Below are 57671 nucleotides of genomic sequence, written 5' to 3'. Positions count from 1 at the left end.
CTGGTGTAAGACAGGATACTCTCGCCGGGGATGCCCATGAACGCCGTTGTCGACCCGAATGGACCTGATCTGGTCAATATTCCGACCAACCCCATTCCCGAGGGCGCGCGCGCCGGCTTCTTCAAGACCAGCGACAATGTGCAGTTGCGCTATGCGCTGTGGCCGAAATCGGAGGGAGCGCATCGCGGGACGATCTGTCTCGTGCAGGGGCGTACCGAATTCATCGAGAAGTATTTCGAGACGATTGCCGATTTCCGCCGGCGGGGGTTTTCTGTCGCGACCTTCGACTGGCGTGGGCAGGGTGGGTCGGACCGGCTGATCGGCAACAAGAAGCTCGGCTATGTCGACAAGTTCGAGGATTACTGGACTGACCTGAGGAGCTTTCACGGCGAAATCCTGCTGCCCGATTGCCCGCCGCCCTTCTATCTGGTGGGCCATTCGATGGGCGGGCTGGCCTCGCTCCATGCAGGGGCCAATGACCGGCTGATGTTCGACCGCATCTTCCTGTCGGCGCCGATGGTAGCGCTCGATCGTCAGCCGCTGAGCATGGCCGGCATGGCCAAGGTCGCCGAAGCGCTGAGTTTTGTCGGACTGGGGCGGATGCCCATCGCCCGCAAGGCGGACAAGCCGGCGTCCGAGACGACATTCCCGGGTAACCCGCTGACGTCCGACCTGATCCGCTATATGCGCATGGTCGACGTGGTGAAGGCGCGGCCGGGGCTGGAGATCGCGGCACCCACAGTACGCTGGGTGGCCGCGGCGATGGAGGCCATGGCCGAAGCCAATCGCGACAGTTTTCCCGCCCGGATGCGGACGCCGCTGTTGATGCTGGCGGCGGCGCGGGACGAGGTTGTATCGGCTGCGGCGATCGAGCGGCTGGGATTGCGGATGCGCACCGGGCGGCATGTAGTGATCGCAGGCGCGCGGCATGAACTGTTCATGGAAAACGACATGATCCGTGGACAGGTATTCGCGGCGTTCGACGCGTTTATTACCGAACAGAGCACGTAGGGGCAGGATGGTTCCCACCCACAGTCGCTTCCCTCGGCTTGACCCGAGGGTCACTCTCAACACGGCACAAACGGCGAATAGCTCTCGGATCAAGTCCGAGGGAAAGCCCGTGTTGGGTGGAAGCGTGCCTCCCTAGTTCGCGTTGACCAGCGCCAGCGCCTTTTCCAGTAGTTCCGGGGTCGCGGCGGCGACGACGTCGCCGCCCGGCGTGGGTTCGCTGCCGTCCCAGCAGGCGATGGCGCCGCCGGCTTCGCGGATGATCGGGACCAGCGCAGCGATGTCGTAAGTGTTGAGGAACGGCTCGATGACGAGGTCGGCATGGCCTGCCGCGAGCAGGGCATAGCCGTAGCAATCCATGCCAAAGCGCTGCAGCCGGGTGGCCGATTCCACGGCTTCCCACTTGGCCCAGTGCTCCCCCTTGAACAGGTTCGGCGTAGTGGTGAAGACGCGGGAAGGCGCCAGCTCGGTCTGGCCGCTCGTGCGGTTGGGGATAATAGTGGTGCCGCCGCGGCGATAGGTGGAGCGGCCGGGGATGGCGAGGAAGGTCTCGCCGATGAAGGGCTGGCTCATGAGGCCGGCAATGGCGACGCCGTCCTCGGCGAAGCCGATCAGCGTGCCCCAGACCGGTGCTCCGGAGATGAAGGCGCGGGTGCCGTCGACCGGGTCGATGATCCAGGTATAGGGGCTGTCGCCGCTCGAGCCCCATTCCTCGCCGATGATGGCGTGATCTGGGAAGGCTTCGGCGATGACGGCGCGGATGGCGGTCTCAGCACCACGATCGGCCTCGGTCACGGGATCGAACCCGACCTGGTATTTGTTGTCGATCGCCAGGGCGGTGCGGAACAGCGGCAGGGTCCGTGTCGCGGCGGCATCGGCGGCAGCCAGCAGGGTGGCTTCGATTTTGGCGAGATCGATGGTCATGGAAGGGTCCGGGCCACGACCTCGTGGTTCGACGAGCGCACCATGAGGTCTACTGAGGTAGGTTCTTCTATCTACGGGGTCATTTCCGCGAAAGCGGGAATCTTTCCTGGGTGGTCTGCAAAGGTGGATTCCCGCTTTCGCGGGAATGACGTCGCAGGTGGGAGCGGTAAAGCTACTCCGCCGCCAGCTTCTCCGGGATGGGCTGGCTGCCGGCGAGGGCGACGAGGTCGAGTCCGATCAGGGCGAAGATCAGGCGTTCGATCAGGCCTTTGACGGCGTCGAAGCTGTGATTTTTGGCGAGCGTGACTTCGTTCATATAGAGGTGCCGGCTGATCTCGATCTGGAGCGCATGCACGCCATGCTGCGGGCGACCGTAGGTGCGCGTGGCAAAGCCGCCGGCATAGGGCCGGTTGCGGGCGACCTTGAGGCCAGCGCCGGTGAAGATGGTTTCGACCAGATCGACCAGGCCCGGGGCGCAGGTAGTACCATAGCGGTCGCCGAGCACGATATCGGGTGCGGCCATCTCGCCGGAACGGCTGATGCGCGGCATGGAGTGACAATCGATCAGCAAGGCGACACCGAAAGCGGTGATGGCTTCGCTCAGCAGCTTTTGCAGAGCGGCGTGGTAAGGGTGGTAGATGCCCTCGATGCGCATGCGGGCATCGTCGAGGGTCAGGCGTTCGCGATAGATGGGCTTGTTCTCGGCGACGACGCGCGCCAGCGTGCCGAGGCCCGCCGCCACGCGCGGCGAGGTGGTGTTGAATCGGTCGGACAGCGGCTCGACGAACATGGCCGGGTCGAGCTCCCAGGGCTCTCTGTTCACGTCGAGATAGGCGCGGGGGAAGTGGGCCCGGAGCATGGGTGCGCCGAGATGAGGCGCGCGGCCGAACAATTCATCGACCCAGGCGTCTTCGGATTGGCGGATCGACAGATGGTCGAGCCGGGTCATGCCGAGGAAACGCTCCGGATAGACGCGACCGGAATGGGCAGAGTTGAACACAACCGGGGCGACCAACCGGCGCGGCCGGATGGTTTCAAATGCTGGCTGATCCCAATAGTCGGACCGCACGCTGCCTCCCCATAGGGCGTCCGTTTGCCGGGCGCCATCGTGATTTGCTTAGTTAGTGTCGTCCTTTACGCACTGCTTGTCCAGATTGTCGCAAAATTGCGCGGCCAAAATCGGCTTGCGGTTGCGAAGTCGCAAACTTCGCTTAAACATCGCGCTATAGAGTGCGACTCAATACACCCCAAGCCAGAATGGCCGGAGAGGTTTCATGAAGCGAATTCTGCTCGCTGAAGACGATAACGACATGCGCCAGTTCCTGACGCGCGCACTCAAGAACGCCGGCTATGAAGTGGTGTCGTTCGACAACGGGCTGTCGGCCTATGAACGCCTGCGCGAGGAACCCTTCTCGCTGCTGCTCTCCGATATCGTGATGCCCGAAATGGACGGCATCGAGCTGGCGCGCCGCGCCACCGAACTCGATCCCGATCTCAAGGTCATGTTCATCACCGGCTTTGCCGCGGTGGCGCTCAACCCCGACAGCGACGCCCCTAAGGATGCATCGGTGCTGAGCAAGCCGTTCCACCTCAAGGATCTGGTCAACGAAGTCGAGCGGCTGCTGGCAGCGTAGGCCCAAGGTTCGATCGCATGTAATCCCCGCGAAAGCGGGGATTTTTGTTTTAACCCGTGAACGTCCAGTCGACACCCTCCCCCTTGCGGGGAGGGATCAAGGGTGGGGTGGGTAAGCCTCGATGTCGGCTCTCGCACCCCCACCCTAGTTTCGCTACGGCCGGCGTTTGGCGTGGAGTCGCACTTTCCACAAAGGCTGATAAGCCCCCTTGACCCCTCCCAGCGTTTTATGGTCTATCCGCGCCACTGGAACGGCTTCGCGGTCGATCCATCCCGGAGAGATGGGCGTATAGCTCAGCGGGAGAGCACCTCGTTGACATCGAGGGGGTCACAAGTTCGATCCTTGTTACGCCCACCATCTCTCTAAGACTTTCGCCAATGGCGACGGGAGTATAGCTCAGCGGGAGAGCATTCGCTTCACACGCGAAGGGTCACAAGTTCAATCCTTGTTACTCCCACCATCCCTTTTTCTCGTGATGCCGGTCTGCAAACGGCAGTCGCCTGCGCTTCCGGTGCTCACGTACCAGTGTACGCTCCGCTCCGGTTCTCGCCGACCGCCGTTTTCGACTCGGCCTGACGAGAAAACCTGACTGAGAGATCGTGCCTCATATCCACAGTTCGTCACCCTCGGGCTTGACCCGAGGGCTCTTCACTTGCAGCACTCGGGATTGGTGTAGACCGCCTGGCAGGCGGCGCTACGCGGCATCACCTTCGACGAAAATCTCTTCGTTGCCGTCGATGTAATCGTCGAACAGCACGGTGGTGCTGTCCTCGGTGCCGAGCACGAAGGCCATCTGGCCGGGGCCGGCGAGGCGGCGCATGGGGACGTTGGGCTGGTCCACGGTGCACGAATAGTGGCCGCCTGACAGGGTGGTGAAGGGCAGGCCGCGCCAGATGGCGGTCGAGGTCAGGTGCACGTGGCCAGCGATGACCTGGCGGATATCGGGGTGGGTCTTGAGGGCATTGATGAACGCATCCGGCTCGAGGATGCGGATCGAATCCGACTCGATATGCAGTGCATTGGCATTGTGGTGCAGGATGACGATGACCGGACGGTCCGTGGCCTCCGCCAGCCTGGCGCGCAGCCACTCGATCTGGCCGGCTTCGAGCACGCCATCGACGCGACCGGGCTCGGAGGAATCGAGCAGGATGATGCGGTAGCCCTTGATGTCGATGACCTTATCCACCTTGCCGGTCTCGGCGATGAAGCCGTCGCCGAAAACGGACAGGAACGCGGCGCGGTCGTCGTGATTGCCCAGGGTGATGTGCACCGGAATCGGCAGGTGGGCGATGATGGCCTTGAGCCGCTCATAGGCCGAGGGCTGGCCCAGATCGGCGAGGTCGCCGGCCAGCACGCAGAAGTCGGCATCGCCATAGCGCGCGACTACGGCGGCGACGGCCTGCTCCAGCCGGGCGCCGGTATCGAGCGTCATCGACAGCTCGCCTTGCGGCATCACATGCAGATCGCTCATCACCACGAATTTCAGCGTCATCGAATGTCTCTCATATTTGATGGCGGACCTCCTAGAGGCCCCGCGTGACCGGCCCGTGACAGGGCTCACCACATCGTCTGTTTCGCCCGTTCGGGCCAGGCCTTGTCGTAGGCCTCGCCGCCGACCTGGTTTTCGGTCATCGCGGCAAGAATTTCGCCGGGAGTGGGGAGGGTCTTGGGATCGAGATGGCGCGCGGGGTTCCAGAGCTCCGAGCGGACGATGGCGCGGGCGCATTGGAAATACAGCTCGTCGATCTTCATAACGATGACCGAGCGCGGCGGCTTGCCCTCGACTTCGAAACTGTTGAGCAAGTCTGGATCGATGCTGAGGTGGGCGCGGCCATTAGCGCGGAAGGTGGTGCCGCTGCCGGGCAGGAGGAAGAGGAAGGCGACGCGTGGGTCGCGCACGATGTTGCGCAGCGAATCGATGCGGTTATTGCCGCGCCGGTCGGGCATCATCAGCGTTTCGTCGTCATGGATGCGGACGAAGCCCGGCTGATCGCCGCGCGGTGAGCAATCGATGCCCTCGGGGCCAACCGTCGCCAGGGCCGCAAACGGGCTGGCCTCGATGAGGCGCCGGTACTGCGGCGTCATGCGGTGGGCGACCTTGACGGTCGAGGCGGCAACGGGGGCGGGGGTGTAGAGCGCTTCAAGCTGCTCCACGGAGGTGATGATGGACATCTCAGAGCCTTGGGGCAGACATCAGCAGGACGTGATGCGTCGGGCGGGTATGGGCGGGATGTAACTGATCCTATATTGCTTGCGAATGACAGTGCGACGAGAGTCTATTTTTTGCGTTTCGTAATCGCAGAGCCGGTCTAGGCTTTGCCTGAAACGCCCCCAAGGAGTGATGCCATGGACACCCATGCCTTCAAGGTGAACCGCACCGATGCCGAGTGGCGGGCCAAGCTGACGCCGGAGCAGTATCAGGTGATGCGTGGTCACGGGACCGAACGGCCCGGATCGTGCGCGCTGCTGTATGAGAAGCGCTCCGGCACCTTCAGCTGTGCAGGTTGCGACAGCCCGCTATTCGAGTCCAAACTCAAGTTCGAGAGCGGCACCGGCTGGCCGAGCTTCAACGATCCGGTGGCCGGCTCGGTCGAGACGACCACCGACAAGAGTTACGGTATGGTGCGCACCGAAGTGCACTGCGCCACCTGCGGCAGCCATCTGGGCCACGTGTTTCCCGACGGTCCGCCGCCGACCGGCCTGCGCTACTGCATCAATGGCGTGGCGCTGAACTTTACGCCTGCGGCGTGAAGTTTTCGGCAAATCTCTCCATGCTCTACCCAGAGCATGGATTTCTCGACCGGTTTGGCGCCGCGGCGGCCGATGGCTTCCGCGGCGTCGAGTTTGTTTCGCCCTATGACTATCCGCTAGAGATCATTGCCGACCGACTGGAGCAGCATGAGCTCGAGTTGGTGTTGTTCAATTCGCCGGCCGGCGACTGGGCGGCCGGCGAGCGCGGGATTGCCTGCCATCCGGGGCGGGAGGAGGAGTTCGCCGAAGGGATCGAGACGGCGGTTCGCTACGCGCAGGCGCTGGGCTGTGCGCGTGTGCATGTGATGGCTGGCATCGTGCCTGATGGTGTCGATCACGACGATGCAGAATGGGCACTGGTGGGCAATCTGCGCCATGCAGCCGCGGCGTTGGAGCGGCATGGGATCATGGCGCTGCTGGAGCCGATCAACCAGGTGGATATGCCGGGCTTTGCCGTGTCGACGACCGATCACGCCGAGCGGGTGATGGCGAAGGTGGGGCATGCCAATCTGCGGTTGCAGTGTGATTTCTACCATATGGAGATAGTGCAGGGCCGGCTGCTGCAGAATTTCGAGCGGCTGTTGCCCGACATTGGGCACGTGCAGATCGCCGATGTGCCGGGGCGGCATGAGCCGGGGACAGGGCGGATCGACTATGCAGCGGTTTTCGCCGGGATCGAGCGGCTGGGGTATGACGGTTGGATCGGCGCCGAGTATCGGCCGACCGCCGGGACCAGCGAAGGGCTGGGGTGGATGCGGCGCTAGGTGCCGCGGGGCTTGGCCTTCGCCGTTGCTGCCGCGTTCACCGGGTCGTCCGGCCAGAAGTGGCGGGGGTAGCGCCCTCTAAGGTCCTTGGCGACATCCCTCCACGAGCCACGCCAGAAGCCGGGCAGATCGCGGGTGGTCTGGATCGGACGATGGGCCGGGGAGAGCAGGATAAGCAGCAGGGGCACCTTGCCACCGGCCACGGAGGGGTGGCGATCGAGGCCGAAGAGTTCCTGCACCCGCACCTCCAGCGCCGGGCCGTTTTCGGCGGCGTAGTCGATGGGCAGGTGGCTGCCGGAGGGGGCAGCGAAGTGGCTGGGCAGCAGCCTGTCGATTTCCTGGCGCGGGCTCCAGGGCAGGAGCAGGTCAAGGGCATTGTCAAGATGGGCGGCGGTGATGGCCGCAAGACGAGTTTCGCCCAGAATGTGCGGCGCGAGCCAGACTGGGTCGGCAGCAAGGGCCACATCGGACAGATCAGGCCATACATCGCCCAGGGTCTGGCGCAGGTAGACGGCGCGGGCGCGCAGGGCCTTATGCTCCTTGGTCCAGGGTAGCGTTTCGGGGCGCCTCAGCGCGGCTTCGGCCAGAAGGATGGCGGCCTGTTCGAGATCGGTCACCGGGACGGGATCGTCGGCGAGGCGGAGAGCATCGAGTTGGCGGATGCGGCGGGCGCGGACGCTGCCCGATGCAGGATCGAAGCTCAGGGTTTCGGTCGCGGTAATGCGGTGGGCGAAGAGGACCTCTAGGTCGGTTCGGTCAAGGGCGGCTGCAGCGCGGATGCGCGATGTGGCCGCGGCGCCGGTAACGTCCGTCACGACGAGAAACGCCTGGCCGGCGAGCGCGTCGGTGGCGTCGAGGCTAGCCTGGCGGCCATTGGCGAGGCGGAATTTTCCGCGCGGGCCGGCGGCCTGGGCGATGCGATCGGGATAGGCGCGGGCGAGATGGCGGCCAGCCGGCAGGTTGCCGCCGCTGCTGCCGCCAGCGAGGTTGGCCCAGCGACGGGCGAGGGCGCGGGCGTCGTCGGCGCGTTTGCTACGGTCGGTGCGAAAGCGGTCGAGGCGATGGGCGAGATCGGTGCCGTCGCCGCCCAGACCGCGCTCGCCGATGAGGACGGCAAGCTCGGCGGCGGTGCGCGCATCGTCCTCGGTGGCAGCCGCGACGACCATGTGGGCGAGGCGCGGATGCAGGGGCAGGCGGGCGAGCGCCTTGCCGTCGGACGTGATGCGGCCCGACGCATCGAGGACGTCGAGCGATTTGAGCAGGGCGATGGCTTCGGTCCAGGCCGGCGCGGGTGGCGGATCGAGGAAGGGCAGGGCGGCCGGGTCGGTGACGCCCCAATTGGCGAGATCGAGCGCCAGGCCAGCAAGATCGGCGGCGAGGATTTCGGGCGTGTCAAAGGGTGCCAGCGCTGCCGTCTGGCCCTCGTTCCACAGGCGGATGGCCACGCCGGGGCTGGTGCGGCCGGCGCGGCCGCGGCGCTGGTCGGCGCCGGCGCGGGAGACGCGGCGGGTTTCGAGCGTGGTGAGGCCGGTGCCCGGTTCATAGGCCGGCACGCGGCGGAAACCGCTATCGACGACGATGCGCACGCCATCGATGGTGAGCGAGGTCTCGGCAATGGAAGTAGCCAGCACGACCTTGCGGCGGCCGGGTTCGGCCGGGCGGATGGCGCGATCCTGCTCCGATGGCGTGAGCTGGCCGTAGAGCGGCGCGATATCGGTACTGGCGGGGACGCGGCCGGCGAGGCGTTCGGCCACGCGGGTGATCTCGCCCTGACCGGGGAGGAAGACCAGCGCCGAGCCTTCATGCTCACGCAGGGCCGCGAGGACGGCCTCGGTCACCTGGTCTTCGAGACGCTTGAGCGGATCGGGTTCGCGATGAAACGTTTCGACCGGAAAGGCGCGGCCTAGGCTTTCGATCACCGGGGCCTTGTCAAGAAGATCGGCAACGCGGGCACCGTCGATCGTGGCCGACATGACGAGCACACGCAGATCGAGGCGGAGGGCTGCGGCATCGAGCGTCAGGGCAAGACCGAGATCGCCGTCGAGACTGCGCTCGTGGAACTCGTCGAAGATGACTGCGGCGATGCCGGTCAATTCAGGATCGTCGAGCAGCATGCGCGTGAAGACGCCCTCGGTGACGATTTCGACGCGCGTTTTGGCACTGACCCTCGAATCCATGCGCACGCGATAGCCGATCGTCTGGCCCACCTCTTCGCCAAGCAGGCGGGCCATCTGGCCGGCGGCGGCGCGGGCCGCCAGGCGGCGGGGCTCGAGCATGATGATGCGGTGGTCGCTTCGCCATGGGGCGCCGAGCAGGGCGAGTGGCACACGCGTGGTCTTGCCCGCGCCGGGTGGAGCGACGAGGACCGCATAGGGGCCAGCCGCAAGCGCGGATTGCAGTGCCGGCAGGGCGTCATCGATGGGGAGGGGTGGCAGCAGCATCAGGATTCCGCGTTTGCGGGTGCTTACCCCCACCCCAGCGGCCACTCAAGCTCTGCTTGGCATTGGTCGGCTCGAAACTCGGCAAGGGACGCGATCAACCTTGCATCTGACAGGGTTCCTCGCTTTGGCGAGGAGGGTTAGGGTGAGATGGTTTGGCAAGGGGACTAGTATGCAATTGACCCGTATCGGCAATGAGCATCTGAGCGTCGAGATTTCCCCCATGGGCGCGGAGATGCAGTCGATCGTCACCAGCGACGGGCAATCCTGGCTGTGGGATGGCGATGCGGCGTTCTGGAGCGGGCGCTCGCCAGTGCTATTCCCGATCGTCGGCAAGGCACCCAATGATCACGTGAGCATCGAGGGCCATCGGTATCCGATGGGCCAGCACGGCTTTGCCCGGCGCAGCGAGTTCGAACTGGTGGCGAGCGGGCCCGATCACTGCCTGTTCGAGCTGCAATCGAGCCAATCGAGCTGGAGCATCTTTCCGTTCGATTTCAGTCTGGTGCTGGAGCATCGGCTGGACGGCAGGAGCGTGGTGGTCACGGCCGAGGTGATGAACACCGATCATCGGCCCATGCCGTTCGGCATCGGTTTTCATCCCGCCTTCGTCTGGCCGCTGCCCGGCTGTGAAGGGCAGGAGCACCGGGTGACGCTGGACAATGGCGGCGAGCCGGATTTGATCCGCCTGTCGGGCGGGCTGGTGCGACCGGAGCCGCTGCCGTCGCCGTTCAGCAAGGGTGAACTGGTGCTGGACCACGAGCTGTTTGTCGCCGACGCTATGTTGTTCCCCGAAGGGGCCGGGGCGGGGCTGCGTTATGCGGCGGGCAGCAAGGCGATCCGGTTCACTTGGGAAAACCTGCCAAACCTGGCGCTGTGGTCGAAGGCGGGGGCGCCGTTTATCTGCCTTGAGCCTTGGCACGGCACCGCAGCGGCAATTGATGGCAGCGATGCGCTGGCAGAGCGGCCGTATGGCGAGGTGCTAGGGCCGGGGGCTACGGGACGATATAGCTTCAGGGCGGAGTTCGTGGGGTAGGCGCATCGCATATGCGCCGAGAACCCCTCACCCTGACCTTCCGTTGAACGCGTCAGGTCGTCCCTCTCCCACAAGGGGGCGAGGGTGGCTCCACTCTTCGGTCGTTTCCCGAGTTCCCCTCTCCACTCATGGGAGAAGGTGCCCCCACGGGTCGCGCCCGAGGGCGGGTTCCGGGCGAATGAGGGGGCTAGCGCCGCACACCCAGCCGGGCCATTTTTTCGCTCAACGTGCGCCTGGGCACCTGCAGGGCATCGACCACGGCGGCGATGGAATCGCCATGCCGGGCCAGTTCGGCTTCGATAACGTGGCGCTCATAGGCGGCGACGCGGTCGGCGAGGCTGGCGGAGGACGGCATGGGTTTGGCGCGCGGGCCTAAAATGATGTCGAGCGAGCGGCCGGTGGCGTCGAGGCCAAGGGCGAAGCGGTCGGCGGCGGCTTTGAGTTCGCGGACATTGCCGGGCCAGTTGTGGATCAGCAAAGCGTTGATGTCGGCGGGGTGCAGTTGCGGCGCCGGCTTGTTGAAGCGTTGCGCGGCTTGCCCGAGAAAATGGTGGAACAGCAGCACGCTATCGTCGCCGCGATCGCGCAGGGGCGCCAGATGGATGGTCGCCATGTTGAGGCGGTAAAAGAGGTCGGCGCGGAAGCGGCCCGCTTCGCTTTCGGCGGCAAGATCAACCTTGGACGCGGCGACGATGCGGACGTCGAGCGGGATCTGCCGGTTGGAGCCGACGCGCTCGACCATGCGCTCCTGGATGACGCGCAACACCTTGGCCTGGGCCAGCAGGGGCATGGACTCGATCTCGTCGAGCAGCAGCGTGCCGCCATTGGCGAATTCAAACTTGCCGATGCGCTTGTCGCGGGCGCTGGTGAAGGCGCCAGCCTCGTGGCCGAACAGCTCGGATTCGATCAGTTCGGCGGGGATGGCGGCGCAATTGACGGCGACGAAGGGGCCTTTGCTGCGCGGCGAGAAATCGTGCAGGCAGCGCGCGACGACTTCCTTGCCGGTGCCGGTTTCGCCCAGGATGATCACATCTGTGGGGATGGATGCCAGTTCGCGGATGACGTGGCGAAGATCGTCCATGACTCGAGAGGAGCCGACGAGGCGGGTGGCGAGTTCGGTTTCGCCGCCATCGAGTCGGCGGCGCAGGTCGGCGACCTCGCGTTTGAGGCCGGCCTGTTCGGCGGCGCGGCGCAGCGTCTTGACCAATTGGTCGGGCACATAGGGCTTTTGCAGGAAATCGAAGGCCCCAGCGCGCATGGCTTCCACGGCCATGGGTACGTCGCCGTGGCCGGTGATGAGAATGACCTCGGTGGCGAGGGCGCGCTCGCGGACGGTGCGCAGCAGGTCGAGGCCCGACAGGCCGGGCATGCGGACATCGGTCAGCACGACATGCGGGCGCACGTCGTCGAGCATGGCGAGGGCCTGGCCAGCATCGTTGGCCACATGGGTGGTGAAGCCCGAGAGGCGCAGCCACTGCTCAAGCGCGGTGCGCACCATTTCTTCGTCGTCGACGATGAGAACCACGGGGTCGGTCATGCGGAAATCTCTTTGGTTTGGGCTGGCTGTACGGCCAGCGGGAGCCGGACCGTGAAGGTGCTGCCTTTGCCCGGGCGGCTCTCCACCATGATGGCGCCGCCGATATCGCGGATGAGGCCGTAGGAAATCGAGAGGCCAAGGCCGAGGCCGCGGCCGGCTTCCTTGGTGGAATAGAAGGGGTCAAAGAGGTTGGACAATTCGGCCGCCTCGATGCCCGAGCCGGTATCGGCAACGGCGACTTCGACACTGCGGGCATTCTTCTTGAGGCCGATGGAGAGCACGCGAATGGGGCTGTGTTCCATGGCGTCGGCGGCGTTGGCGACGAGGTTGATCAGCACCTGTTCGAGATGGATCGGATTGCCTGTTACTGTGAGCTTGCCGCGGTGGCGGCGGTATTCGACGTCGATGCCGAAGGCCTTCAGCTTGTGGTCGACCAGGTCGAGCGCGTTGGCGATGACGGTGCCGATATCGGCCTGCGCCTCGACGCGGGTCTCCTTGCGGGCGAAGGTCTTGAGGTGGCCGGTGAGCGCGGCGAGGCGATCGACCACCTTGTCCATCGCGGTGAGGATGGCGCCGATATCGGCGTCATCGTGCCTGCTGGCGATGAGTTTGGCGCTGGCCAGGTGCGTGGTCAGCGCCGCTACGGGCTGACTGACCTCGTGCGCGACGCCGGCAAGGGCCTGGCCGAGGCTGGCCATCTTGGCCGCCTGCACCAGGCCGTGCTGGGCCTCGCGCTCGGCCTTTTCGGCGCGGATGCGGTCGGCAATCTCCTCGCGCAATGCCTCGTTGGTGATGTGCAGATCCTCGGTGCGTTCGGCGACGCGTTGCTCGAGCCGCTCATGATCGGCGAGGCGCTGGGCGACGATGCGCCGGCGCTGCATGAGCAGCACGACGATCAGCAGCAGCGCCGATGCACCCAATGCTGCCGCGGCGGCCGCGGTCCAGGCGTCGCGGAACAACGGGCCAGTGGGGGTGAAGGAGACCAGTCGCCATTGATGGGTGGGCAGGCGCAATTCGTCGACGATGAAAAAGCCGGATGCCTCGGGGTCGTCGCCGGCGATATAGGCGAACTGCGTGCCGCGCGAGGGCCAGATATCGGCGGCCACGGGCTCGGGGGCCATGCCGGCTTCGCCATACCGTCGCTCGCCGGCGATGCGGCTTGCCTCGCCGGGGTCGACGACTGTGAGCGGCCGGTAGCGCCAATCAGGGCGGGTTGAGAGGATGGTGACGTTGTTGACGTCGACAATGCCGATCAGCTCGCCCGAGCGCCACCAATTGGCTTCGATCTCGCCGAGATTGATCTTGGTGACGGCGACGCCGAGCGGGCCATCCTCCCCATCGATGCGACGCGTGAGGAAATAGCCGGCGACGCCGGTGACGGTGCCGACGGCGTAGAACTTGGCGTCGCCGTCGGCCATCGCCTCTTCGAAATAGGGCCTATAGGCGAGGTTCTCGCCGACGAAGCTGTCATAGGCCCACCAGTTGGAGGCGGCGACGACATTGCCATTGGCGGCCATGATGAAGAGTTCGCCGGCGCCGGCAGTGTCGTTGAGCTTGGAGAGGAAGCCGTTGGCCGTTTCGCGCAGGTCAGGGTTGGTGGGGTCGGCCAGGATGGCATGGGTTTCGGCGGCGAGCGCCATGCTTGAGGGCAGGTAGTGGAAGCGCTCGATGATGGCTTCAAGGGTGCGATCAAACAGCGCCAGACGGCGATCGGCTTGCTGGCCTGCGGCGGTGATGGCGCTTGCCAATGCCAGCTCGAAGGCGGCCCAGCCGGTGGCGAGAACGAGCGCGAGCGCCAGGCCCGCCAGCAGGAGCTGGCGGCGATGCAGCAGGTCGCGAAAGCCATAGCGGCTAGCCAAATATGCGGTCCTTGAGCAAGAAATTGCCGAAAACCGGCCGAGGTGTCGGCAAGTTCTTGCCGATTTTGCTAACACAGTCTCGCGCTTCTGCATATCAGCCTTGCGTTTCTGAGTTGGCACAGGGATTGCAATGACACTGGCAGGACGCGGCGGGGAGCCAGCGTCCAACCATTCCGGGAGGACAATCAATGAAAAAAACTGCATCCGCCTTTGCTGCCAGCATGCTGGCACTTGGCCTGAGCTTTGCTGGTTCGGCGCTGGCCCAGGACTATCCGACCAAGCCGATCACCGTCGTCGTGCCATTCTCGGCCGGTGGCCCGACCGACACCGTCGCGCGCCTCGTGGCCGAGGTGATGAGCCAGGATCTGGGTCAGCAGGTCGTGGTGCAGAATGTGGGCGGGGCTGGTGGCACCCTCGGCGCGGGCCAGGTCGCGACCGCGCCGAACGACGGTTACACACTGCTGCTACACCATATCGGCATGTCGACTGCGCCGACGCTCTATCGCAGCCTGCCCTATGACCCGACCACAGATTTCGCGCCGATCGGGCTGATCACGGCGGTGCCGATGACGCTGGTGGCACGGAAGGATTTCGAGCCGAACACGCTGGCCGAAATGATGGACTACATCAAAGCCAATGGTGAGAACGTGACCTATGCCCATGCCGGCATCGGCTCGGCCAGCCAGCTCTGCGGCATGCTGCTGATGGATGCGCTCGACGCGCAGATGACCACTGTGCCCTATCAGGGTTCGGGGCCGGCGATGACCGACATAATCGGCGGCCAGGTGGACATGATCTGCGACCAGACCACCAATACCACCAGCCAGATCCAGGCCAGTGAAGTGAAGGCCTATGGCGTGACCTCGCTCAACCGCCTGGGCAATTTGCCCGATCTGCCGACCACAAAGGAAGGCGGGCTCGATCTCGAAATCGGCGTGTGGCACGGGCTTTATGCCCCCGCCGGCACCGACCCGGCGATCGTCGAGCGGCTCGAGGCCTCGCTCAAGGTGGCACTGGCCAATGAAACCGTGGTCAGCCGTTTCGCCGAGCTGGGCACCTATCCGGTGACCGCCGACGAAGCCACGCCTGAAGCGCTGACCCAGACGCTGGCCAGCCAGATCGAACTGTGGCGCGCGGTGATCGAAGCCGCGGGCGTTTACGCAGACTAGCAATATCGGAGGGTGGGAATACCCCCACCCTCATTCCCTCCCCACAAGGGGGAGGGAAGCCACATTGAGTCTTGTTGAACTATCAGTCGTCTCCCTCCCCTTCGATGGGGAGGGATCAAGGGTGGAGTGGGCCAAGCACCCAAACTAGCGAAGCCCCCACGCCCGGCGCTGCACGCCGACCTCTCGCCCAAAGGGAGAGGTGAGGACAAAAAAATCGGGAGGGCGGCTCATGGCCACCAGTTTTTCGACCAAGGACCTCGTGTCAGGCGGTATTTTCGTGCTGGCCGGGGCCTATTTCGCGCTTGAGGCGCTGAACTACGAGGTGGGGACCGCCTTCCGCATGGGGCCGGGCTTCATGCCGCTGCTTCTCGGCACGGTGCTGGCGCTACTGGGATTGGGCGTGGCCGCCAGTGGCTGGAAGAAACCGGATACCGGCGAACAGTTCGCGCCGCCCTGGCGCGGCATGGCGCTGATCGTGGGCGTCATCATCTTCTTTGCCGCGACCATTCGCGGGCTCGGCTTCGTTCCCGTCGTGCTGATCTCGAGCTTTGTAGCGGCGCTCTCGAGCCGGCTCAATTCGCCGCTGTTCGCGCTGCTGCTGGCGGTGACGCTGACGGTGATGTGCACGCTTATCTTCGTGGTTGGGCTTGGCCTCTCGGTGCCGTGGTTCGGCCCCTGGCTTGGGATGTAGGAGCCGATCATGGACATTATCGCATCACTAGGCCTGGGTTTTTCGGTCGCGCTCGACCCGATCAATATTCTCTACTGCTTCATCGGGGTGCTGCTGGGGACGCTGGTCGGCGTGCTGCCCGGGATCGGGCCGACGGCGACCATCGCCATGCTGCTGCCGATCACCTTCTCGCTGTCGCCGGCCGGGGCGCTGATCATGCTCGCCGGTATCTATTACGGCGCGCAGTACGGTGGTTCGACCACCGCGATCCTCATCAACCTGCCCGGGGAGAGCTCGTCGGCGGTGACGGCGATCGATGGCTATCAGATGGCCAAGAAGGGCCGCGCCGGCCCGGCTCTGGCGACGGCGGCACTGGGGTCGTTCTTCGCGGGGACGGTGGCGACGCTGCTGCTGGCTTTCTTCGCCCCGCCCCTTGCCCGAGCGGCGCTCAACTTCGGGGCGCCGGAATATTTTGCGCTGATCGTGCTGGGCCTCCTGGTCTCCATTGCGCTGGCGCATGGTTCCATTCTCAAGGCATTGGCGATGATCGTGCTGGGGCTGCTGCTCGGCATGGTGGGTCAGGATATCTATACCGGCCAGCCGCGCTTCACCTTCGGTATTCGCGAGCTCTATTCGGGTCTCAACTTCGTCTCGGTGGCGGTGGGTGTGTTCGGCGTGGCCGAAATCCTGCGCAATCTCGAAAACGAGAAGGGTCGCGACGTGATGGTGAAGGCCGTCAAGAATCTGTGGCTTACCAAGGACGACTTCAAGCGCATTATCGGCCCGGTGCTGCGCGGAACGGCCTTGGGATCGCTGCTCGGCGTGCTGCCGGGGGGCGGGCATATCCTCTCGTCCTTCGCGTCCTATTCGACCGAGAAGCGGCTAAGCAAGACGCCTGAGGAATTCGGCCATGGCGCGATCGAGGGCGTGGCGGGGCCGGAATCGGCGAATAATGCGGCGGCGCAGACCTCGTTCATTCCACTGATGACGCTGGGCATCCCGGCGCATCCTGTGATGGCGCTGATGGTGGGTGCGTTCATCCTCCAGGGCATTACGCCCGGACCGAACGTGATCAACGATCAGCCGGCGCTGTTCTGGGGCATCATTGCCTCGATGTGGATCGGCAATATCCTCTTGGTGCTGCTCAACCTGCCGCTGATCGGGCTGTGGGTGAAGATGCTATCCATCCCTTATCGGGCGCTGTTTCCGGCCATCGTGCTGTTTGCCTGTATCGGGTGTTTCTCGATCAACCAGAACATCTACGACGTCTATGCGATCGCGTTCTTTGGGGTGGTTGGCTATGTGCTGATCCGCTTCGGCTGCGAGCCGGCGCCGCTGTTGCTGGGATTCGTTCTCGGACCGCTGCTGGAGGAGCATCTGCGGCGGGCGATGATTATCTCACGCGGCGATCCGATGATCTTCGTGACGCGGCCGATTTCGGCGACGCTGCTGGGATTGGCGCTGCTGGCGGTAGTGATCGCGGTGCTGCCGAGCATCAGGAAGAAGCGCAAAGAGGTGTTTGTAGAGGAGGATTGAGGCTCATCTACCAATATCCACGATCGTCACCCCCGGGCTTGACCCGGGGGTGTTTTACTTTCTGCATTCGGTAAGTGTAGAGCCCTCGGGTCAAGCCCGCGGGTGACGCCCTGGGAGACGGTAGAAGCGCTTATTCCGCCGCGCCGCGTACATCCACCATGGCATCAGGCCCATTGGGATCGCCGGGGGCCGTCTCCGCGCCCAGATCCGGAAATGCCACGACGCGGTTGTTGCGGAAGTCGAGGCGGACGACCAGGAGGCCGCGTTCTTCGAACCAGGTCAGGAGACGCCGGGCGCGGCTGGCGGAGTGGGTGCCGTAGAGGCGGGCCAGGGTGGCGTCGGAGGGGCAGGGGGCTGAGGTGACGGCGGCCTGCGCCAGCACCAGGAAGACACCCTGTACGTCCTCGGTCAGGGCTTCGGACATGGTCAGCGCTTGCTGCCAGGCGTCGCTGCTGGCGGTTTCGCTGTCGGGGGCGACGCGGGCGACGGCGAGTTTGCGCTTGAAGGCTGGCAAGGCGGGGGGCTCACCGGGGACGCGGCGGATGCGGCAACGGACGAGGAAATCCTGATAGAGCACGGCGACGGTGCGGAAGCTGGCGTCGGGATCACCCAGGAGTTCGGCCATGATGGCATCGATCTGGGCGTCGCGCTCGGCTTCGTCGATCTCGGGAAACAGGGTTTGCGGCGCGGCTTCGGCCTCGGGACGAGCGCGGGACAGTTGGGCCAGCAGCTCATTGGTCGAGGGTGGCGGCGGTGGCGCTGGGCGGCGCGTGATGGGGCGGGCCTGCTCTTCGGCCGTGGCGGTGAAGATCAGGTCGGCGGCGTCGACGGGCGCTTCGAAGGGTACGAGCTTGGGGCTGGTGGAGCGGGCCGAGGTTTCGACGGCGCCGATGGTGACCGGCAAAGGACGGCGGGAAATGGCGGGGCCGAGGGCGACGAAGTGGCCGCGGGCGAGGTCGCGGAACTGCTCGGCCTGGCGTTTTTCCATGCCCAACAGGTCGGCGGCGCGGGCCATGTCGATATCGAGAAAAGTGCGGCCCATCAGGAAGTTGGAGGCTTCGGCGGCGACGTTCTTAGCCAGCTTGGCGAGGCGCTGGGTGGCGATGACGCCGGCCAGGCCGCGCTTGCGGCCGCGGCACATGAGGTTGGTCATGGCACCGAGCGACAATTTGCGTGCTTCGTCAGATACCTCGCCCGCGGCGGCCGGGGCGAAGAGCTGGGCTTCGTCGACGACGACGAGGACGGGGTACCAGTAGTCGCGATCGGCATCGAACATGCCGCCGAGGAAGGCAGCGGCGGCGCGCATCTGCTGCTCGACGTCGAGCCCTTCGAGGTTGAGCACGACCGAGACGCGGTGCTGGCGGACGCGGGCGGCGATGCGGGTGAGCTCGGCTTCGGTGCGGGTGGCGTCGACCACGGTGTGGCCGTAGCGCTCTGACAGCGTTGTGAAATCACCCTCAGGATCGATGATGCATTGCTGCACCCATGGGGCCGATTGTTCGAGCAGGCGGCGCAGAAGGTGCGACTTGCCGGAGCCGGAATTACCCTGGACGAGCAGACGCGTGGCGAGCAATTCCTCGAGATCGAGCGTCGCGGGCGCGGCGCCCGTGGTTGCGCCCATGTCGATTGCTACCTTCATCGGGTCTCCGGATTGGCGGGTCACGTCCCGGTCAATCGGGAGGCACACACACGGCGAATTGGTTAGCACACTGTTAGCACTGACAGCGCCGATTCGGGAAAAGCAGCACAGCGGACTCACAGGTGTCGCGGCTAGCGCGTGGGGCGCGGTTCCCAGCCGGTCAGAGCGAGTTCCCAATCGGGGAACCAGGTGAGCAGCAGGATCTGAATTTGCCGGTCCCAGCCAAGGAAGATGGCGAGGCCGGTGAGGACGAGGATCAGTCCGAGGGCTTGCTGGATGCGATTGGCATGTCTTGTGAACCAGCCGAGCCGCTGCACCAGCGCGCGGCCGCCGAACATGATGGCGGCCATGGGCAGGGCGGTGCCGAGTGAAAAGGCGAGGGTGACGGCGATGGCGCCGGCATCGACCTGCTGGTTGAGCGCCAGCGTGATGACGGCGGCCATGATGGGGCCGACGCAGGGGCTCCAGGCCAGCCCGAGGCCGGCGCCGACGGCCAGGCCGCCACCGAAGCCTGAGGAAGGGCCACCGGCGGGGGCGCGGGAGGCGAGGGCGCCGGCGAGGCGCTCGAAGGCAAGGTGGAATTGCGGAATGGCGAGGACGAGGCCGAGCGCGATCAGCACCGCGCCGGCGAGGATGCGGTTGAGATCGGGCGGCACGCCGAGCGCGCGGACCAGGAAGCTGAGGGCAAGCGTCGCCGCGGTAAAGGCGCCGACGAAGCCGATGATGAGGCCGATCGGCCGCGCCTTTCCCTCCTGCGCAGCGCTGGCGAGGATGACCGGCAGCAGCGGCAGCACGCAGGGCGACAGCACCGTGATGATGCCGGCGAGAAAGGCAAAACCAATGGTCAGCAGCATGTCTAGCTGGCGCTATTGGCGTTGAGGCCGTCGACGCCGCCGCTGTTCCACGACTTGATGGCGGCGCCGGTGGTGTCGAGCAGGACGAAGGTGTCCTGATAGGTCACGCCATATTTGCCCTTGAGCGCGCTTTCCTTATCGTAATCGGCGATGACAAGGGTGAGGTCGGGATTGACCTCGGCCCAGCGGCTATTGAGTTCGGCCACGGTGGCGCGGCAATTGGGGCACCAGGCGGCAAAGAAGAACACGACGGTCTTGCCCTCGGCGGCCAGGGCATTGACCTGCGCTTCGCTCTCAAAGCTTAGCACGGTGGCGCGTGGCTCGGCCTGCTCGGTCGCCGGCGCCGTGGTCTGGGCGAAGGTGGGGATCGCAGCCAGCGACAGGATGGCGATGACGACAAGGCGAAGGAGGGAACGCATGGGACCAGCCTGGGCAATCGGTGTGTGACCGGCAGTATTACCCCAGCGGAGGCGCAAGCCCATCGTGGCAAAGGAACAATTCTTCGTTCAAATCTCTACCGATTGGATAGATTTTTTATCGCGACGCCGCGCTTTGGGTCCCTGTCAGCCGCTTTCGGCGAACGGAAGTGGCAGAATGGGGCAAAGACCATTTCCAATGAGGATGCTCGAATGCGTTTGAATCTTGCTGGCGCCGTTGCTGTCGCCGGGCTGCTGCTGACCGGTGCCGCCCATGCCGAACGACTGACCGACAAGCCACTGGTGGATGCGGCCTGGCTGACCGAAAACCTCGGCAATGAAAGCCTCGTGGTGCTCGACATCCGCGACGTGGTGGAAGGCGTCGATGCCTATGCCGCCGGCCACGTGCCCGGCGCTGTTGCCGCCCGTTATTCGGAAGCCGGCTGGCGCACGACCGTCAACAATATTCCGGGCATGCTGCCGCCGGTCGAACAGATCGAGGCGAGCATTGCCGCGCTCGGGGTCAATGAAGACAGCCAGGTGGTGATCGTACCGGCCGGCACCAATGCGTCCGAGTTCGGCGGCGCGACCCGTGTCTACTGGACCTTCAAGGTGCTGGGCCACGACGCAGTGACCATTCTCGATGGTGGCTGGGCGGGCTGGACCAAGGCCAATGGCGAAGTTTCGACCGAGGTCGCGGCGGTGACGCCGGGTGACTTCAAGGCCGAGTTCCGCCCCGAGCTGCTGGCCGAGGTGGCCGAAGTCGAGGCGGCGATCGCCGGCGATGCCAACCTGGTCGACGCGCGCTCGGTGGCGCAGTTCATCGGCCAGGAAAAGACCAATACCGTGCAGACGCTGGGCCATATCCCGACCGCGGTGAACATCAATTTCGACAAGTTCTATGACGCACAGAACGCCTCGTTTGCCAGCCCCGAGACCATTGCCCAGCTTGCTGAGGCGGCCGGCGTCGGCGGCAAGTCGGACTTCATCGCCTTCTGCAATACCGGCCACCTGGCATCGATCGCCTGGTTCGGTCTGTCGGAAGTCGAGGGGCTGGAGAATGTGCGCCTCTATGACGGCTCGATGGCTGAGTGGACTGCCGATCCGGCGCGCCCTGTCGTCACCAACTGATCTGATTGTTATAGGTTGATCTGCCCGGGCTGGTTATGGCCCGGGCAGTGCTATTTTGTTTGGGGATACGATGACCGATATGACGGCCGGGCAATTGCGGCCCGTGGGTATTCCGCTCGATCGTGGACCGGTGCTGGTCGCCGGGCTGGGTATCGTCGCGGGCGCGCTGGTGATCTGGCAGCTTGTCGATCTGCGGCAGGCGGCTTTGTTCGTGATCGGCGCCTTGCTGGGGCTGACGCTCTATCACGCGTCGTTCGGCTTTACCGGCGGCTGGCGCCGGCTGGTGGCTGAAAGGCGCGGCAATGCGGTGCGGGCGCAGATGCTGATGATCGCCGTGGCGGCGGCGGTGTTCATTCCGCTGCTGACGCTGGGCAATCCCTTCGGGCAGCCGCTGGTGGGCGCGACGGCGCCGGTCGGCGTATCGGTGCTGTTTGGCGCAGCCCTGTTCGGACTGGGTATGCAATTGGGCGGCGGATGCGGCTCGGGCACGCTGTTTACGGTGGGCGGGGGCAGTGCCCGCATGCTGGTGACGCTAGTATTCTTCATCGTTGGGGCGCTGCTGGGTACGGCGCATCTGCCGTTCTGGCTGACGCAGCCCTCACTGCCGGCTATCAGCCTGGGGCAAAGCCTCGGTGTGCCGCTGGCGCTGGTCGTGACTTTTGCCGGCCTCGGCCTCGTGGCACTGGTGACGGTGTGGATCGAGCGGCGGGCGCATGGCGGGCTTGAGCAGGCCAAGGCGCCGGCCAATCGCGGCTGGGTGCGGCTGACGCGCGGACCATGGCCGCTGGTGGGCGCCGGGCTGGTCCTGGCCGGGCTCAATGTGCTGACGTTGCTGGTGGCGGGACATCCGTGGTCGATCACCTATGGCTTCGGCCTCTGGGGTGCCAAGATCGCGCAGGCGGTGGGCGTGCCGGTGGCAAGCTGGGAATTCTGGACCTGGCCGGCGCAGGCGCAGGCGCTGCAGGCGAGCGTGCTCGAAGACACGACATCGGTGATGGATTTCGGGCTGATCCTGGGCGCGGCGCTGGCGGCCGGATTGGCCGGCAAGTTCGCGCCCAAGGCGGCTTTGCCGTTCCTGTCGCTGCTGGCGGCGGCAATCGGCGGCGTGCTGATGGGCTATGGCGCGCGGCTGTCGTTCGGCTGCAATATCGGGGCCCTGTTCAGCGGCATCGCCTCGGGCAGCGTGCATGGCTGGCTGTGGTTTGCGGCGGCTTTTGTGGGCAGTTTTGGCGGCATCGCCTTGCGCCCGGTGTTCGGCCTGGATGGGTTCAAAGCCAAATGAGCGCGCGCAACACTCTTCTTTTCGGGGCGGCGGCATTGCTGGCAACGGCTGCGGTGGCGGCAGACCATGTGGCGGCCAATAGTCGTGCGCCGGCACCCGTGCCGGCGGCTGCGGCCGCCAATCCCTGCGCTGCGGGTAATCCGTGTGCCGCGGGCAATCCCTGCGCTGCTGGGGCACCGGCGGCGGTGGGCAATCCCTGCGCGGCGGGAGCACCGGCTCCGGTGGCTAGCCCCTGCGCGGCCAGCGCCCCTTGCGCCGCGGCGGCGCCTTGTGCTGCTGTGAACCCCTGCGCGGCCGGCGCGCAATAGGGGCTGACGTGACCGAGGACCAGCAAAGAGCCGCGCAGGAAATTGCCTTCTGCGAGGCTATTCTCGCCAAGTCGGGCGAGAACGTGTTGCGTGAAACGTTGCGCGACGCGCCGGTGGAGGCGTGGTCGCATTATCCCGCTGGCGATGTGTTCGACCCCAATAGCGGAGCGCAATGGTATTACCACTGCCATGTGCCGGCGGCAGATGGCGTCGAGCATGGGCATTTCCATTGCTTTGTGCGGCCGGAGGGAGCCAAGGGGCCGGTGCATCATGTAGTGGCGGTGGGCGTTGATGCGTTCGGGCGGCTGCACCGGCTGTTCACGGTCAACCAATGGGTGGTGGGCGACAATTGGCTGGCGGCCGAGCCGACGATTGCGCTGCTTGACAGGTTCGACGTGCAACTGGCCAAGCCGTCCTATCTGGTCAACCGCTGGCTGACGGCCGTGTTGCGGCGCTATGAAGGCGAGATTGCCGAGTTGATCCGGGAGCGCGATCGACGGCTGGACGCGCATGTGCCGCCTGAGGGTGTAACAGTGCGCGAGGATCGCGGGCTGGAGGTGACTTCGGCGCTGGTGATTGGGGCGGTAAACCCTCCGCGAGCTTGATCACCGCCAGGCCGCCCCATCATACGCGCCGTCACCACCCGACTTGTTCGGGGTGTCCAGTGTGAGCCGCGATACCGCTGGATTGCCCGGACAAGCCGGGCAATGACGATGGACGGAGAGTTGGTCGCGGCGATCAGGTGCCGCGTGTGAGCTATCCGTTCGCTTGGATGTTGCGGTGCGCAACGGACATGGATTCCGGCCTGCGCCGGAATGACATCGTGGGTGTTGAAGGTCTGGCCTCAGCTCGCCGCGATCAGCTCTCGTGTATAGTCCTGATGGACGTCGCGGCCGCGGAGCTGGGCCCGGCTCAGGGTTTCGACGGCCTTGGCATGCCTCATGACCATCAGGCGGTCGCACATGTAGGAAATCACCGCCATGTCGTGGCTGACGATGACGAAGGTCAGGTTCAGCTCGCGGCGAAGCTGGTTGAGCAGGTTGAGGATTTCGGCCTGGATGGAGACGTCGAGGGCTGAGGTGGGCTCGTCCAGCAGCAGCACTTTTGGATTGAGCGCCAAAGCGCGGGCGATGGCGACGCGCTGGCGCTGGCCGCCCGAGAGTTCGTGCGGGAAGCGGAAGCGGAACTGGCCGCCGAGGCCGATGAGGTCGAGCAATTCGACGGTGCGGGCTTCGGCATTCTCCATGCCATTGATGCGCATGGGTTCGGCGATGGCGTGGCCGATGACATAGCGCGGATGAAGCGAGGCATAGGGGTCCTGGAACACCATCTGGGCGCGGCGGGCCAGATCGGTGCGGCTGGTGGACTTAGTGTCCTGACCGCCGATCTTGATCGAGCCGGACCAATCGGGATTGAGCCCCATCATGGTGCGCAGAATGGTGGACTTGCCGGAGCCGGATTCGCCGACAAGGCCAAAGCTCTCGCCTGAGGCGACCGAGAAGCTGACATCATCGACTGCAACGGAAGGGCCGAAGCGGACGGTGAGGTGGTCGACTTCGATCATGGGCGAGCCTCCAGCCAGGCGGCGTCGCGCTTGAGCACCGGGAGCGGATCGAGCGGGCCGTCAATGGTGGGGAGGCACGCGAGCAGGCCCTGGGTATAGGGGTGGGTGGCCTCGTTGAGGCGGTCGGCCTTGAGGGTTTCGACGATGCGGCCGGCATACATGACGATGACGCGGTCGCAGAAACGGGAGACCAGGCGCAGGTCGTGGCTGATGAAGATCAGGCCCATGCCGCGGCGGGTGACCAGTTCGTCGAGGATCGCGAGGACCTGGGTCTGAACGGTGACGTCGAGGGCCGAGGTGGGTTCGTCGGCGATCAAGAGGTCGGGCTCCCGCACCACCATCATGGCGATCATGACGCGCTGGCCCATGCCGCCGGAGAGTTCGTGCGGATAGAGCGAGAAGACGCGTTCGGGGTCGCGGATATGGACGGCTTCGAGGATGGCGAGAGCCTGCTTGTAGGCGTCGCGCTTGGGGAGCTTGCGGTCGCCGATGCGGATGGCTTCGACGATCTGGAGGCCGACGCGCATCACCGGATTGAGCGAGAATTTGGGGTCCTGCATGATCATGCCCATGCGGCCACCGCGCAGCGAGCGGCGGAGGCGAGCGTTGGCGGTCGTCAGGTCGATGCCGTCGAAGGTCATCTTGTCGACGCTGATGCGAGCATAGCTGGGCAGGACGCCGAGGAGGGCGCGGCCGGTCAGGCTTTTGCCGGAACCAGACTCGCCAACAATGCCGAGCTTTTCGCGGCCGAGCGAGAGGTTCACGCCCCGCACGGCATCGGCATAGGAGCCGTCTTCGCGCGGGAACGCGATGTGGAGGTTGTCGATTTCGACGAGGTTCTGGCTCATCGGCGCTGCCTCAAATGGGGGTCGAGCAGGTCGCGCAGGGCATCACCAAGCAGGTTGAAGCCGAGGCTGACGATGAAGATGGCGAAGCCGGGCACGGTCGCCACCCACCACTGGTCGAAGATGAACTTGCGGCCGGTGGAAATCATCGCGCCCCATTCAGGCAGAGGCGGCTGGGCGCCGAGACCGATGAAGCCGAGACCGGCGGCGGTGAGAATGATGCCGGCCATGTCGAAGGTCATGCGGACGATGACCGAGGATATGCACATGGGCATGATGTGGAAGACGATGATGTGGAAGTCGGACGCGCCGGCCAGGCGGATGGCGTTGACGTAGTCCGAATTGCGCACCACCAGCGCCTCGGCCCGAGCGAGGCGGGCATAGGGTGGCCAGGCCGTCAGGGTGATGGCCAGGGCGGCGTTGACGATGCCGGGTCCGAGGGCGGCGACGAAGGCCAGCGCCAGCAGGAGCTTCGGGATGGCGAGGAACACGTCGGTGACGCGCATGAAGATACGATCGATCCAGCCGCCGTAATTGCCCGCTATGGCGCCGATGGCGAGGCCGACCGGGGCGGAGGTGACGATGACGAGACCAACGATCAGCAGGGTCAGGCGCGAGCCGTAGATCAGGCGGGAATAGATGTCGCGGCCGAGTTCGTCGGCGCCGAACCAATAGGTGGAGCTGGGGGCGGCGAGGCGATCGCCCAGAGCGGGCAGGTAGGGATCGTGGGTCGCCAGCAGTGGCGCGAAGGCGGCGCAGAGCAGCAGGGCGATGACGATGAACAGGCCCACCATGCCCAGCGGATTGCGGGCAAAGCGGCGGGCGAAGCTCTTGAACTCGGCAATGCGCGCGGCGCGCAGGGCGCGGCGGGGATTGGCGATGGGGTCGGTCGCGAGGGTCATGGGAGAAATCCTAGCGCGCGCGCGGGTCGAGGGTGCGGTAGAGCACATCCGACAGCATGTTGAGGAAGACGAAGACGGCGCCGACCAGCAGGGTGCCGCCGAGGACGGCGTTCATGTCGGCGGCGAAGAGCGAGCTATAGAGGTAGTTCCCGATGCCGGGCCAGGAGAAGATGGTCTCGATCAGCACCGAGCCTTCGAGCAGGCCGCCATAGGAGAGGGCAATGACGGTGACGAGCGGGATGGCGGCGTTGCGCAAAGCGTGGCCGGTGACGACTCGGAATTCGCTGGCTCCTTTGAGCCGTGCCGCGAGGACGTATTCGCGGCTGAGCTGATCGAGCATGACCGAGCGGGTCATGCGCGAGATATAGGCAAGGCTGTAATAGCCGAGCAGCAGAGCCGGCAGGATCATGTGGCTGATGGCGTTGAAGAAGATTTCCCACTCGCCCGCTATCGCGGAGTCGATGAGGATCGAGCCGGTGACGCGGTCGACTATGCCGACATAGAAGACGTCGAGCTGGCCGGGGCCGGCGACCCAGCCGAGCTTGTAGTAAAAGAGGAAGAGTCCGACGAGGCCGAGCCAGAAGACCGGCACGGAATAGCCGATGAGGCCGACAATGCGGATCAGGTGATCGGGCCATTTTTCGTGCCAATAGGCCGAGGCCACACCCATGGGGACGCCGAGGAGCACGCCGAGCAACAATCCGATGGTGGAGAGCTCAAGCGTGGCCGGGAAGAAATTCATGAGGTCGGTGAGGACCGGGCGCGACGTGGCAAAGGACGTGCCGAAGTCGCCGCGCAGAAGCTTGGTGATGTAGTCCCAGAACTGCACCCAGACGGGCTTATCGAGTCCAAGCTCGAGGAAGACGCGGTCATAGACTTCCTGCGGGGCCTTTTCGCCGACGATCTTAAGCACCGGATCGATGGGCAGCACGCGGCCAATGAAGAAGGTCAGCGCTGCCAGGCCCAGTAGCGTGATGGCCACGGTGAGCAGCCAGGAGGCGAGGCCGGTGATGAGGCGCAGTGGTCGGGCAGGTGAGTTCAAGCGGTATGGCCTAGCTGCGTTGGGACGGTGCATTGATATTTCTGGCGGTGGCTCGATCAGGTCGCTTCACCGGACGGTACCTCCCCCTCGACGGGGGAGGCTAGGAGGGGGTGTTGAGAGCCACGATCTGCATCGTGGCCAACCGTCCCCCACCCTTGATCCCTCCCCGCAAGGGGGAGGGAGACGACTTAGACATAGGGGTGGACTATTCCTTGGTCACGGCGCCGTAGCGGTCATCCGAGAAGGTGATGCCGAGGACGACACCCTTGACGTTGGAACGCATGGCAACCTTGCGGCTGTCCTGGAACATGTAGACGAAGGGCGAGCTGTCGGTATGGGCGCGCTGGATGGCGTCATACTGGGCCTTGCGGGCTTCGACATCCTGCTCCTGCACCGCGGCAAGAACCTGGTCGGACAGCGGGCCGGAATTCCAGCCGAAGCGGTCGGCGAGATTGCCCTTGCTGCCTTCCGGATCAACGGGATCGTTGACCGTGAAAGCCTTGGCGTTGGAATGGGGATCTGGATAGTCCGGACCCCAGAGACCGAACCAGATGTCGAGGTCGTGGCTGCGGTAGCGGTCGAGCCACTGGCCGCCGTCAACGACCTGGAGGTCGAGCTCGATACCGGCCAGCGCCATGGTCGCCTGAACGGCCTGGGCATATTCGGTATAGGGCGGGACGTTCCAGACGACGGTTTCGAGCTTGATCGGCAGGGCAACGCCGGCCTCGGCGATGAGGGCTTTGGCCTTCTCGACGTCGAGCGAATAGGGGTTGTAGTCGATATTGCCGCCCAGGAACCCGTCGGGGATCATGGTCTGGTGCACCTTGACGGTACCGCGGCCGATGGAGTCGGCAATGCCCTGGTAATCGACCAGGTACTTCATGGCCTCGACAACCTTGGGGTTGGAGAGGGCTTCGTTGCGGACGTTCAGGCCGAAATAATAGATGGTCGAGGAATTGCCTTCCATGATCGACACATCGGGATTGGCCGAGACCGCGCCGATATCATCGGGGCCAAGCTTGTTGGCGATGTCGATGTCGCCCTTTTCCAGCGCCAGGCGCTGGGTGGCGCTTTCAGGCATATGCTGGAGGAAGATGCGCTCGACGCCGGGAGCGGTGCCCCAGTAGTTCTCGTTGCGCGAGAGCAGGATCGAGACCTTTGGATCCCACTTGGTCAGGACATAGGGGCCCGAACCGGCGGAATTCTCGCTCTTGAGCCAGGCATTGCCATAGTCATTGGTGCCTTCGGCCGTGAGGCCTTCATGCTGCTTGACCAGCACGGAGTCGACGATGCCGCCGGTAAAGGACGAAAGCACGTAGAGCACGAAGCTGGGGGCGTATTTCTGGTCGACCTGGATGACGAGGGTGGAGTCGTCGGTCGCCTTGATGTTTTCCTCGACGTTTTCGGCGGTGAGGCCGAACTGGGTCAGGATGAACGAGATACGGCTATTGATCAGAATGACGCGGCGCAGCGAATATTCGGCGTCGTGGGCGGTCACCGGATTGCCGGAGGCGAACTTGGCGGCCGGGTTCATCTTGAAGGTGAAAGTCTTGCCGTCTTCCGACACGGTCCAGCTTTCGGCGAGGACGCCGTAAATCTTGGTGGCGTCGGCCGGGTCGAAGCTGACCAGCGGCTGATAGATCTGCTGGCTGGCGAGCACGCCGCCAACTTCACTGACTTCACCCGGATCGAGGGTGATGATGTCGTCGATCGCGTCGGCGATGACGAGCGTATTGGCAGGCGTCGCGGCCATGGCGCCGGTCGCGGTCATGACCGCTCCCAATGCAACGGCTGCGAGCGTCTTGAACAGGCGCATGGCAGTCTCCCTGGTTAAGTTTTTGAGGTTTTTTGACATCATCGGTCACTGATCCCCTGGAAAGTGAAGATCAGGGCGGCGATGGGCAAAAGGCTGGCAATCCGGTCGAGCGTGGACGGCGTGAAGGTGCCGGTATTGCCCAGCAGCGCCACGACGCCGCGCGTCTCGCCTGATATGACGATGGGAAAGCACGAGCAGGCGCCATAGCCCATGGCGACCAGCCCGTCGGTTTCCGGAATAAAGGCGGCCATCTCGGCGACGGTGTTGCCGATCACGGGCAGCTTGTCGCCCAGGATGCGGCGGTTCCAGGGGCCGTCGTCGACCGGGTCGACATTGCCCACCGGAAAGTCCACCGGGTTCGAGGTGCCGATCCGATGCGTGACGCTCTTGTCGGGCGCCGTGGCGATGAACGTCGCGGTGCGGATGCCGGGCAAGGCGGTGAAGAGATCTGACAGCACGGCGATGAGCTGTTGCGGGCCGGCGGCCAGCGCCTGGCTCAATCTTGCGGCGGTGGGGTGATCGACAACGGTCATTCGGGGAAGAGCTGCATGGTGCCGACCCATAGCTCGACGGCGGTTTCCTCGCCGATATTGTCACCACGGTGAGGTTTGCGGGAATCGAAGTGCAGCGTGTCGCCGGCACTGAGAAGGTAGGTCTGCCCGTCAACCTCGTAGCGCATGTTGCCGCTGACCAGGTAGACGAAGTCCTCGCCCTCGTGGCGCATCATTTCGGACCGATGACCTGGGGGCACGTGGGACAGGCAGGCATTGAGCTTGGCCTCGGGGAAGCCGCGCTCGAGGAATTCGTAGAAGCGCGCCGTGCCGCCGACCTTATAGGTCTGGCGCTGGCCGGAATGGCTGACGGCGCTGTGGGTGCGCTGCGGCGCCCGTGAGACGAAGTAATCGACCGAGGTCTCGAGGGCGGTGGCGACGTTGTAGAGCGAGGCGAGCGAGGGCGTGGAAATGCCGCGTTCGATCTGGGAAATGAAGCCGACGGTCAGGCCGGACTCGGACGCGACCTGCTGGAGCGTCTTGCCGATCTGCTTGCGGCGATTGCGCAGACGCTGGCCCAATGTCGGGTCAACCGAGGCCTCAATGGGCCGCGCCACAGTTTCGCGATCGATGGTCAGATCCGGCAATGCCTGGCACCAGGGTGAAGAATTTTAGCCAGACTAAATTATGACCGAACTTTGTCAATGTGGATTCAGTCTGGCGACAGCGGTGGGAGCAGCCGTGCCCGCCGTGCTCGCAGTCGTCTCCCTCCCCCCTGTGGGGAGGGATCAAGGGTGGGGGTGTCCCGGGCGCTGAGTTTGCGGAACCATACCCCCACCCTGCTCGATGGACGGACCTAGCTGACGCTAAGTCCTATCTCGCTTCCCTCCCCACAAGGGGGAGGGAGTCCGACTGAAAGATCTGCGCGGTATTATCAGCTCTTCGACAGTTCCCAGACGATGGTGCGTTCGAGGGCCTCGCGCTCGGTTAGCAGTTCGGTGAAGCCGAGTTCGGCGCGGATGCGGGTGCTGTCGAGTGTCAGGGGGTAGCGCAGGTCGGAAGCGCTGGCGCGGTCGGCCATGATGGCATTGGCATCGGGCGGCAGGATGACGATTTCAGGGTCGAGACCCATGGTTCGGAGGATGGTTTCGGCCCATTGCCGGACGGTCTTGTCGGTCGGCTGTGCGGCATTGTAGGTGCGGCCAGCGGCGGCGGGGTGAGTGGCGGCGAGAGCCAAGGCGTCGGCCATGTCGTCGATATAGCCGTAGGAATTAAGCCAGTCCGCCACTCGTTCGTCGATGGCGAAGGGCCGGTTGGCAGCGTTGTGGATGGTCCAGGCGAAGCGGTGCTGCTTGTCGAGCGGGCCGAAGATCATCGGCAGGCGGAGGATTGTACTGGGGAAGCGGCTATCGGCGCGGGCAGCGTCTTCGATCGGAATCTTGTCGTAGTCTTCGAACAGATCGTCCTCGACGCCCTTGGGGCGGCGGGAATTGCCGCGATAGGGGTAGCGCAGATTGCGCAACGGGGAATCCTCGGTGGCCGGCTCGGGGCGGATGGCGGGCGACCCCTTTTTGAGCAGACCCTCATAGTTGGAATAGACGTCGGTGGAGCTGACCAGCACATAGCGGCAGCCGATCTGGGCGACGGCATCGAGCACCGGCTGCGTGTTGCGCAGGCTGAGGGTAAAGATATCGACGACGGCTTCGGCCTTGTGCTCGCGCAGAAGCTGCGTGATGGCTGACGTGTCCATGCGATCGGCCTGGGCGAAGCGGGCGCCGGCGGGTAGATCGACCGGTTCGCGGCCCCGGGCTATTGCCAGCACGTCATGGCCGCGCGCGATGAGGCGATGGGCTACGGCCGTACCGAGAAATCCGGTGCCGCCGATGATGGCTATGGTCATTGCTATCTCCCTCGAATGGAGCGGGTCTGTCATATCGGCTGCATGGGGTAAAGCCGGCGATTGACACTCCGGCTCATATGATCAATCTTGTATGGAAGATGTAACCGGCCGGTTCGGCCTACTACCCAGCAGCACAATATGTCCAAGAAATTCGCTATCGTCGGTACCGGCGGGCGCCACCAGATGTTCCGTGATGCGGTGGCCATCACCCATGCCGAAAGCGCCGAATTGGTGGCCCTGTGCGACGTCAACCAGAGCCGGTTGGCGCTCAGCGCCAACAAGGTGCCCGATCGCACCGGCAATGGTATCGCCACCTACCTGGCCGAAGATTTCGACCGGATGATCGCCGAGCAGGATCCCGATACAGTCATTGTGACCGTGCCGGATTATCTGCATGACGAATACATCGTGCGGTCGTTGCGGTCCGGGCGGAACGTGATGACCGAGAAGCCGATGACCATCGATGTGACCAGGCTCAAGCGCATTCTCGATGCGCAGCGGGAAACTGGCAAATCCGTGACGGTCACGTTCAACTATCGCTATTCGCCGGCCCGCACGCAGCTCAAGGACATCCTGATGAGCGGCACGATCGGGGAGATCACCGCGATCGATTTCCGCTGGTATCTCGACCGGGTGCATGGCGCCGACTATTTCCGGCGCTGGCACCGCTACAAGGACAAGTCCGGTGGGCTGCTGGTGCATAAATCCACGCACCATTTCGACCTGTTGAACTGGTGGGCGGCATCGACGCCCAAGAGCGTTTCGGCGACCGGCAAGCGGGACTTCTATACGCCGGAAATGGCGATCAAGCTGGGGCTGGAAGGGCATGGCGAGCGTTGTCACACCTGCCCGGTGGCCAGTCGTTGCGATTTCTTCATGGATCTCGAAGCCGATGAGCCGCTGAAAGAGCTCTATCTCGATGCCGAGGATGATGACGGCTACTGGCGCGACAAATGCGTTTTTGCCGACGACATCACCATCGAGGATACGATGCAGGTGCAGGCGCAATATGCGTCGGGGGCATCGCTGAACTATACGCTCGTCGCCTATTCGCCCTGGGAAGGGCTGGAGGTGAAGTTCCATGGCACAAAGGGTGAGCTGACGCACAAGCATATCGAGGTGCATGGCGTGTTTGCCGGCGGCGAGCGCGACAAGGAAGAGCGCCACAACATGACCACCGAGCTGCATCTGGCGGGCGGGCTGCCGGAGCAACTCACGGTGTGGGAGGGCAAGGGCAGCCATGGCGGGGCGGATCCGATCATGCTGGGCTATCTGTTCGACCCCGAGGGCATGGAGGCGGACAAGTATGGGCGGGCGTCGGATCAGGTGGCCGGCGCGTGGTCGATCCTGACCGGGATCGCGGCGAACCAGTCGATTGCTCGGAATGGGGAGCGGGTGTCTGTCGATGAGATGCTGCAGGCGGCGGGGATAGAGCTGTAGGCCCCAGAATCCTGTGGAATGCCCGCATTCTGGGGAGGCGCGGGACGGCATAACCGGCCCATGGTCCGGAAAGGGGAATCAGAAGGAATGCTGCCAGCGTGCTCGAAGTGACCGAGGAGACCATGGCGCTGCGCGTGGTCGGCGCGCTGCGCGACGAGATCGTCACCATGGCGCTCAAGCCCGGCGACGTGATCTCCGAGAGCGATATTGCCGGCCGCTATGGCGTGTCGCGCCAGCCGGTGCGCGAGGCTTTCATCCGCCTGGCGCAGCAGGGATTGCTGCTGATCCGGCCCAAGCGGGCCACGGTGGTCAAGAAAATCTCGCCCGAGGGCGTACGCCAGTCGCGCTTTATCCGTGAGTCCATCGAGGTGGAGATCATCCGGCGCGTGGCGGGCAAGTCGGGCCCAGATGTGGCTGACGTGCTGGCCGAGCTGATCGCCGAGCAGGAACGCGCCTCGGCGGCGGATGATACGCGCGGTTTCCATACGCTCGATGAGCTATTCCACCGTACCCTGGCGCGGTTGGCGGGCGTCGAATATGCCTGGCAACTGATCGACGATCACAAGATGCAGCTCGACCGGGTACGGTATCTGACGCTGGGCGTATCGTCGTCGCAGCGGGCCATCAGCGAGCACAAGCTGATCGCGGCGGCTGTGGGCAAGGGCGACGTGGACGGCGCCGAGGCGGCGATGCGGGCCCACCTGGCACGGGCCGAGGTGCTGCTGAGCCAGACGATCGCCGATTTCCCCGATTATTTCGAATGACCGGCGCCCTTGCGGGGGCGGCGGCATCGGGGCTATGCCCGTCTCACTAACGTGGAGGAAACGGCATGAAAACGCGGCGCTTGGGAAAGACGGGCTTTGAGGTTTCCGAGATCGGTCTCGGGTGCTGGCAGCTGGGCGGCGATTTCGGGCCCGTGGGCGACGACACAGCCAAGGCCATCCTCGACGCCGCCAACGATGCCGGGGTCAGTTTCTGGGATACGGCGGACGTCTATGGTGGTGGGCTGAGCGAGAGCCGGATCGGCGCACATGCCAAGCCGGCGGGTCTCAAGGTCGCGACCAAGGTGGGGCGCTCGGGGGCGTTGTTTCCCGATAAGTTCAGCAAGGATGGGGTGCGAGCGAGCCTTCTGGGTTCGGCGCAGCGGCTGGGCGTTGCGAGCCTCAATCTGGCGCAGCTGCATTGCGTGCCGACCGAGGTGCTGCGCGACGGCGCGATCTTCGGCTGGATGGACGAGCTGCGGGACGAGGGGCTGGTCAGGAACTGGGGCGCCAGCGTCGAGACCATCGAGGAAGGCATGATCTGCCTCGAACAGCCGGGCTGCGCGACGCTGCAGATCATCTTCAACCTATTCCGGCAGGACGCGGCGGCGGAGCTATTGCCACAGGCGGCGGAGAAGGATGTTGGCATCATCGTGCGGCTGCCGCTGGCGAGTGGGTTGCTGAGCGGGAAATACGACAAGGCGACGCGGTTCGATGCGTCTGACCATCGCAATTACAATGCCGACGGACAGGCGTTTTCGGTCGGCGAGACGTTTTCGGGAATTCCGTTCGAGCGCGGCGTGGAATTGGTGGGCGAGTTGCGCGGATTGGCGCCAGAGGCGCTGCCGATGAGCCAGTTCGCTTTGCGCTGGATTCTGGACCATCCGCAGGTGTCGACGATCATTGCTGGCGTCAGCAAGCCGGCGCAGATGGCTGATAATGTCGCCGCGAGCGAGCAGAAGAGCCTGTTTCCGGCGCTGATGGGGCGGCTGAGCGAGTGGTATGAGAAGGATGTGAAGCCGGAGATCCGGGGCGGAGTGTAGTTGTGCTGTATGCCTCCCAACCCCGGATCAAGTCCGAGGGAAGCGACTGTGGGTGGGTGGGATTTGGCAGCTGGCTGCCGCGCAGGAATTGAAGAGCCCTCGGGCCAAGCCCGAGGGTGACGGCTGGTGGTAAAACGGCCAGTAGCGTCCGGTGGGTTATCGATTATCCGAACTATGTCTGGCCTTGGTCGTTAGTCACGACAAAGGAGGCGTGACATGGCCGGGCAGCAACAGGCGCAGCGCAGTAATCTTGATCACCTGGTGAAGCACCGGCGGATCGACATTGACGGGGTCGATACGTTCTATCGCGAGGCGGGATCGGTTGGCGCGCCGGTGCTGCTGTTGCCGCATGGTTATCCCAGTTCGTCGGTGGAGTTTCGTGGGCTGATGCCTGTTCTGGCCGATGGATATCGGCTGCTGGCGCCGGACTTTCCGGGGCAAGGGCTGAGCGCGACGCCGGAGGATTTCGACTACAGCTTCGACGGCTATGCGCGCTTTCTCGAACGGTTCGTGGCGGCGCTGGGCGTCGCGAAGTTCGCGCTTTACCTGCATGACTTCGGCTCGCAGATCGGGCTGCGGCTGGCGATCGCACGGCCGGAGATGATCACGGCGCTGATCATCCAGAATGGCGATATCTACGAGGATGTGCTGGGGCCGAAATATGCGGGGCTCAAGGCGTATTTTGCCGACAAGAGTGCCGACAAGGCCAAGGCGATAGAGGATGCGGTGAGCGAGGAGGGGTTCAGGGAGGAATTTCTCAACGACCTGCGGCCGGAGCTGGCCGAGACGATAGCGCCCGATCTCTGGCAGTTTCACTGGTCGCTGATGACGTCGCGGCGCAAGGCCATCATTATCGATATCATCAAGGGACTGGAGCAGAACCTCGACTGGTTCCCGCGCTACCAGGCCTATCTGCGTAAGCACCAGCCGCCGACGCTGATCGTGTGGGGACCGCAGGATGGCTATATGCCGGCGGCGTCGGCGCGGGCCTATCTGCGTGATCTGCCGGAAGCGGAACTGCATCTGCTCGATGGCGGGCATTGGTTGCTGGAAACCAATCTTGGCGAGGTCACGGAGCTGATCGACGACTTTCTGGCGCGCACGCTCGTGCGACGCCCCTAGCGCATCTTGCTGCGCATCCCTACGTTGTCCTCAACAACAAGAACCCTGCCGAGTATTTCCATGTCCTATCACGAAGCCTTCGAACTCATCCGTGACGAGCGTATCGCGGAGACCAATTCGCAGGCGCAATTGTTCCGGCACAAGAAGACCGGCGCCGAGGTGCTGAGCCTCAGCAATGACGACGAGAACAAGGTGTTCGGCATCACCTTCAAGACGCCGCCGGAGGATTCGACGGGCATTGCCCATATTCTCGAGCATTCGGTGCTGTGCGGGAGCCGCAAATATCCGGTCAAGAAGCCGTTCGTGGAGCTGATCAAGGGATCGCTGAACACCTTCCTCAATGCCATGACCTTTCCGGACAAAACCGCCTATCCGGTGGCCAGCCAGAACCTCAAGGATTTCTACAACCTGGTCGATGTGTATCTCGACGCGGTGTTTTTTCCGCTGATCAGCGAGGACACGTTCCGCCAGGAAGGCTGGCACTACGAGCTTGAGGATGTGAACGCGCCGCTGGTCTATAAGGGCGTGGTGTTCAACGAGATGAAGGGGGTGTTCTCGTCGCCGGACTCTGTGATGCGCGACATTGTCCAGCGCTCGCTTTACCCCGATGTCACCTATGGCAAGAGCTCGGGTGGCGATCCCAAGGTCATTCCGGAACTGACCTATCAGCAGTTCAAGAGGTTTCACCAGACCTTCTACCATCCGTCCAATACGCGGGCGTTCTTCTCCGGCGATGATGATGCCGGCGAGCGGCTGGCGATTCTGGATGCGTATTTTTCGCAGTTCGAGCGCGCGCCTGTTGATGCCGAGGTGAAGCTGCAGCCGCGGTTCAATGCGCCGCGGCAGATCGTGGCGACCTATGCCGGCAACAAGGATGCGGGCAAGGCGCGGGACGGCATGGTCAGCGTCAACTGGATGGTCGATCCGGCCGCGGATCGGACGGAGGCACTGAGCCGGGGCATGCTGGGCTATCTCCTGGCGGGTAATGCGGCGGCGCCCTTGCGCAAGGCGCTGACGGAATCGGGGCTGGGCGAGAGCATGACCGGCGGCGGTATCGAGGGCGGGTTGCGCCAGCCCATGGCGACGTTCGGCATGAAGGGGATCGACGCTGCCGATGCGGGCAAGGTCGAGGCGCTGATCCTCAAGACGCTTGCCGACATTGCCGACAAGGGGTTTTCGGCCGAGCAATTGGCGGCAGCGGCCAACACGTTCGAGTTTTCGCTGCGCGAGAACAATACCGGCGGCTATCCGCGCGGCATGATCTATATGTTCAACGCACTGGGCACCTGGCTGCATGGCGGCGATCCGATTGCGCCGCTGGCCTTTGAGGATGCGCTGACGGCGATCAAGGAAAAGGCGGGCAAGGGGCATTTCGAAGCCGAAATCCGCCGGCTGTTCCTCGACAACACGCATCGCACCACGGTGACGCTGAGTGCCGACCCGGAGCAGGGGGCGCGCGAGGCGGCCAGGGAAGCCGAAATCCTTGCCGATGTGCGCAAGGGGCTGGATCAGGCGGCGCTGGAGGCCACGGTTGCAGCGACCGAGAGGCTCAAGGCGTTGCAGGAGGAGGTCGACGATCCGGCGCTGCTGGCCAAGATTCCGACGCTGGGTCTGGCCGACCTGCCGCGTGAGGGCAAGACGGTGCCGATCGAGATCGGCAGCCTGGCCGAGGCGCGGCTGTTCTATCATGACCTGCCGACGCTGGGGATTTTGTATCTCGATTTCGGCTTCGACCTGCATGTGCTCGACAAGGAGTTGCTGCCCTACCTGCCGCTGTTCGGGCGGGCGCTGCTGCAGACGGGCACCAGCAAGGAAGATTTCGTGTCGCTGACCCAGCGTATCGGGCGCACCACGGGTGGTGTTGCGCAGCACCGGGCCCTGTCGGCGCGGCAGGGCAGCGATGGCAGCGCGGCCTGGTTCTTCCTGTCGGGCAAGGCGGTGCCGGATAATTTCGAAGCCATGCTCGCCATTATGGGCGACGTGCTGCTCGATGCGCGGCTGGACAACCGGGAACGCTTCAAGCAGATGGCGCTGGAGGAAAAGGCGGGGTTCGAGGCCCGGCTGGTGCCGTCGGGCAATGCCATTGTCGATACGCGGCTCAAATCGGGGCTGACCGAGGCGAGCTGGATTGGCGAGCAATTGGGCGGCGTCAGCTATCTCAACTTCTTGCGCGAACTGGTGCAGCGGGTCGATAGTGACTGGGCCGGCGTCGAGGCGGCGCTAGTGCGCATTCGCGATACGCTATTCAATCGCGGCCGCATGGTGGTCAATGTTACCGCCGATGGCGCGCTGTGGGGCCGGGCCAAGGGCGAGATCGAGAGCTTCCTCGGGCGGCTGCCCAATGGCGATTTTGCTTTTGCCGACTGGGCCATCGATTATGCGCCGAAGTCGGAAGGGCTGATCATTCCGGCGCAGGTCAATTATGTGGGCAAGGGCGCTAACCTCAGGGCGTTGGGGTTCGAGTTGACCGGGGCGTCATCAGTGGTGCTCAAATTCCTCAACACCACCTATCTCTGGGACAAGGTGCGCGTGCAGGGCGGGGCCTATGGCGGATCTAGCCGGTTCGACCTGACCTCAGGCAATTTTTCGTTCCTCAGCTATCGCGATCCCAATCTGCTCAAGACCATCGATGCCTATGATGGGGCCAGCAAGGCGCTCAATGCCGGTATTGGCGAGAACGATCTGACGCGCTCGATCATCGGGGTGATCGGGGATGTGGATGGCTATGAATTCCCCGATGCCAAGGGCTATTCGTCGATGTGGCGGGAGCTGACGGGCACGACGGACGCGATCCGGCAGCGGCGGCGGGATGAGATTTTGGGGACTAATGTGGCGGACTTCCGGCGCATGGCGGAGGCGGTGGACGCGGTGGCGAAGCATGGGCACGTGGTGGTGCTGGGCGGCGAGGCGGCGATTATCGCGGCCAATGACAAGCGGCCGGGGTTGTTGGCGGTTAGCAAGGTGATGTGAGCCTTCCCTTCTCCCCTCGTGGGCGAAGGTGCCGAAGGGCGGATGAAGGGGGCTCTCGCCGCGTCTGGCATGGGCGAGCGCAGTACCCCTCACCCTCGCAAATCTGCTGAACGCAGATTTTCTATCCCCCTCCCACAAGGGGCGAGGGTGTCTACTGCGGGTGCGGCGCTCGATTGGCTGCACCCTGCTGACACAGGCTGACTATTCGTGCTGATCTTGTTGGCGGTGAACCAGCGGCGGTGAACCGGCGTTAGGGAGTGCCATGGCCAGCCAGATCCTCGACCGTAACCTGCATATTCGCGCCATCGACGCTTATATCGACCCCTCGGTGCCACGAGAACGGGCGATTATCACGCATGGGCATGCGGACCATGCGCGGTCTGGTCATGGGGCGGTGCTGGCGACGCCCGATACGATCGCGATCATGAAGACGCGCTATGGCGAGGATTGTGCCGGGCGGTTCGAGCCGCTGGATTTTGGCGTGCCCCTCCGGATCGATGACGTGACGATCACGCTGGTGCCGGCTGGGCATGTGCTGGGTTCGGCGCAGGTGCTCGTCGAGCAGGGTGGGCAGCGGGTGGTGGTGACCGGCGATTACAAGCGGCTCGCCGATCGGACCGCGCAGGCCTATGAATTGGTGGAATGCGATCTGCTGGTGACCGAGGCGACATTTGGGTTGCCGGTGTTTCAGCATCCGCATCCGAGGCTGGAGATTGCACGGCTGCTGAAATCGGTGGCCGACCAGCCGGAGCGCTGCCACATGGTGGGGTGCTATGCGCTGGGCAAGGCGCAGCGGGTGGTCGGGCTGTTGCGCGATGCGGGGTGGGACCAGCCGATTTATCTGCATGGCGCGATGATCCGGCTGTGCGAACTTTATGAGGAGCGCGGCGTGCCGCTGGGGACGCTGATCCCGGCGACGGGCATGGCCAAGGCCGATATGGCGGGGCAGATCGTGATCGCGCCGCCGGCGGCGATCCGCGACCGGTGGAGCCGGCGGTTTCCCGATCCAGTGACGTGCCAGGCATCGGGATGGATGAGCGTCAAGCAGCGGGCAAGGCAGGCTCTGGTGGAATTGCCGCTGGTGATCTCCGACCATTGCGACTGGGGCGAATTGCAGCAGACCATAAGCGAAACCAGGGCCGAGACCGTGTGGGTGACGCATGGGCGGGAGGATGCGCTGGTCTATTGGTGCCGCCAGCAGGGCCTGCAGGCCGAGCCGCTCAATATCCAGGGTTTCGAGGACGATGGCGGGGAGGGCGCGGAAGAATGAAGCGCTTCGCCCAATTGCTCGAACTGCTGGCCCTCACGCCGTCGCGGACGCGGAAGCTCATGGCGCTGACGCAGTATTTCCGCGAGGTGCCTGACCCCGATCGCGGCTATGCGCTGGCGGTGCTGACCGGGGCGCTGACGTTTCGCAATGTGAAGCCGGCTTTGCTGAAGGAGACGGTGCTGGCCGAGGTGGACGAGACGCTGTTCGCCATGAGCTACGACTATGTCGGGGATCTGGGTGAGACGATTGCGCTGATCTGGCCGCATCACGGGGCGGAGGGCGATTTGCCTGGGCAGGAGGACCTGCCCGGGCTGACGGAGCTTATCGAGCTGTTCAATACGACCAGCAAAGCCGAACTGCCCAAGCTGATCGCGGCCTTGCTGACGCGGGCCGGGATCAACGAGCGCTGGGCGCTGGTGAAGCTGGCGACCGGGGCGTTGCGGATCGGGGTGTCTGCACGGCTGGCGAAGACGGCGCTGAGCGAGATGAGTGGCGTGGATGTGCAGGAGATCGAGGAGGTCTGGCACGGGCTCAAGGTGCCTTATCTCGATCTGTTCGCGTGGCTGGATGGCAAGGCGGAGCGGCCGGATATCGACCAGTCGGCGCGGTTTCATCCGCTTATGCTGAGCAATCCCATCGACGAGGAGAAGGACCTGGGGCGGTTCGATCCCAAGGATTTCTCGGCCGAATGGAAGTGGGACGGTATCAGGGTGCAGCTCGTGCTCGGCGGGGGCACGGTGTCGCTATTTTCGCGGACTGGCGACGATATTGCGACCGCGTTTCCTGACATTGTCGAGAATGTGCACGGGGTCGCGGTGCTCGATGGGGAGTTGCTGGTAGGCCGGGATTTTGAGCCTGGCTCATTCAATGACTTGCAGCAGCGGCTGAACAAGAAAGTGGCCTCGGCCAAGCATCTTAAGGAGAGCCCGGCGTTCATTCGCGTCTATGACATGCTGTTCGATGGGCGAGAGGATGTGCGCACGCTTGGCTGGACCGAGCGGCGCAGGCGGCTGGAGACATGGTTTGCGGCCAATCCGCAGACGCGGCTGGATTTGTCCGAGGTGCTGCCCTTCGCCGATTGGGACGACCTCGCCAAACAGCGGCGGCAGGGGGCGGATGAGCATGGTCATGAGGGGGTGATGATCAAGCTGCGCAGTTCGCCCTATGTGCCGGGGCGGCCCAAGGGGTTTTGGTTCAAGTGGAAGCGCGATCCCAATGTGGTGGATGCGGTGCTGATGTATGCGCAGCGCGGGCATGGCAAGCGCAGCTCGTTCTATTCGGACTATACGTTCGGCGTGTGGAAGGGGAACGAGATCGTGCCGATCGGCAAAGCGTATTTCGGGTTTACCGACGAGGAGCTGAAGCTGCTCGACAAGTGGATCCGCGCCAATACGGTGCAGGCGTTCGGGCCGGTGCGCGAGGTGCGCAAGGAACTGGTGTTCGAGGTGGCGTTCGACTCGGCGCAGGAGTCGACACGGCACAAGTCGGGGGTGGCGTTGCGGTTTCCGCGGATCAGCCGGATACGCTGGGATAAGCCGGCGAGCGAGGCGGGGACGCTGGAGGATATGATGGTGTTTGTGGGTAGTACCTGAATTGGCAGTCGTCTCCCTCCCCCTTGCGGGGAGGGATCAAGGGTGGGGGATGATTGGCCCCGATATCGGGGCTCTCGCACCCCCACCCTAGCTCTGCTAAGGCCCGAGAGGGCCTAGCGTCGCTACCCTCCCCGCAAGGGGGAGGGTGAGCGCGGTGGTTGTGGAGGGATTTGAGATGTCATCGCGATCCAATCATTTGCGCCTGGTGGCGTTGAACAAGCAGATGGCTGATGCGGCTGAGGCGATGGATTTTGAGCTGGCGGCGAGGCTGCGCAATGAAATTGCGCGGCTCAAGGGCGAGGCTCCGGTGGTCGAGAGTGATGATGGCGGGTTGAGCGTGACGGTGGGTCAGCCGCCGCCGGGGGCGATGGGGCTGGGGACGCAGGTGCCGGTGCGACAGCCGCCCAAGGGGTGGGTCAAGCCGAAAAAGCCGGATGCGATGACCAGGCATGTGAAGGGGCGGCGGGAGTAGCGGGACGCGCTGCGATCGTCACCAGGGCGCGGGTGATTTGCGTTGCGGGGCCGGTAAGTGCAGGGCCTTCGGGTCAGGCCGAGGGTGACGGCGCTGGGCGGTCGGCAGAGAGCTTCTCCCACAGCGGGAGAACGGGGACTACCGAGAGCTCAGTGGGTCCAGGTTACCGACATCGTCAGGATCGCCCATGGATATGGGAAGCGCCGGAATTCAGCTCAGCGACCGCCTCGCGTAACCGCCGGGCGTTCAGAGAATCGCTCAGCAGATATCGGGCCTCGCGGCGTAACGAACGCGATAGCGCCAGTTGATCGGCCATGGGGCGCTGGCGCCGCCGGATTCTCCATCGCGTCAATGCAGTGTTCATGACTTCATCCCGCCTTTTCCAGCCGTTCATCGGCGAGTTTCTTGATCTCGCGGAGCTCAGCGATGGTGGTTTCGAGGTCGGCGCGCTGGCGTTCGAGGGAGGCCAGGCGTTCGTCGACCATGCCGACCAGCAGGTGAACCTGCTGGCCGCGATTGGCGTCGTAGAGGCTCAGATAGTCCGAGATATCGCGCAGCGAGAAGCCGAGGCGTTTGCCGCGCAGGATGAGGATCAGGCGAGCGCGATCCCTTCGGCGGAAGATGCGGGTGGCGCCGACGCGCTCGGGGGCGAGCAGGCCCTTGGCTTCGTAGAAGCGGATAGCACGGGTCGAGATGCCGAACTCCTTGGCGAGATCGGCAATGGCGAACAGGTCGCGATTTTCGGGCTCGGGGCGGTTCACTTCCTGGCCGCCCTGGTTTGCGCGTATTCGGTGCGCAGCTCCTTCTTGCTGAGCTTGCCGATCAGCGTCTTGGGGAGCGCATCCTTGAAGATGATTTCCTTGGGCATTTCAATCTTGTTGAGACGCTCGGCGACGAAGTGCTTGAGCTCCGCCTCGGTGACGGTCTTGCCGGGCTTGAGCTTGACGAAGGCAACCGGGGCTTCGCCGCGATAATCGTCGGGGACGCCGATGACATTGGTTTCCTCGACGGCCTCGTGGGTCATCAGCGCTTCCTCGATGGTGCGTGGATAGACATTGAAGCCGGAGCAGATGATGAGATCCTTGATGCGATCGACGAGAAAGACGTAACCGTCCTCATCCATGTGGCCGACGTCGCCTGTGCGCAGCCAGCCATCCATGAAGGCCTCGTTGGTGGCTTCGGGATTTTCGTAATAGCCGGCCATGACCTGCGCGCCCTTGACCTGCAATTCGCCATCTTCGCCGATGCCGACCGGCTGATTGGTGTCGATATTGACGAAGCGGATATCGGTGGCGGGCAGGGGCAGGCCGATGGACATGGGTTTACTGGGGACGCGTAGGGCGGCACAGCAAACCACGGGCGAGGCCTCGGTGAGACCGTAGCCCTCGGCGAGGATGGCTTTGGATTTCTTGCCGAACGCCGCACGGACTTCGTCGGGCAGGGCGGCGCCGCCGGAGATGGCGACTTCCAGGCTCGCCAATTGCTCCGCGGTCACATGATCGGCGCGGGCAATGGCGTTGAGCAGGGTGGGCACCGCGGGCAGGACATTGGCGCGGGTGCGGGCGAAGACGTTGAGTAGCGCCTTGAGCTCAAAGCGCGGCAGCATGACCACCTGGGTGCCGTTGCACAGCGGTACGTTCATGCACACCGTCATCGCGAAGATGTGGAAGAAGGGCAGGACAGCGATGACCTTGCTGGGCGGGTAGAAGAGACCACAGCCCCATTTATCGATCTGGCTCATATTGGCCGCGATATTGGCATGGGTCAGCAGGGCGCCCTTGGGCAGGCCGGTGGTGCCGCCAGTATATTGCTGGACGGCAATGTCGGTTTTGGAGTCGATCACCACCGCTTCAGGTGTCTCGTTGCGGGCGATCATGTCGTGGAAATGGGCGATCTTGTCGGCGACGGGCGAGGCGCTCAGCCTGGCCAGGTCTTTGCGTTTGGCGACCGAAAAGAGGATCTTCTTGGGCCATGGCAGAGCGTCGGGGAAGTGGCAGACGACCAGCGACTTGACCTCGCCCGCCTGGACCAGCTTCTCGGCTTTCTCGAAGATCTGCTGCAGATCCAGCGTGATCATCAGGTCGGCACCGGCGCTCCTGGTGATGTGGCTCAGTTCGTGGACGGTGTAGAGCGGGTTGCAATTGACCACGATGCCACCGGCGCGCAGCACGGCGTAGTAGGCAATGGGATAGAAGGGCGTATTGGGCAGCATCAGGGCGACGCGGCTGCCCTTCTTGATGCCGAACTGGCGTTGCAGGGCCCCGGCGAAGGCGATGATCTTTTTGGCAAGTTCGCCAAAGCTGGTGGTGCCGCCGAGGAAATCGAGGGCGGTGCCGGAGGGGTTCTTGGCGCAGGCGGCCAGGACCTGCTCATGGACGGGGCGGATATCGAGTTCGACATCCCAGGCAATGCCGTCGGGGTAGCTTGATATCCAGGGGCGGAGCGGGGCGGCGGTATCGATCGTCGTGTCCATGGCTTTCCTCCGGGTGCCGATTTTCGGCGTAGGGCTTGCTGCCCTAATATGACGAATATTTCATGGCTTTACGTTAGCGTCAAACAACTGTCCGAACTTTTGGAGGTGCCGTGCGTTGACGCGCAGGGCAGGACGGACAGAACGTATTGGGCAGTAGATTGACGTTTACGTAAAGCACGCTAAACTACGCCTCAACAGCAAGGGCCATGCGCGCTATGATCCCGGCGCGGCAGGCCCAATGACCAAGCCGAACGATTCGGCACTTCGGTCTGACGTTCAGGGATTTGCGTTGCCCCGCCCCGGCTGGTGCGGCAACGCCATGGAGGGCATGTCGTGACCTTTGCGCTTATCGCCATCAGCCTCGTCGTCTTCGCCGTTCTTGCGCTGCGGGAGAGTCCGCTTTGGCAATGGGGCGTGGCGGTCCTGGTGATCGGGCTGCTATCTGGCGTCGGCTTTCCGGAAAGTGGTGTCGCCTATGGGCTCGGGTTTGGCAGCTGGTTGCTGCTGGTGATCGGCGCCGTCCTGCTGCTGCTGAGTGTCGAGGCTATTCGCAAGCCGGTGCTGATCACCCCGGTCTACGGCGCTGTCAGATCCATCCTGCCGCGCGTCAGCCGCACCGAGCAGGAAGCGCTGGATGCCGGCACGGTGGGCTGGGACGCGGAACTCTTTTCCGGCCGGCCGGACTGGAGCAGGCTCAATGCCATTCGGCCGCTGACCCTGACTGCCGAAGAGCAGGCTTTCCTCGATGGTCCGACCAATGAGGTCTGCGCCATGATCGACGATTGGGACACGCGCAATAATCGCGCCGATCTATCGCCGGAAGTCTGGCAGTTCCTCAAGGACAAGGGTTTCCTCGGCATGCTGATTGCCAAGGAGCATGGCGGCCTCGGCTTCAAGGCGCAGGCGCAGTCGATGATCGTTTCCAAGATCGCCAGCCGCTCAGTAGCGGCGGGGATCACCGTCATGGTGCCCAATTCGCTCGGGCCGGGCGAACTGCTGGAAAAGTACGGCACGCATGAGCAGAAAGAGAAATATCTGGGGCGGCTGGCCAAGGGGCTGGACGTGCCGTGTTTTGCGCTGACCGGTGTGCATTCGGGGTCGGATGCGGGTGGCATGCGTGATATCGGCGTGGTCACCAAGGGGACTTACCAGGGCAAGGAGGTGCTGGGCGTCAAGCTTAGCTTCGACAAGCGCTACATTACCCTGGCGCCAATCGCCACGCTGGTGGGGCTGGCCTTCATTCTCAAGGACCCGGACAATCATCTGGGTCGCGGCGACAATATCGGCATCACGCTGGCGCTGGTGCCGCATGACCATCCGGGGGTCGAAATCGGTCGCCGCCATTTCCCGGCGCGGCAGGCCTTCATGAATGGGCCAGTGCGCGGCAAGGACGTGTTCATTCCGATGGAATTTTTGATCGGCGGTACCGAGTATGCCGGGCAGGGCTGGCGCATGCTGATGGAGTGCCTGTCGACGGGGCGGGCGATTTCGCTGCCGGCGATCGGCACGACCTCGATCAAGCAGGCGCTGCGGGTGACCTCGGCCTATGCGCGGGTACGGCGGCAGTTCGGCATTCCCGTTGGCATCATGGAAGGCGTGGCCGAGCCGCTCGGCGAGATGGTCAAGCGTGCCTATACCTATGAAGCGAGCCGGCGGCTGACCGCGTCGATGGTGGATGAGGGGCAGCGTCCGGCGGTGATTTCGGCGCTGCTCAAATATCGGACCACCGAGGCGATGCGCGAGAGCGTCGATGACAGCTTCGATATCCATGGCGGCCGCGCCATCCAGGATGGACCGGGAAATTACCTGTTTGGCGGCTATATGGCGACACCGGTGGCGATCACGGTGGAGGGCGCCAACATATTGACGCGTACGCTGATGACCTTTGCGCAGGGCGTGCTGCGGGCGCATCCGTTCCTCTACAAGGAAATCGAGGCGGCGCAGAACAAGGACAGGAAGGCCGGCATCGACCAGTTCGATCTGGCGTTCGGCGGGCATACGCGGTTCATGCTGCGCAATATCACGGCCAGTTTCCTGCATGGCGTTTCCAATGGCGCCTTTGCCTCGACGCCGAACCAGGGGCCGATGGCCGGCTGGTATCGCAAGCTCCATCGCTATTCGCAGGCCTTTGCGCTGACGGCGGACTGGACCACGGTGTTCCTGGGCGGGCAACTCAAGCGCAAGCAGAAGCTGAGCGGTCGCATGGCTGATATCCTGGGCGAGCTTTACCTGATGTCGGCGACGTTGCGCCGATTCGAGGACGAGGGTCGCATTGCCGAGGATAAGCCGCTGGTCGATGCCATCATGGCGGACCGGATCGCGGCGATGGAAAAGACCTTTGGCGAGGTGTTCGCCAATTTCCCCAATGGGCTGATGGCCAATGCCATGCGCTTCCTGTGCTTCCCGCTGGGGCGGCATGGCAAGCCGGCGACCGACCGGGTGAATTACCGGTTCGTGCGGGCGGTGCTGCGGCCGGGCGCGTTCCGCGATCGGCTGACTACGGGCACTTATGTGTCCATGGACCCCAATGACGTGACCGGCGTTCTGGAAGATGCGTTCATCAAGGTGACCGAGGCCGAGGAGATCGAGGCCAAGTTCGTCAAGGCGGCGCGCAAGGGCGTGATCGAGCGCCGGCTGGATCGCGATGCGATCGACGACGCCGTGGCGGCGGGCGTGCTTAATGACAATGAGGCCGGGATCATGCGGGCGGCGGACGAAGCCACCGATCGCGTGGTGAAGGTGGACGACTTTGCACCGGATGAGTTGGTGGCGGAACATAAGCATCGCGCTGCCGCGGAATAGGGACTGTGTTGGCAGTCGTCTCCCTCCCCTTGTGGGGAGGGACCAAGGGTGGGGGGTCTATCCGCGAGAGCGGAGTGCGTGACTTACCCCCACCCTCATTCCCTCCCCACAAGGGGGAGGGAGGCCGTTCGGTGGATGGGCGGGAATGGCGAAAAGCCGAGGACTTGAGGAGACAGCATGATCCAGCCGCAAATGCCTGAGACCAAGCATTGGAGCTTCCGCCGCGATGTGGAGAATCTGGGCTGGTTGACGATCAATACGCCGGGGCCGGTCAATACGCTGAGCCGCGAAGCGATCATGGAGCTCGAGGCGCTGGTGACGCGCTTTGAGGAGCTGGCGCAGAGCGACGAATTGGTCGGTGTAATCCTGCTCAGTGGCAAGGATAGCGGCTTTATCGCGGGCGCCGATGTCAGCGAGTTTGATGCGATGAGCGATTTCTCGGTGCTGCCGGAGGCGCTGAAGCGGACGCATGCGCTGTTTGCGCGGATCGAGGCGCTGAAGATCCCGGTCGTGGCCGGTATCCATGGCTTCTGCCTCGGCGGCGGGCTGGAGCTGGCGCTGGCGTGCCACTACCGGATTGCTGTCAATGACGACAAGACGCGCATCGGTTTCCCCGAGGTCGGGCTGGGCCTGTTCCCCGGCTTCGGCGGCACCGGTCGCTCGATCCGGCAGGCGGGGCCGGTCGATGCCATGCAGATCATGCTCACCGGGCGGATGCTCAAGGCCGGTGCGGCGCGGGGCCTGAACCTGGTCGACAAGCTGGTGCGGCATCGCGACATGCTGGCCTGGGAAGCGCGCAAAGCGGTGCTGCAGAAGCGCAAGTCGAGCGAGGCGGGCTTTGCCAAGAAGATCATGGCCGTGGGCATGTTGCGCGAATACGTCGCCAACAAGATGCGCGACGAGACCAAGAAGAAGGCGCGGCGCGAGCATTACCCGGCGCCCTATGCGCTGATCGACCTGTTCGAGAAGCACGGCAATGACTGGAAGGCGATGATCCGCGGCGAGGTCGATGGGTTCGTGCCGCTGATGGGCGGCGACACCGCGACCAATCTGCGCCGGGTGTTCTTCGCTTCGGAAGCGCTGAAGAAGCAGGGCACCAAGGGCGCCAAGTTTGCCCGCGTGCATGTGATCGGCGCTGGCGTGATGGGCGGCGATATTGCGGCGTGGTGCGCGTTGCGCGGCATGAGCGTGACGCTGCAGGATCTGGATATGGAGCGCATTAAGCCGGCGCTCGATCGGGGTAAGAAGCTGTTCAAGAAGCGGCTTAAGAAGAAGCACGAGGTCGATGCGGCGGTCCTGCGGCTGGAGGCCGATCCCACCGGCAAGGGCGTGGCGCGGGCCGATGTGATCATCGAGGCGGTGGTCGAGAAGCTCGAGGTGAAGCAGGCGATCTTTGGCGGACTGGAAGACAAGCTCAAGCCGGGGGCGATCCTCGCCACCAATACCAGCTCCATCGAGCTGGAGCGGATCGCGGAAAAGCTCAAGGCGCCGGAGCGGCTGATCGGGCTGCACTTCTTCAACCCGGTGGCGCAATTGCCGCTGGTGGAGGTGATCCGCTCGACCTTCAATACCGATGCCGAAATCGGCAAGGGTGCGGCGTTTGCGCTGGCCATCGGCAAGTCGCCTGTGGTGGTGAAGTCGGCGCCGGGGTTCCTGGTGAACCGGGTGCTGATGCCCTACATGCTGGGCGCGGTGCAGCGGGTGGAGGCCGGCGAAAGCAAGGAACTGCTCGATGCGGCGGCTGTGGCCTTCGGCATGCCGATGGGGCCGATCGAACTGATGGATACAGTCGGGCTCGATGTCGGCAAGTCGGTGGCGACGGAACTGGGCCATCAGGTGCCGATCGAGAGCCGGTTCGCGACGCTGGTGAGCGAGGGTAAGCTCGGCCGCAAGACGGGCGAGGGCTTCTACAAATGGGTGGATGGCAAGGCGCAGAAGGGCGAGACGCCCCCGCATGCCGATCTGGCCGGGCTGGGGCGTGAGCTGGTCAAGCCGCTGGTCGATATGACCGAGGTGGTGGTGGCCGACGGTGTGGTGGCCAATGCGGGCCTTGCCGATATCGGGGTGATCATGGGAACGGGCTTTGCGCCATTCCTCGGTGGTCCGCTGCAAGCAAGAAAAGACGGGAAAGCGTAACATGGCTGAACTTCGGAAAGTCGCGATCGTTGGTTCGGCGCGCATCCCGTTTGCGCGCGGCAATACGGCCTATGTGGATGAGACCAATCTCTCCATGCTGGGCACGACGCTTGCGGGCCTGGCAGACAAGTATGGGCTTAAGGGCGATAAGATCGACGAGGTGATGGCGGGGGCCGTCATCGGGCATTCCCGGGATTTCAACATCGCCCGCGAAGCCACGCTCGATGCCGGGCTGTCGCCGCGCACACCGGGGACGACGATGCAGATCGCCTGCGGGACGAGCCTCCAGGCGGCGCTGACACTGGGGGCCAAGATTGCCAGCGGCGAGATCGACAGCGGCATTGCGGCCGGGTCGGACACGGTGAGCGACAGCCCGATTGTCTTCGGCAACAAGTTCCAGCATCGCATGCTGGACCTCAACAAGGCGCGGACGACGGGCGAGAAATTCGGGGCGTTCAAGGGATTTTCGTTCGGTGAGCTGACGCCGGTGGCGCCTTCGGTCAACGAACCGCGCACCGGGCTTTCGATGGGCCAGCATTGCGAGCTGATGGCGCGCGAATGGGGTATTACCCGCAAGGCGCAGGACGAACTGGCGGTGGCGAGCCATCGCAACGCGGCCAAGGCCTATGACGAGGGGTTCCACGACGACCTGCTGGTGCAATGTGCCGGGCTGGTGCGGGACAATAATGTCCGTGCCGACGCGAACCTCGACAAGATGTCGACGCTGAAGGCGGCGTTCGACAAGACCAGCGGGCATGGCACGCTGACGGCCGGTAACTCGACACCGCTGACGGACGGCGCATCGTCGGTGCTGCTGGCCAGCGAGGATTGGGCCAGGGCGCGCGGGTTGCCGGTGCTGGCATACTTGACCATGGGAAGGGTGGCCGGCAACGACTTTGCCCACGGCGAGGGGCTGTTGATGGCGCCGACTATCGCGGTCAGCGAGATGCTTGCGCGGGCCGGGCTGGGCTTCGAGCAGATCGACTATTTCGAGCTGCATGAAGCCTTCGCGGCACAGGTGCTGTGTACGCTCAAGGCGTGGAATGACCCGACCTATTGCAAGGACGTGCTTGGACGCGACGCGGTGATGGGCGCCGTCGATCCGGCCAAGATCAATGTTAAAGGGTCGAGCCTGGCCTATGGCCATCCGTTCGCCGCGACGGGCGCGCGCATCCTGGGGCTCACGGCAAAGATGCTCTCGACCGAGCCGGGCAAGAGGGCGCTGATTTCGGTTTGCACGGCTGGTGGGCAAGGCGTCGCGGCTCTGGTAGAAAGTGCGGCATGAGCGATAACGTCGTCAAATTCCGCCGCATCGAGAAGAAACCGGAGCCCAAGCCACCCGGCAAGAAGCCGGAATTGCCCGGCTGGGTGCCTTTTGTGGTTCTGGTCGTGGTAGCCGTCGCAATTTACGGTGCACGACAGGCCGGCTTTTTCGGCGGTTGATGCACGATTTGTGCATCTTCAGACGCAGCCTAAGCATCCGAATACATTGAGTGTTAACAATTCGACTAGGCTTGACGCTTAGGTCAATGTTTTGCTTGTCAGTGGACGGAATACCGTAATACCGTCCACCAATCTTGACCGGAGGGTAAAACGTCCGGCCACAAGACCATTTTGAACTCCGCAACAACACGATTGCGGGAAAAATGATTCAGGGATTCTACAAGGAGATGGGACGAGCATGAAATTCACTCAAACCCTCAAGGCGGTAACGTCCGCCGGCGCGATTGCGCTGTTGATGAGCTCGGCGGCATCGGCCGTGACGCTCAACATGATGAACGGCTCGGAGCCCGGCTCCATCGACCCGCATCAGGCGTCGGGTGACTGGGAAAACCGCATTATCGGTGACTACCTTGAAGGGCTGATGGCCGAAGATGCCAATGCCGATGCCATTCCCGGCCAGGCCGAAAGCTACACCATTTCCGATGACGGCCTGATCTACACGTTCAAGCTGCGTGACGGCATCCAGTGGTCCGATGGCACGCCTGTGACCGCCGGCGATTTCGTCTTCGCCTTCCAGCGCCTGTTCAACCCGGCGACGGCGTCCGACTATGCTTACCTGCAGTTCCCGATCAAGAACGGCTCGGAAATTGCCGACGGTTCGGTGACCGATTTCAATGAACTGGGCGTCAAGGCGATCGACGACAAGACTGTCGAAATCACCCTCGAAGGCCCGACCCCGTTCTTCCTGCAGGCGCTGACGCACTACACAGCCTATCCCGTGCCGAAGCATGTGGTCGACAAGGTCGGCAATGAGTGGACCAAGATCGAGAACATCGTCTCGAACGGCCCCTACACCCCAACCGAGTGGACCCCGGGCAGCTACATCAAGTCGGTCAAGTCCGAGACCTACTGGGATGCCGCCAACGTCCAGATCGACGAAGTGAACTACTTCGTGCAGGACGACCTGGCCGCCGCGCTGGCCCGCTACCGCGCCGGTGAATACGACATCCTCACCGACATTCCGTCCGACCAGGCCGAGTGGATCAAGACCAACCTGCCGGGCCAGGACTATTTCGGCGCCTTCCTGGGCATCTACTACTACGTGATCAACCAGGAAAAGCCGCCGTTCGACAATCCTGATGTCCGCAAGGCGCTGTCCATGGCCGTCAACCGCGACGTGATTGGTCCCGACGTGCTGGGCACTGGCGAATTGCCGCTTTATGGCTGGGTTCCGGAAGGCACTGCCAACTATGAAGGCGTGGCGCTTTATGAGCCGTCCTGGATCGGCCTTTCCTATGAAGAGCGCGTGGCGGAAGCCAAGGCGATCATGGAAGGCCTGGGCTATACCGCGTCCAGCCCGCTGACCCTGCAGCTCAAGTACAACACCAATGACAACCACCAGCGTGTTGCGGTGGCCATTGCCTCGATGTGGGAACAGATCGGCGTCAAGGCCGAGCTCTTCAACTCGGAAACGGCCGTGCACTATGACAGCCTGCGCGCCGGCGATTTCGATGTTGGTCGTGCTGGCTGGCTGCTCGACTACTCTGACCCGTCCAACACGCTCGACCTGCTCCGTACCGGTATCATGCAGGACGGCGCGATGAACTGGGGCAACAACTACGGCCGGTTCTCGAACGAAGAGTTCGACAAGCTTATGGACCAGGCCACGACCGAGCTCGATCTGGCCGCGCGCGCCAAGATGCTCGGCGATGCTGAAAAGATCGCGATGGACGCCTCGGCTGCGATCCCGATCTACAACTACATCGCACAGAACGTCGTCGCCCCGTCGGTTACCGGTTTTGTCAACAACGCTGCGGACATTCACCGCACCCGTTGGCTGAGCAAGTCCGAGTAACAGCAATCCGCGGCGCCGCCCCTTGGGAGGGGCGGCGCCGCTATTCCATCTTGAGACACGCGACGCGGTGACTCGATGGATTTGAAAGGTCCGGACCCATGTTTGGATATGCTATGCGGCGCGTGCTATCGGCTTTGCCGGTTGCGCTGATCGCTGTCACAGCCTGTTTCTTCATCCTCAGGCTCGCCCCCGGTGGCCCCTTTGACGGTGAACGTGCGCTGCCGCCGACGACGCTGGCCAACCTGCGCGCCCACTACAATCTCGATCTGCCGCTGATCCAGCAGTACTTCATCTATGTGTGGCGGCTGCTACAGGGCGATTTCGGCCCGTCGATGGTCTATAACGACTTCACCGTGGCCGAGATGCTACGGATCGGTCTGCCCTTCACGCTGATGCTGGGCTTTTCGGCGTTTGTCATCGGCACCGTCGTGGGTCTGGTGGCCGGGGCGCTCAGCGCCGTCAACCAGAACAAGTGGCCCGACTACGTGCTGGTCTTTCTGGTGATGATCGGCCTCGTCGTCCCGAACTTCCTGATGGCCAGCGTTCTGCAACTAACGTTTGGCGTTTATCTCGACTGGTTCCCGGCCGGCGGCTGGCGGGCAGGGTCGATACCGCATCTGGTGTTGCCGATCACCGTGCTGGTGCTGCCCCATGCCGGGCGTACGGCGCGACTGATGCGCGGCTCGATGATCGAAGTGCTGGGCACGAACTATGTGCGCACTGCCCGCTCGAAGGGGCTCGGCACCCGGCTGATCCTGGCCCGGCATGCGATCAAGCCGGCACTCTTGCCGGTGGTCTCCTATCTCGGGCCGGGCCTTTCCTATCTCCTCACCGGCTCGCTGGTGGTGGAACAGGTGTTCGCCCTGCCGGGGATTGGCAAGTACTTCATCAGTGCGGCGCTCAACCGTGACTACGGCCTCGTGCTGGGAACGACCATTTTGTACATGTTCATCATCCTGGCGGTGAACCTCCTGGTCGACATCCTCTATGCCTGGCTCGACCCCAAGGTGAGGTACCACTGATGGCCGGCATTACTGGCAAGGACGCGCTGCTCACCGAGTATGCGCACAAGCTCGAAACCCTCGACGCTCCCAAGGGGCGCTCGCTGACGCAGGACGCCATCCGGCGCCTGGTGCGCAACAAGGCGGCTGTGGTTTCGGTGTTCGTGGTCGGCTTCATCGTGTTGTTCGCGTTTGTGGGGCCGTATTTCGTCCCGTGGACCTATGACAAGATCGACTGGAGCGGCATTCGCAAGCCGCCCAATTTCGAGGCCGGCCATTATGCGGGTACCGACCAGAACGGTCGCGACATGCTGGCCCGCATCATGCAAGGCACGCAGATGAGCCTGATCGTGGCGCTGGTCGCCACCATGGTTTCGGTCTGTATCGGGGTGGTCTATGGCGCAGTCGCCGGCTATTTCGGCGGCAAGGTCGACGCTGTCATGATGCGCTTCGTCGATATCATGTATGCGCTGCCCTACATCCTGTTCGTGATCATCCTGGTGGTGATCTTCGGGCGCAATCCAGTGCTGCTGTTCGTGGGCATCGGGTGCCTCGAATGGCTGACCATGGCGCGTATCGTGCGCGGGCAGACGCTGTCGATCAAGGAACGCGAGTTCGTCGAAGCGGCCAAGGCCGGCGGGGCCAAGCCCTGGACCATCATCATGCGGCACATCGTGCCCAACCTGACGGGTCCCGTGGTGATCTACGCCACGCTCACCATTCCCGAGATCATCCTGACCGAGAGCTTCCTCTCCTATCTCGGCCTTGGTGTGCAGGAGCCGCAGACATCGCTCGGCACGTTGATTTCGTTCGGTTCGCCGGTGGCGGAGACGCTGCCCTGGATGCTGATCGGACCCGCCGTGGTGCTGGTGAGCCTCTTGCTCTGCCTCACCTATATCGGCGACGGCCTGCGCGACGCGCTCGACCCGAAGGATCGCTAAGATGAAAACAGTCCTGTCCGTAGAGGATATGTCGGTCACCTTCGCCTTGCATCAGAGCGAAGTGCATGCCGTGCGCGAGATGAACTTCGCCCTGTCGGAGGGCGAGACGCTTGCCGTGGTCGGTGAATCCGGCTCGGGCAAGAGCCAGGCCTTCCTCGCCATCATGGGGCTATTGGCCAAGAATGGCCGGGCCGCCGGCAAGGCGATGATGGGGGATATCAACCTCATCGGCATGGAGCCGACGCAGTTGGACAAGCATCGCGGCAAGGATATCGCGATGATTTTCCAGGACCCGATGACGTCGCTGAACCCGACGCTCAAGGTCAAGACGCAGCTGGGCGAGGTGCTGGTCAAGCATCGCGGCTTCGACAAGCAGAAGGCGGTCAAGACCGCGATCGAAATGCTGGAACGGGTCGGTATTCCCGAGCCGGTCAAGCGCGCCAATGCCTATCCGCATGAGCTATCGGGCGGCATGCGGCAGCGGGTGATGATCGCGATGGCGCTCTTGTGCCAGCCCAAGATCCTGATCGCCGACGAGCCGACAACGGCGCTCGACGTGACGGTGCAGGCGCAGATGCTGGACCTGTTCAAGACGCTGACCGAGGATTTCGGCACGTCGCTGGTGCTGATCACACACGACCTGGGCGTGGTGGCCGGTGTCGCCGATCGCATGATGGTCATGTATGGCGGGCGGGCGGTCGAAAAGGGCAAGACAGACGATCTGTTCTATGATCCGCGCCATCCCTATACGCTGGGGCTGCTGCATTCGACGCCGCATATCGCCAAGCGCGCCGCAAGGCTCGATCCGATCCAGGGCCTGCCGCCCAGCCTCGAACACCTGCCCAAGGGCTGCTCGTTCAATCCACGCTGCGCCTTTGCGTTCGATCGGTGCCTGGTCGAACGGCCCCCGCTGACCGAAACCGGCGAAGGCCGCGAAAAGGCCTGCTTTTATGAAGGCCCGATGGCCTATGGAAAGGTCGCTTGATGGACCAGACCCCGATCAACCTGCTCGAAATCAAGGATCTCAAGAAGACCTTTTCGCTTTCGGGCGGCCTGTTCAGCAGCCGGCTGACGCTGACGGCGCTGGAAAATATCAACTTCAATATCCGCACGGGTGAGACGCTGGGCATCGTGGGCGAGAGCGGCTGCGGCAAGTCCACGCTCGGCCGCTGCATCCTGCAATTGCTGAGCCCCGACGAAGGCCAGGTGCTCTGGCTGGGGCAGGACCTGACCAAGCTGCCGGCCGAAGAGATGCGGCAGCGGCGGCAGGACCTGCAGATCATTTTCCAGGACCCGCTGGCCTCGCTCAACCCGCGTATGACGGTGGGCGAGATCATCGCCGATCCGCTGCGCACGCTGCGGCCGGAGCTCAACAAGACCGAGCGGCGGGCGCGCGTGCTCAAAACGATGGAATCGGTGGGCCTGCTGCCCGAAATGATCAACCGCTATCCGCACGAGTTCTCGGGAGGGCAGGCACAGCGCATTGGCATCGCCCGGGCGCTGATCACCGAACCCAAGCTGATCGTCTGCGACGAGCCCGTATCGGCGCTCGACGTGTCGATCCAGGCGCAGATTCTCAACCTGCTGGCCGAGCTTAAGGACGAGTTTGGGCTGACGCTGATCTTCATCTCGCACAATCTCTCTGTGGTGCGGCACGTGTCGGACCGTATCCTGGTGCTGTATCTCGGGCGCATCGTGGAGCTGGCGACGGGTGACGAAATCTATGATGAGCCCCGCCATCCCTATACGCGGGCGCTGCTGACGGCGGTGCCGATCCCCGATCCGAAGCTGGCGCGACAACGCAATATCGACGCGCTCAAGGGCGAAATCCCCTCGCCGATCAATCCGCCTTCGGGGTGCACGTTCCGGACGCGTTGCCGGTTTGCCAAGCCGTTCTGCGCCGAAACGCGGCCACCGCTGGAGACGATCGAGAATGGCCGGCTGGTGGCCTGCCACCGCTGGCGCGAGATCGATGTGCCGGAAGAGGCTGTGCTGGGGGTGTAAATGAAGGGCCCGCTTTGGCGGGCCTTTTTTGTTTGAGGGGGTACCCCCTCCTAGCCTCCCCTGATAGGGGGAGGGACCGATCGAGTGTGAGTACGATTCCGCCTCAACCACCAGGCGAATTCCTCCCCCTATCAGGGGAGGTTAGGTGGGGGTACTCCGCTGCCGTCTCACACAGCCAAGTCGTCGAAAGCGCGCCGGATCCGCCCGGCCATCTCCGCCATTTCCGCGTCGGACAGCTTGAGTACGCCGTGTTCGGCCATCAGCGCGTGGTATTGCTGCTGCGCATAGGGCACGCCCGCGGGCAGGGGTGCGACGTGCCAGTGCAGGTGGCGGTTACCATCCTGGCTGCCGAGGGACAGCACGTAGATGCGTTCGGCAGCAAAGACCTGCTTGAGGGCGCGTGCGACACGGTGGACCACGGCCTGGAGGTGCAGATAGGCCGCGGGCGTGAGGTCTTCGGCCAGGTCCTCAATATGGGCCTTGGGGCAGACCAGTGTGTATCCCGGCAAGGTCGGGTATTTGCTCAGGAAGACGATGTGGTCGTCATCCTCGGCGATGACGTGGTGGGCATAGGCCGAGTCGCCGCTGACCAGGCCGCAGATGAAGCAGGGGCCGTGCTGGCTGCGCAGCACCAGGCCAGCCAGGTCGAATGGCTGGCGGGCCACTAGCTAGCCTTGGTCTTGGCGGCGTCGCGCCGGTCGTTGCCGCCCACATCGACCACCTTGCGGCGGCGGTCCGGGCCTTGATAGGCGGGAGCCTCGATGAAGCCGCGGGGATTGGCCTCGATATTGGTCAGTCGCGACTGCAAATGGCTGGCGGCAAAGGGCTTG

50 protein-coding genes and 2 tRNA genes (1 of these 52 only partly in view) are annotated in these 57671 nt (G+C 64.0%); 30 read left to right on the top strand and 22 right to left on the bottom strand.

The window, feature by feature from the left end; all coding sequences use genetic code 11:
* Positions 1 to 36 precede the first annotated feature (36 nt).
* Positions 37 to 1011 carry an alpha/beta hydrolase gene (locus tag MF606_RS17750; protein ID WP_240230657.1) on the top strand — a complete coding sequence of 325 codons (975 nt, stop codon included), beginning with the start codon at positions 37 to 39 and terminating at the stop codon, positions 1009 to 1011.
* A gap of 132 nt (positions 1012 to 1143) precedes the next feature.
* On the opposite strand, the gene MF606_RS17745 is transcribed toward MF606_RS17750, so the two are convergent.
* Together MF606_RS17745 and MF606_RS17740 are read right to left on the bottom strand one after the other, a co-directional pair.
* A complete protein-coding gene (locus tag MF606_RS17745) occupies positions 1144 to 1932 on the bottom strand; it encodes an inositol monophosphatase family protein (protein WP_240230656.1) in 789 nt (262 codons plus the stop codon).
* Between the two features lie 172 nt (positions 1933 to 2104).
* Positions 2105 to 3001: an N-formylglutamate amidohydrolase gene (locus tag MF606_RS17740; RefSeq protein ID WP_240230655.1), complete on the bottom strand. Its 897-nt coding sequence runs from the start codon at positions 2999 to 3001 to the stop codon at positions 2105 to 2107.
* A gap of 205 nt (positions 3002 to 3206) precedes the next feature.
* Between MF606_RS17740 and cpdR the strand changes: the two genes are divergently transcribed.
* From cpdR to MF606_RS17725, 3 genes are all read left to right on the top strand, one after another.
* The gene (gene cpdR, locus MF606_RS17735; protein ID WP_046105558.1) at positions 3207 to 3566 is read left to right on the top strand and encodes a cell cycle two-component system response regulator CpdR; all 360 of its coding nucleotides are present in this window, start codon (positions 3207 to 3209) and stop codon (positions 3564 to 3566) included.
* A gap of 282 nt (positions 3567 to 3848) precedes the next feature.
* A tRNA-Val gene (locus tag MF606_RS17730) sits at positions 3849 to 3923 on the top strand.
* A 28-nt stretch (positions 3924 to 3951) separates the two neighbouring features.
* Positions 3952 to 4026: transfer RNA gene (locus tag MF606_RS17725), tRNA-Val, on the top strand.
* Between the two features lie 234 nt (positions 4027 to 4260).
* Here the strand turns inward: MF606_RS17725 and MF606_RS17720 are convergent.
* Together MF606_RS17720 and MF606_RS17715 are read right to left on the bottom strand one after the other, a co-directional pair.
* The gene (locus MF606_RS17720; protein WP_240230654.1) at positions 4261 to 5058 is read right to left on the bottom strand and encodes a metallophosphoesterase; all 798 of its coding nucleotides are present in this window, start codon (positions 5056 to 5058) and stop codon (positions 4261 to 4263) included.
* Positions 5059 to 5123: 65 nt separating this feature from the next.
* Complete coding sequence (locus MF606_RS17715) at positions 5124 to 5738, bottom strand: pyridoxamine 5'-phosphate oxidase family protein (protein ID WP_240230653.1); 615 nt, start codon at positions 5736 to 5738, stop codon at positions 5124 to 5126.
* A gap of 174 nt (positions 5739 to 5912) precedes the next feature.
* Between MF606_RS17715 and msrB the strand changes: the two genes are divergently transcribed.
* Positions 5913 to 6317, top strand: coding sequence for a peptide-methionine (R)-S-oxide reductase MsrB (gene msrB / locus MF606_RS17710; protein ID WP_240230652.1), 405 nt, complete (start codon positions 5913 to 5915; stop codon positions 6315 to 6317).
* Positions 6314 to 7081: a 2-oxo-tetronate isomerase gene (gene otnI, locus MF606_RS17705; RefSeq protein WP_338084385.1), complete on the top strand. Its 768-nt coding sequence runs from the start codon at positions 6314 to 6316 to the stop codon at positions 7079 to 7081. Before msrB ends, otnI begins: the two co-directional genes overlap by 4 nt.
* Here the strand turns inward: otnI and hrpB are convergent.
* A complete protein-coding gene (gene hrpB / locus MF606_RS17700) occupies positions 7078 to 9522 on the bottom strand; it encodes an ATP-dependent helicase HrpB (protein WP_240230651.1) in 2445 nt (814 codons plus the stop codon). The genes otnI and hrpB overlap by 4 nt on opposite strands.
* Positions 9523 to 9691: 169 nt before the next feature.
* Here hrpB and MF606_RS17695 point away from each other — a divergent pair, with 169 nt between their 5' ends.
* Complete coding sequence (locus tag MF606_RS17695; protein ID WP_240230650.1) at positions 9692 to 10555, top strand: aldose 1-epimerase family protein; 864 nt, start codon at positions 9692 to 9694, stop codon at positions 10553 to 10555.
* Between the two features lie 187 nt (positions 10556 to 10742).
* On the opposite strand, the gene MF606_RS17690 is transcribed toward MF606_RS17695, so the two are convergent.
* Both MF606_RS17690 and MF606_RS17685 read right to left on the bottom strand, forming a co-directional pair.
* A complete protein-coding gene (locus MF606_RS17690) occupies positions 10743 to 12092 on the bottom strand; it encodes a sigma-54-dependent transcriptional regulator (protein ID WP_240230649.1) in 1350 nt (449 codons plus the stop codon).
* Positions 12089 to 13951 (bottom strand): ATP-binding protein, encoded by a 1863-nt coding sequence (locus MF606_RS17685; protein WP_240230648.1) that lies wholly within the window; start codon positions 13949 to 13951, stop codon positions 12089 to 12091. The genes MF606_RS17690 and MF606_RS17685 overlap by 4 nt, the downstream gene beginning before the upstream one ends.
* 188 nt (positions 13952 to 14139) lie before the next feature.
* On the opposite strand from MF606_RS17685, the gene MF606_RS17680 reads away from it, so the two are divergent.
* From MF606_RS17680 to MF606_RS17670, 3 genes are all read left to right on the top strand, one after another.
* Positions 14140 to 15120 carry a tripartite tricarboxylate transporter substrate-binding protein gene (locus tag MF606_RS17680; RefSeq protein ID WP_240230647.1) on the top strand — a complete coding sequence of 327 codons (981 nt, stop codon included), beginning with the start codon at positions 14140 to 14142 and terminating at the stop codon, positions 15118 to 15120.
* A 229-nt stretch (positions 15121 to 15349) separates the two neighbouring features.
* Positions 15350 to 15811 (top strand): tripartite tricarboxylate transporter TctB family protein, encoded by a 462-nt coding sequence (locus MF606_RS17675; protein WP_240230646.1) that lies wholly within the window; start codon positions 15350 to 15352, stop codon positions 15809 to 15811.
* A 9-nt stretch (positions 15812 to 15820) separates the two neighbouring features.
* Positions 15821 to 17326 (top strand): tripartite tricarboxylate transporter permease, encoded by a 1506-nt coding sequence (locus MF606_RS17670; protein WP_240230645.1) that lies wholly within the window; start codon positions 15821 to 15823, stop codon positions 17324 to 17326.
* Positions 17327 to 17456: 130 nt separating this feature from the next.
* Here the strand turns inward: MF606_RS17670 and MF606_RS17665 are convergent, their stop codons facing one another.
* From MF606_RS17665 to MF606_RS17655, 3 genes are all read right to left on the bottom strand, one after another.
* Positions 17457 to 18965 (bottom strand): helicase HerA domain-containing protein, encoded by a 1509-nt coding sequence (locus MF606_RS17665; RefSeq protein WP_240230644.1) that lies wholly within the window; start codon positions 18963 to 18965, stop codon positions 17457 to 17459.
* A gap of 131 nt (positions 18966 to 19096) precedes the next feature.
* A complete protein-coding gene (locus MF606_RS17660) occupies positions 19097 to 19819 on the bottom strand; it encodes a cytochrome c biogenesis CcdA family protein (protein ID WP_240230643.1) in 723 nt (240 codons plus the stop codon).
* 2 nt (positions 19820 to 19821) lie between these two features.
* Positions 19822 to 20238, bottom strand: coding sequence for a TlpA family protein disulfide reductase (locus tag MF606_RS17655; RefSeq protein WP_240230642.1), 417 nt, complete (start codon positions 20236 to 20238; stop codon positions 19822 to 19824).
* Positions 20239 to 20448: 210 nt separating this feature from the next.
* Between MF606_RS17655 and MF606_RS17650 the strand changes: the two genes are divergently transcribed.
* The 3 genes from MF606_RS17650 to MF606_RS17640 all read left to right on the top strand — a co-directional run bounded on the left by MF606_RS17650 (position 20449) and on the right by MF606_RS17640 (position 23561).
* Complete coding sequence (locus MF606_RS17650) at positions 20449 to 21366, top strand: sulfurtransferase (RefSeq protein WP_240230641.1); 918 nt, start codon at positions 20449 to 20451, stop codon at positions 21364 to 21366.
* 70 nt (positions 21367 to 21436) lie between these two features.
* A complete protein-coding gene (locus tag MF606_RS17645) occupies positions 21437 to 22648 on the top strand; it encodes a YeeE/YedE family protein (protein WP_240230640.1) in 1212 nt (403 codons plus the stop codon).
* Between the two features lie 316 nt (positions 22649 to 22964).
* Positions 22965 to 23561: a DUF6969 family protein gene (locus MF606_RS17640; protein WP_240230639.1), complete on the top strand. Its 597-nt coding sequence runs from the start codon at positions 22965 to 22967 to the stop codon at positions 23559 to 23561.
* Between the two features lie 239 nt (positions 23562 to 23800).
* Here MF606_RS17640 and MF606_RS17635 read toward each other — a convergent pair whose 3' ends face one another.
* The 8 genes from MF606_RS17635 to MF606_RS17600 all read right to left on the bottom strand — a co-directional run bounded on the left by MF606_RS17635 (position 23801) and on the right by MF606_RS17600 (position 31516).
* Entirely contained in the window at positions 23801 to 24520 is a 720-nt protein-coding gene (locus tag MF606_RS17635; protein WP_240230638.1) for an ABC transporter ATP-binding protein, read from the bottom strand.
* Positions 24517 to 25368, bottom strand: coding sequence for an ABC transporter ATP-binding protein (locus tag MF606_RS17630; protein WP_240230637.1), 852 nt, complete (start codon positions 25366 to 25368; stop codon positions 24517 to 24519). The genes MF606_RS17635 and MF606_RS17630 overlap by 4 nt, the downstream gene beginning before the upstream one ends.
* Positions 25365 to 26267: an ABC transporter permease gene (locus MF606_RS17625; RefSeq protein ID WP_275693099.1), complete on the bottom strand. Its 903-nt coding sequence runs from the start codon at positions 26265 to 26267 to the stop codon at positions 25365 to 25367. Before MF606_RS17625 ends, MF606_RS17630 begins: the two co-directional genes overlap by 4 nt.
* A gap of 10 nt (positions 26268 to 26277) precedes the next feature.
* Positions 26278 to 27342, bottom strand: coding sequence for an ABC transporter permease (locus MF606_RS17620; RefSeq protein ID WP_420842219.1), 1065 nt, complete (start codon positions 27340 to 27342; stop codon positions 26278 to 26280).
* Positions 27343 to 27514: 172 nt separating this feature from the next.
* A complete protein-coding gene (locus MF606_RS17615; RefSeq protein WP_240230635.1) occupies positions 27515 to 29125 on the bottom strand; it encodes an ABC transporter substrate-binding protein in 1611 nt (536 codons plus the stop codon).
* Between the two features lie 38 nt (positions 29126 to 29163).
* Positions 29164 to 29658 carry a hypothetical protein gene (locus MF606_RS17610; protein ID WP_240230634.1) on the bottom strand — a complete coding sequence of 165 codons (495 nt, stop codon included), beginning with the start codon at positions 29656 to 29658 and terminating at the stop codon, positions 29164 to 29166.
* Positions 29655 to 30263, bottom strand: coding sequence for a helix-turn-helix domain-containing protein (locus MF606_RS17605; protein WP_240230633.1), 609 nt, complete (start codon positions 30261 to 30263; stop codon positions 29655 to 29657). Before MF606_RS17605 ends, MF606_RS17610 begins: the two co-directional genes overlap by 4 nt.
* A gap of 287 nt (positions 30264 to 30550) precedes the next feature.
* Entirely contained in the window at positions 30551 to 31516 is a 966-nt protein-coding gene (locus MF606_RS17600) for an NAD-dependent epimerase/dehydratase family protein (protein WP_240230632.1), read from the bottom strand.
* A gap of 138 nt (positions 31517 to 31654) precedes the next feature.
* Here MF606_RS17600 and MF606_RS17595 point away from each other — a divergent pair, with 138 nt between their 5' ends.
* From MF606_RS17595 to MF606_RS21720, 8 genes are all read left to right on the top strand, one after another.
* On the top strand, positions 31655 to 32956 hold the full coding sequence (locus tag MF606_RS17595) for a Gfo/Idh/MocA family protein (protein ID WP_240230631.1): 1302 nt from the start codon (positions 31655 to 31657) through the stop codon (positions 32954 to 32956).
* Positions 32957 to 33054: 98 nt separating this feature from the next.
* Positions 33055 to 33720: a GntR family transcriptional regulator gene (locus tag MF606_RS17590; RefSeq protein ID WP_240230630.1), complete on the top strand. Its 666-nt coding sequence runs from the start codon at positions 33055 to 33057 to the stop codon at positions 33718 to 33720.
* Between the two features lie 65 nt (positions 33721 to 33785).
* Positions 33786 to 34760 (top strand): aldo/keto reductase, encoded by a 975-nt coding sequence (locus MF606_RS17585; RefSeq protein WP_240230629.1) that lies wholly within the window; start codon positions 33786 to 33788, stop codon positions 34758 to 34760.
* A 216-nt stretch (positions 34761 to 34976) separates the two neighbouring features.
* Positions 34977 to 35882, top strand: coding sequence for an alpha/beta fold hydrolase (locus tag MF606_RS17580; RefSeq protein ID WP_240230628.1), 906 nt, complete (start codon positions 34977 to 34979; stop codon positions 35880 to 35882).
* Positions 35883 to 35942: 60 nt separating this feature from the next.
* Positions 35943 to 38852: an insulinase family protein gene (locus tag MF606_RS17575; RefSeq protein WP_240230627.1), complete on the top strand. Its 2910-nt coding sequence runs from the start codon at positions 35943 to 35945 to the stop codon at positions 38850 to 38852.
* 262 nt (positions 38853 to 39114) lie between these two features.
* A complete protein-coding gene (locus MF606_RS17570) occupies positions 39115 to 40122 on the top strand; it encodes a ligase-associated DNA damage response exonuclease (RefSeq protein ID WP_240230626.1) in 1008 nt (335 codons plus the stop codon).
* Positions 40119 to 41714 carry a cisplatin damage response ATP-dependent DNA ligase gene (locus MF606_RS17565; RefSeq protein ID WP_240230625.1) on the top strand — a complete coding sequence of 532 codons (1596 nt, stop codon included), beginning with the start codon at positions 40119 to 40121 and terminating at the stop codon, positions 41712 to 41714. Before MF606_RS17570 ends, MF606_RS17565 begins: the two co-directional genes overlap by 4 nt.
* A 175-nt stretch (positions 41715 to 41889) precedes the next feature.
* On the top strand, positions 41890 to 42186 hold the full coding sequence (locus MF606_RS21720) for a UvrB/UvrC motif-containing protein (protein ID WP_420842218.1): 297 nt from the start codon (positions 41890 to 41892) through the stop codon (positions 42184 to 42186).
* 368 nt (positions 42187 to 42554) lie between these two features.
* Here the strand turns inward: MF606_RS21720 and MF606_RS17555 are convergent, their stop codons facing one another.
* Complete coding sequence (locus MF606_RS17555) at positions 42555 to 42947, bottom strand: MerR family DNA-binding protein (protein ID WP_240230624.1); 393 nt, start codon at positions 42945 to 42947, stop codon at positions 42555 to 42557.
* Positions 42944 to 44659: a long-chain-fatty-acid--CoA ligase gene (locus tag MF606_RS17550; protein WP_240230623.1), complete on the bottom strand. Its 1716-nt coding sequence runs from the start codon at positions 44657 to 44659 to the stop codon at positions 42944 to 42946. The genes MF606_RS17555 and MF606_RS17550 overlap by 4 nt, the downstream gene beginning before the upstream one ends.
* A gap of 333 nt (positions 44660 to 44992) precedes the next feature.
* Here MF606_RS17550 and MF606_RS17545 point away from each other — a divergent pair, with 333 nt between their 5' ends.
* The 9 genes from MF606_RS17545 (at position 44993) to MF606_RS17505 (ending at position 56841) form a co-directional block, all read left to right on the top strand.
* Entirely contained in the window at positions 44993 to 47461 is a 2469-nt protein-coding gene (locus tag MF606_RS17545; RefSeq protein ID WP_240230622.1) for an acyl-CoA dehydrogenase, read from the top strand.
* 177 nt (positions 47462 to 47638) lie between these two features.
* Entirely contained in the window at positions 47639 to 49597 is a 1959-nt protein-coding gene (locus tag MF606_RS17540) for a 3-hydroxyacyl-CoA dehydrogenase NAD-binding domain-containing protein (RefSeq protein ID WP_240230621.1), read from the top strand.
* A gap of 1 nt (position 49598) precedes the next feature.
* Positions 49599 to 50882, top strand: coding sequence for an acetyl-CoA C-acetyltransferase (locus MF606_RS17535; protein ID WP_240230620.1), 1284 nt, complete (start codon positions 49599 to 49601; stop codon positions 50880 to 50882).
* Positions 50879 to 51040 carry a hypothetical protein gene (locus MF606_RS17530; protein ID WP_240230619.1) on the top strand — a complete coding sequence of 54 codons (162 nt, stop codon included), beginning with the start codon at positions 50879 to 50881 and terminating at the stop codon, positions 51038 to 51040. Before MF606_RS17535 ends, MF606_RS17530 begins: the two co-directional genes overlap by 4 nt.
* Before the next feature lie 238 nt (positions 51041 to 51278).
* A complete protein-coding gene (locus MF606_RS17525; RefSeq protein ID WP_240230618.1) occupies positions 51279 to 52895 on the top strand; it encodes a peptide ABC transporter substrate-binding protein in 1617 nt (538 codons plus the stop codon).
* Between the two features lie 98 nt (positions 52896 to 52993).
* On the top strand, positions 52994 to 53917 hold the full coding sequence (locus MF606_RS17520) for an ABC transporter permease (protein ID WP_240230617.1): 924 nt from the start codon (positions 52994 to 52996) through the stop codon (positions 53915 to 53917).
* The gene (locus tag MF606_RS17515) at positions 53917 to 54837 is read left to right on the top strand and encodes an ABC transporter permease (protein ID WP_240230616.1); all 921 of its coding nucleotides are present in this window, start codon (positions 53917 to 53919) and stop codon (positions 54835 to 54837) included. Before MF606_RS17520 ends, MF606_RS17515 begins: the two co-directional genes overlap by 1 nt.
* A 1-nt stretch (position 54838) precedes the next feature.
* On the top strand, positions 54839 to 55822 hold the full coding sequence (locus MF606_RS17510; protein WP_240230615.1) for an ABC transporter ATP-binding protein: 984 nt from the start codon (positions 54839 to 54841) through the stop codon (positions 55820 to 55822).
* Complete coding sequence (locus MF606_RS17505) at positions 55822 to 56841, top strand: ABC transporter ATP-binding protein (RefSeq protein ID WP_240233886.1); 1020 nt, start codon at positions 55822 to 55824, stop codon at positions 56839 to 56841. The genes MF606_RS17510 and MF606_RS17505 overlap by 1 nt, the downstream gene beginning before the upstream one ends.
* A 167-nt stretch (positions 56842 to 57008) precedes the next feature.
* Here MF606_RS17505 and MF606_RS17500 read toward each other — a convergent pair whose 3' ends face one another.
* Both MF606_RS17500 and MF606_RS17495 read right to left on the bottom strand, forming a co-directional pair.
* Entirely contained in the window at positions 57009 to 57506 is a 498-nt protein-coding gene (locus tag MF606_RS17500; RefSeq protein ID WP_240230614.1) for an HIT family protein, read from the bottom strand.
* Positions 57506 to 57671, bottom strand: the end of a protein-coding gene (locus MF606_RS17495) for a response regulator (RefSeq protein WP_240230613.1). 338 nt of this gene lie beyond the right edge of the window; the window shows 166 of its 504 coding nt (coding positions 339–504); its start codon lies beyond the right edge, outside the window; the stop codon is at positions 57506 to 57508. The genes MF606_RS17500 and MF606_RS17495 overlap by 1 nt, the downstream gene beginning before the upstream one ends.

It is taken from the genome of Devosia lacusdianchii, assembly GCF_022429625.1.
GTDB lineage: Bacteria > Pseudomonadota > Alphaproteobacteria > Rhizobiales > Devosiaceae > Devosia > Devosia lacusdianchii.
This window is presented reverse-complemented; position numbering and strand designations above follow the sequence as displayed.

Excerpts from the sequence above, each read along its gene's own strand:
- MF606_RS17750 (WP_240230657.1), top strand. The coding sequence starts at position 37 with ATGAACGCCGTTGTCGACCCGAATGGACCTGATCTGGTCAATATTCCG.
- MF606_RS17745 (WP_240230656.1), bottom strand. The coding sequence starts at position 1,932 with ATGACCATCGATCTCGCCAAAATCGAAGCCACCCTGCTGGCTGCCGCC.
- cpdR (WP_046105558.1), top strand. The coding sequence starts at position 3,207 with ATGAAGCGAATTCTGCTCGCTGAAGACGATAACGACATGCGCCAGTTC.
- MF606_RS17720 (WP_240230654.1), bottom strand. The coding sequence starts at position 5,058 with ATGACGCTGAAATTCGTGGTGATGAGCGATCTGCATGTGATGCCGCAA.
- MF606_RS17715 (WP_240230653.1), bottom strand. The coding sequence starts at position 5,738 with ATGTCCATCATCACCTCCGTGGAGCAGCTTGAAGCGCTCTACACCCCC.
- msrB (WP_240230652.1), top strand. The coding sequence starts at position 5,913 with ATGGACACCCATGCCTTCAAGGTGAACCGCACCGATGCCGAGTGGCGG.
- hrpB (WP_240230651.1), bottom strand. The coding sequence starts at position 9,522 with ATGCTGCTGCCACCCCTCCCCATCGATGACGCCCTGCCGGCACTGCAA.
- MF606_RS17695 (WP_240230650.1), top strand. The coding sequence starts at position 9,692 with ATGCAATTGACCCGTATCGGCAATGAGCATCTGAGCGTCGAGATTTCC.
- MF606_RS17690 (WP_240230649.1), bottom strand. The coding sequence starts at position 12,092 with ATGACCGACCCCGTGGTTCTCATCGTCGACGACGAAGAAATGGTGCGC.
- MF606_RS17680 (WP_240230647.1), top strand. The coding sequence starts at position 14,140 with ATGAAAAAAACTGCATCCGCCTTTGCTGCCAGCATGCTGGCACTTGGC.
- MF606_RS17675 (WP_240230646.1), top strand. The coding sequence starts at position 15,350 with ATGGCCACCAGTTTTTCGACCAAGGACCTCGTGTCAGGCGGTATTTTC.
- MF606_RS17670 (WP_240230645.1), top strand. The coding sequence starts at position 15,821 with ATGGACATTATCGCATCACTAGGCCTGGGTTTTTCGGTCGCGCTCGAC.
- MF606_RS17665 (WP_240230644.1), bottom strand. The coding sequence starts at position 18,965 with ATGAAGGTAGCAATCGACATGGGCGCAACCACGGGCGCCGCGCCCGCG.
- MF606_RS17660 (WP_240230643.1), bottom strand. The coding sequence starts at position 19,819 with ATGCTGCTGACCATTGGTTTTGCCTTTCTCGCCGGCATCATCACGGTG.
- MF606_RS17655 (WP_240230642.1), bottom strand. The coding sequence starts at position 20,238 with ATGCGTTCCCTCCTTCGCCTTGTCGTCATCGCCATCCTGTCGCTGGCT.
- MF606_RS17650 (WP_240230641.1), top strand. The coding sequence starts at position 20,449 with ATGCGTTTGAATCTTGCTGGCGCCGTTGCTGTCGCCGGGCTGCTGCTG.
- MF606_RS17645 (WP_240230640.1), top strand. The coding sequence starts at position 21,437 with ATGACCGATATGACGGCCGGGCAATTGCGGCCCGTGGGTATTCCGCTC.
- MF606_RS17635 (WP_240230638.1), bottom strand. The coding sequence starts at position 24,520 with ATGATCGAAGTCGACCACCTCACCGTCCGCTTCGGCCCTTCCGTTGCA.
- MF606_RS17630 (WP_240230637.1), bottom strand. The coding sequence starts at position 25,368 with ATGAGCCAGAACCTCGTCGAAATCGACAACCTCCACATCGCGTTCCCG.
- MF606_RS17625 (WP_275693099.1), bottom strand. The coding sequence starts at position 26,267 with ATGACCCTCGCGACCGACCCCATCGCCAATCCCCGCCGCGCCCTGCGC.
- MF606_RS17620 (WP_420842219.1), bottom strand. The coding sequence starts at position 27,342 with ATGCACCGTCCCAACGCAGCTAGGCCATACCGCTTGAACTCACCTGCC.
- MF606_RS17615 (WP_240230635.1), bottom strand. The coding sequence starts at position 29,125 with ATGCGCCTGTTCAAGACGCTCGCAGCCGTTGCATTGGGAGCGGTCATG.
- MF606_RS17610 (WP_240230634.1), bottom strand. The coding sequence starts at position 29,658 with ATGACCGTTGTCGATCACCCCACCGCCGCAAGATTGAGCCAGGCGCTG.
- MF606_RS17600 (WP_240230632.1), bottom strand. The coding sequence starts at position 31,516 with ATGACCATAGCCATCATCGGCGGCACCGGATTTCTCGGTACGGCCGTA.
- MF606_RS17595 (WP_240230631.1), top strand. The coding sequence starts at position 31,655 with ATGTCCAAGAAATTCGCTATCGTCGGTACCGGCGGGCGCCACCAGATG.
- MF606_RS17585 (WP_240230629.1), top strand. The coding sequence starts at position 33,786 with ATGAAAACGCGGCGCTTGGGAAAGACGGGCTTTGAGGTTTCCGAGATC.
- MF606_RS17580 (WP_240230628.1), top strand. The coding sequence starts at position 34,977 with ATGGCCGGGCAGCAACAGGCGCAGCGCAGTAATCTTGATCACCTGGTG.
- MF606_RS17575 (WP_240230627.1), top strand. The coding sequence starts at position 35,943 with ATGTCCTATCACGAAGCCTTCGAACTCATCCGTGACGAGCGTATCGCG.
- MF606_RS17570 (WP_240230626.1), top strand. The coding sequence starts at position 39,115 with ATGGCCAGCCAGATCCTCGACCGTAACCTGCATATTCGCGCCATCGAC.
- MF606_RS17565 (WP_240230625.1), top strand. The coding sequence starts at position 40,119 with ATGAAGCGCTTCGCCCAATTGCTCGAACTGCTGGCCCTCACGCCGTCG.
- MF606_RS21720 (WP_420842218.1), top strand. The coding sequence starts at position 41,890 with ATGTCATCGCGATCCAATCATTTGCGCCTGGTGGCGTTGAACAAGCAG.
- MF606_RS17550 (WP_240230623.1), bottom strand. The coding sequence starts at position 44,659 with ATGGACACGACGATCGATACCGCCGCCCCGCTCCGCCCCTGGATATCA.
- MF606_RS17540 (WP_240230621.1), top strand. The coding sequence starts at position 47,639 with ATGATCCAGCCGCAAATGCCTGAGACCAAGCATTGGAGCTTCCGCCGC.
- MF606_RS17535 (WP_240230620.1), top strand. The coding sequence starts at position 49,599 with ATGGCTGAACTTCGGAAAGTCGCGATCGTTGGTTCGGCGCGCATCCCG.
- MF606_RS17530 (WP_240230619.1), top strand. The coding sequence starts at position 50,879 with ATGAGCGATAACGTCGTCAAATTCCGCCGCATCGAGAAGAAACCGGAG.
- MF606_RS17525 (WP_240230618.1), top strand. The coding sequence starts at position 51,279 with ATGAAATTCACTCAAACCCTCAAGGCGGTAACGTCCGCCGGCGCGATT.
- MF606_RS17520 (WP_240230617.1), top strand. The coding sequence starts at position 52,994 with ATGTTTGGATATGCTATGCGGCGCGTGCTATCGGCTTTGCCGGTTGCG.
- MF606_RS17515 (WP_240230616.1), top strand. The coding sequence starts at position 53,917 with ATGGCCGGCATTACTGGCAAGGACGCGCTGCTCACCGAGTATGCGCAC.
- MF606_RS17510 (WP_240230615.1), top strand. The coding sequence starts at position 54,839 with ATGAAAACAGTCCTGTCCGTAGAGGATATGTCGGTCACCTTCGCCTTG.
- MF606_RS17505 (WP_240233886.1), top strand. The coding sequence starts at position 55,822 with ATGGACCAGACCCCGATCAACCTGCTCGAAATCAAGGATCTCAAGAAG.